We start from the raw sequence: 57,671 nt of genomic DNA on the forward strand, positions 1-57,671 counted from the left end.
TGTCAGTGGTCGGCTTTGCTTTTGCGCGGATGTTTACGGCAGCTGTTGCCTGTCTGGTTTTCACCACCGAAGATATCTTCACATGGGCGGTCTGGCAATTTGCCTGCCATGTCATCGTGATGGTGTTTTACTATCGCTACATCTGGCGATTGGGTAAGCCGGTTTATCGCATCATCCGCCACGAAATCCGCCTTGGTCTGCTTTTTGCCAGCCAGTTCGTGTTTAAAACCGCGCGCCAGAATGTCGACTTGCTGATGCTCAGTACACTGATGCCTGCCGGTTTTGTCGGCTCTTATGCGATTGTGCGTCGTATCATCGACAGTAGCACTATGGGCATTGAAGCGATGAACCGCCTAGCCTATCCCCGCCTTGCGGTAGCAAGCTCCAAGGGCATTAAAAATGCTTTTGCCATGACCAAAAAGCTGCAACTTGCAGCACTAGGCATCGGCTTTTTCACCTCTTTGAGCATTTTCATTTTTGCACCGGTGCTGCCCTATTTGTTTGGCTCGGATTACGACACATTGGTGCAATATTCGCGTATTCTATGCTGGACGAATGTGTTCTTCGCGCTTTGGGCGGTGCCGATTGAAACATTGGGCGCGGCAGGCAAGCATGGCTATCGCTCCGCCATTCTTAATGGTGCCAATATTTTTGGCGGCGCCTTGCTGGCTTTAGCAACATGGGCTTATCCGCCACAAGGCACATTTGCCGCCTTTTATGTGATTGATCTGGCCTTAGCCATTGCATCATGGATTTGTCTGCTTAAAACTGTCCGTCAGTCTTAAGATCATGGTTCTTTCAAAACAGTGCTTTCAATAAAGCTTTGTGGTGCAGTGCGCTTTTTGAAAAAGCCGAAAGGCAATGCTGCGGCATGAAAAACCCATGCCACCACCGAATAAAGCCCCATATCCAAGCTTTTTTGTTTGAGTGCCATCAGCAAGACAGGCGCAAATACCACAAGAGCTGCCACCCACAAAAAATGAACATTAATGCAGGCAGCCGCCAAAGCCACGATAATGGCAAGCCACCAGCCATAAACCAGCACCCATAGTTTCAGTTCCGGCAATGTTTTGAAAAGCTGGCCAACATAATTGCCGTATAAAGCCGCACGCAAAATTTCGCCGCTGCCTTGCAAATAACCTGACTTCCAGCGTCGTCTCAGCAAAGAATAAGCATTTGTGCTGTGGCCTGAATGGCCGACAAAGGGCATATCCAGCCGGTGCAATTGCCAACCATTTTGCGCAAGCCGCAAGCCTAAATCCAGCTCTTCATAAGCATGCAAATTACGATCAGCAAGCCAGCCGGCAGATTGCAGGCTTTCGCGCCGGTAAAGTCCGCCGCCATTCATGCGATCAATTGCACCTGCCGGATTTTCAATTCTTTGGCGTTTTGCGCGGCGCTGATATTCTAAACTGCTGACGTTTTTTTCCATGACATGGCCGGTCACACCCGCCAATTGCGGGTGACTTTTTAAAAGGTTTAGCCCCTCCTTTAAAAAATCAGGCGCCAGTTCCATGTCGCCATCTAGCAGACAGATAAAATCACCATTTGCATATTGATAGCCAAGCTGGGCACCTGCCCCGCAACCGGCTTTGGCAGGTGGCCTGATTTGCACAATCATCACCGGAAACTGCCTGGCGATTGCAATGGTCTGATCACTTGAGCCACTATCGGCCACGATAATTTCGCTGACCAGCCCAGCCCCATGTGCCAGCACCGCCTCAATGCAGCCTGCAATATTCTGCTCTTCATTTAAGGTTTTGATGATGACTGAAATAGTCACTTGAGCGCCTTTATTAAAATATGACTGTTGATCTGACCATATGTCATGAATTGTGCTACAGCCAAACGCAATTAACTGAAGCTTTGATTGGTATTCAGCCATGACTGGGATGAGCCCTTATAAAATAAAAATCATTTCTGACCCTGAGGCGCTCTCTCCTTTGTGGCCGCAAGGGCTTTTGAACGAAACCAATAAAGCGCAAAGTTACATTTTTCAAAGCAAGGCTTTTTTGCAAGCCTGGGCAAAAAGCTATGGTGCGCGCACTGATTGCCAAATGCTGCTGGTGGAAATTTATAAGGGCAATAATGAGCCGCTGCTATTCCTGCCACTTGCCCTTAGCCGCGAGCGCGGCATCAGCACGCTAACCTTCACCGACCATGATGTCTGCGATTATAATGCGCCGATTTTATTTGATGATTTTTCGACATGGCCAAAGGCGCAGGTACTTAGTTTAATCAAAGAGATTTGCAGCAAACTTCCGCCTGTCGATATAATTGATTTTAAAAAAATGCCGCAATGGGTGGGAAGTCAGCTTAATCCGTTATTTTTGATTGCCACACACCCGCATCCCGAATCCGGACATTTCTCCACCCTTAACCAACCTTGGCCACAACTCGAAAAAAGCCTGCACCGGATTAAAAACACCAAACAGCGTTATCGCAACTTACTGCGTATGGGCGGGTTTGAATTCAAAATTGCGGAGAATAACGAAGAACGCCGCGCATTCATCGCAGCCTTGATTGCGCAAAAGCAGCGCCGTTTTGTCGAAACCAATGTTCCGGGTTTTCAGGAACACCCTGAAAAGCAGCAGTTTTTTGAACAAGCCACGGATTATTTCGGTCAAGCACAGAGCCTGCATCTGGCTGCCTTGTTAATGGATGGCGAAATCATCGCAACCCTTTGGGGTTTGCTGGATGGCAAAACATATTTTGGCATGATGATTTCAAATGAAGCCGGACACTGGTCAAAATATTCACCTGGCATGGTGCTGCATTATCTGGTCATGCAGGATTTACACAAACACGGCTTTGACATTCTTGACCTTGGCGTTGGCAACGAAGCATGGAAGGTCAATATGTGCGACGGCGTGCGGTTTTTGCACAATTATAAAGCCGCCCTCACCCTCAAAGGTCGCCTCGCTTTAAGCGCACAATCATTGCTGACAGGCTTGCGCTCAACACGCGTCTGGCAAGCAATCCGCCCACTCAAATGGAAGCTTTTACGCCTCGTCAAACCATCCAAGTAAAACTAACCGGTCAGACTTTTAAACGCGCCCCTGCCCCCTCTAAAAAACCGTGTCGCATTTAATCGATGCAATCAGGATTTAGCGCAATAAAGCGGAATACGCACAATGAAGGTAGTGCCTTTACCTAGCTCCGAACGCACATTCATCTTGCCGCGATGACGGGTCAAAATGTGTTTGACGATGGCCAGTCCCAGACCTGTGCCTTTTTTAGCATCACCCGTTTCTGCATTGATACGATAAAAACGTTCGGTCAAACGCGGCAGATGTTCAGCCGCAATACCGGCACCAAAATCCTGCACCGAAATAATTGCTTCTTCCGGCGAAGGAACCCCATGTTTTTTAAGGCTGACGACAAGTTTCTTGCCGCTTTCACCATATTTACAGCCATTTTCAATCAGGTTTTGGAAGAGCTGGATCAGTTCATCACGCGAGCCTGCCACATAGACCGGCTCATCATGAAAATCATGCTCGATCACCACGCCCTGTGCTTCGGCCATCGGCACCAGACTGTCGGTGACATGATGCAACACAGCACCTAAATTAATTTTATCTTCGGTGCCGATATTCGGCCGCGTTTCAAGCCGTGACAGCGACAAGAGATCATCAATCAGACGAGACATGCGGTCTGCCTGTTTTTGCATGATCTCCAAAAACCGGTCACGCGCTTTGACATCTTCACGCGCAGGCCCTTGCAAGGTTTCAATAAACCCGCGCAATGAGGCAAGCGGCGTGCGCAATTCATGGCTGGCATTGGCAACAAAATCCGAGCGCATGCGGTCAATGCGGCGCGCTTCGGTCTGATCCCGAAAAATCAACATAAACAGATCATCGCGCCCCGCCTCAAGCGGCATAAGGACGGCTTTATACCAGCTTTCAATCGGCAATCGTTCGAAATAATCAATGCTGCGCGGCTGACCATCATCCACCACCGCATGCAGCATATGCAGCATTTCTGGTGCACGAAAACGCAAAAACACAATCGTTTCCATTTCCATCGAAGGAAACGCAGCCTTCGCTGCCGGATTGGTATAAATCACCGAACCGGAACGATCAAAAATCACCAGCGGATCACTGAGTAATCCTGCAATCTTTTCAGCTCCGATATCCGCCAAAGCGCCTTTGCTTTTCGATGTTTTTTTGCGCGTAACCTCAGGTGGCGCTGGTGGCGAGACCACTAATGTCAAAGCCAGAATAATACTGAGCAGCAGCAGATAAAGCACCAACGGCGGCCAGACCAGCCAAAATATAAAGGCCAGCACTAAAACTGCGAAGATCAGATAAAGGCGGCCTTGCTGCCAAAGCTCCATCAAAACGGCTCCAATCCCCTGCTCATCATGATTGTTCATTCATTTTCCTCGCGAAAAGCACAGAGCCTTTAAACACTTCAAACCACAGGAGATAATCAATTGCACTATATAAAACCATAAAGTCAAAACAAGGTCGTTCAGATGATTGCGCGACACCATCGACAACATTCATCTGCCTGACAAATCGCCACTTTAAACATAGTTAAAGACTATGACACTTTGATTACCTGAACACTTTTCAAACACAATAAAGCTTAATAAGATCAATCAACAAGCGCAATCGAGAGGATATCGCATTGGCCAGTGATCAAGCCGCCCAGCAAGCACTTCTTTCCAGACATCCAAAGCTTGAACCAATCAAGCTTAGAATTGATGGTGCAGAGCGCCAATTTGATATTGATGACCCGCAATTGCCAATATGGATTGAAGAAAACGCCCTTGCCTCCGGTAGCTATCCATATCCTGATCAAATGCCTTCCAAAGAATATAAGGAAACCTTGGAACGCTTGCAGATCGAACTCGTCAAAATGCAATACTGGCTGCAAGATACCGGCGGACGCGTCATCTGCTTATTTGAAGGCCGCGACGCGGCAGGCAAAGGCGGCACAATTTTTACGCTGCGTGAATTTATGAATCCGCGTACCGCGCGTAATGTGGCGCTGACCAAACCCACCGAAACTGAAAGAGGCCAATGGTATTTTCAGCGCTATGTGGCGCATTTTCCAACCGCTGCCGAATTCGTCACCTTTGATCGTTCATGGTATAACCGTGCAGGTGTTGAAGTGGTGATGAATTTCTGCACACCACAACAGCTTGAAACTTTTCTGATTGAAACACCTGATCTGGAAAAAATGATCGTCGCGGACGGTATTTATTTCTTCAAATTCTGGCTGGATATCGGGCAGGAAATGCAGTTGAAGCGCTTCCATGAGCGCCGCCACAGCCCGTTGAAAGATTGGAAATTTTCACCCATTGATGTGGCAGGTATCACCCGCTGGCAGGATTATTCCGATGCCTGCCATGTGATGATCGAACGCACCAGCACCAAACATGCACCATGGACAATTGTGCGCTCCAATGACAAACGGCGGGCGCGGCTGGCCGCAATCCGCCGCGTGTTACTGTCATTGCCTTATGAAGGGCGCGACCTCGAGGCAATTGGTGCAGAAGACACCAATATCATTGGTGCGGGTACTGCATTTTTAGCATCCTCCAAATAGGTATTGTCCTGATGGAGGCCATGGCGGCCAAGCGCTTGTGTTGCCGTAGCACTCCGGAAATGAGGGGTCTTTTCCCAGAGAAAAGGCTCCTTCATCAATTGCAGCAGCGCCCGCCATGTAGAAAAAGAAATCATTATCCAGTAAGGTACAATACCGAGCAGATAAGGATAACCATCCATCTCGCTCTTTTCCGCAGCCTTCGCAGCCAGTAAATAATAGCTGACATAAGCCATCACGATATTCATCATATCAATGGTGAGCAACATCATATGGCGCACTTCAAACGGTGTGAAAAAAGCAGAGACGACCAAAAAGATCATAGTCAGCAACATCAGCGGGTGGAACAGCGCCGAGATAATCAGCCCCAGCATATAAACCTGACTGATGATAAACCGCTTGAAGCCAAGTTGCCGGCTTGTTTCGACGGGGTTACGCAAATGCACAAGACTTGTCTGCATCCAGCCTTTCATCCAGCGGGTGCGCTGCTTGTACCAATCCGGAAAATTCTCCGGCGCATCTTCAATCGTACCATGCGAAATAGTTTTGATACTATAACCAAAGCGCGCCAGACGAACGCCAAGGTCGGCATCTTCCGTCACGTTATAAGCATCCCACCCGCCCACTTTTTCAAGAGCCGAGCGGCGCATATGGTTAGATGTACCACCAAGCGGCATCACCAGATCATGGCGTGCCATCCACGGTAAAAGCCCGCGAAACAAGCCGGTATATTCAAACGAGAACAACCGGGTCAGGAAACTATTGCGGAAATTACCGATAATAAGTGGCGCCTGCACACAGGCAAGCTGTTCACCGCCTTTTTGAAAAGCCACCCAGGCATCCAGCAATTGCAGCGGATGCGGACGATCTTCCGCATCAAAAACCGCCACAAACTCGCCACGCGCAAATTGCAACGCATAATTCAAAGCCTTCGGTTTAGTGCGCGGCCCGACATTTGGCACCCGCACCACCTCCATAAACGGCGGGAGCTTAAAATAGCCAAGTACCTGCAGAGTTTCACGGTCATCAGCCTCGCAAATGATTTTGATATCCAGCCGTCCGCGTGGCCAGTGCAAATTGCTCAATGCTTCAAGCAATTGCGGAATCACATCCGACTCTTTGTAAAGCGGCACTAAAACGGTGTAATTCGGCAGGTCAGATGGCAAAGGCAATGTTTGCTTCAATTTTGGCAAACGCTGCGCAGACATTGCAGCCAATAACCGGATGCCAACACATGTAAAAAAGAAGCAGCTCAAGAAGATGTGAAAGGCAAATAATGTCGGCCAAAGAAAGTTAAAAAAAAGAAAAGCAAGCAGACTAATAGAAAAAGCAATAACAAAGGCCTGCCGCGTGTCCAGCACGCGACGACTAGAAAATTTAGCCGGAGTCACCGTGACAGCTTTACGTGCCAGTTCATGTTTTTTGCTACGCCGGTCCAAAAGCTGGATAACTGATGGCGAACAAATAACAATCTCAAAATTCAAGGATAGATTGGTGCTTAAGAAAATTTTGAGTGCGATAATATGTTCCATCGAAGGAGACAGATAAAGCAGAACATTGTTTTGCGCGTCCAGCACCAAAGCGTGCTGCATACCACTCAATTCGGCCGGAACCCTGCTTTTATCATCAATCACACGGCATGATGTGACGCGATCACGAAAAGGCAAATTCAGATAATCTGCCACGACGCCATATAAAACAACTTCACTTGCCACTCCCGAGCAGAGAACTTCATTTAAAAAAAGAGCAGGATCACTGCCTGCCCTTATATAAGCTTTTTTAATATCATTACGCGCAATACCATATTGCTCAAGACGAGCGCTTAAATTGCAACATAGATTAAAGCTATCCTGACAAGTTTTACCTACTATCAATTAAGTGCCCCCCCAGACATAAATTTGAAAGCAAACTATCGTTATTTATTTATACTATAAAAGGCAAGATTGATACTAAACAACCCCCATTCACTCCATTTAATACTAAGGTACATATAAAAATATACAATTAACAACACCTCATCTAAAAAAAATGAAACGAATTTAAATAATTGTAAGTTTGAAATTAGTAATTATAATGAATGCACAGAATTATTGAGACTTGCATGTCACATCTTAAATATTATTTTGATACTATTTAAAGAAAAATTGAATAATAACTTTTATCAAAAACTGAATTAAGGTGTGTTCATGCGTAGTTTTGTGATTCTCTTTGCAATATTTTTCATTTATCAAACTGAAGCTTATTCAGCACCAGCACAACCGCAATTCATAAATAACCCGATCAAACAAAAACCAACTGATCTGACCGGCCTGACACGCCTGCGGTTTTTAACAACAACAGATTTTTCGCCTTTTAATTACATCAATACTCAAGGCCAGTTAACCGGCTATAACATTGAACTGGCGCGCGCACTATGCCGCGAATTGAAACTGGATAATATCTGCCAGATTGAAGCTCTGCCATGGGATGAATTACAAAAAGCCCTTGATAAAGGTGAAGGGGAAGCAATTATTGCCGGCCTCACTCCATCCAAAAACAATCGCCAGACTTATAGTTTCTCGCGTCCCTATTTGAAATTTCCGGCGCGTTTTATCGCTCTCAATGCGGTAAGAAGTGACACAAAAATCACAAAAAAAGCGTTCGAAAAACCAGTTGGCATTCTTACGAACAGCAAACATGCCAAAGTTTTCGCGCAATATTTCCCTGATATTAAAACTGAAGGTTTTGATGATCGCGAGGCAATGCTGAAAGCGCTGCAAGCACAAGATATCGCCGCCATTTTTGATGATGGCCTTGCCTTATCTTTCATGCTTGAGAATAACGACAGCAATCTGTGCTGCCACTTTATCGCTGAGCCTTATTATGCGCCGCAATTGGCTGAAAACCAGATGACAATTGCCGTCAGCACCCATAATCAGCGACTCACCCGCGCCTTTAATTATGCTTTAGCGGCATTAGAGAAAAATGGCACATTGAATGAAATCTATATGCGCCATTTTCCGGTCAGTTTTTACTAGCAAATATTAATCAATCTTGCGGAAACGTACCCTTGCACTGCGTTCAATCGCAGCAACGGTTAATTCATCTAAATCCCAGCGGTCGCGCAACATTTGCAGTAAAACCAGCTCTTCCTGTTCGACATGCAAATCTGCGGCCGCAACCTCAACAGCCAAAGCATATGCTGTATCATATAATCTTGGCGGCAAAGCCTCATGCGCAAGATCAAGAATTTTCTCCAGACCATCTTCATCAGCCAGGAGATTATAGCAATCTTCGGCCAAAGTGACGACGCGCTCTTTATCAAATCCGGTAAAGACCGGCAGGCGTGTCACGACATTACCGATGGACTCCAATTCAGCATCGGTCATATGCGTATCGGCTGCTGATGTCAGCACCATAATATAAACAAGGGCATCCTGAGGCGAAATTTGCGGCATTCACAGCTCCTGCAATATAAAATGAATCAGCATAAAGACCGATTGATATTCAAAGGTTAGGCAGTACCACAGGTCTGCGCAAGCGGCATTCCGTTGAAATTTAACAAAGCCCGCCAATATAACTATCATCTCATTGCTGCAAAGAAAGCACAACAATGCTGCTATTACCGCTTAAATTACGCTAATATGATTGACGTAAACCCGCCACAGCAATAGAGCATAAGAGAACGGCTCTGGTGGAGCCGTATTTTAATTTTTGGCTGTGGCATTTTTCGCTACCCTTTAACTTTAGGATAATCCTCATGACTACGCACCGCCTTCCCGAAATTATGCTGACCCCGGAATTGACCGCGGCGGCTGCGGAAGCCAAAGCGTGGCCATTTGAGGAGGCACGAAAAATACTCAAACGGTACGAGAAAACGGGACTGCCCGAAACGGTTCTGTTTGAAACCGGTTACGGTCCTTCCGGCCTGCCGCATATCGGCACATTTGGCGAAGTGGCGCGCACAACAATGGTGCGTAATGCCTTTCGCGTGCTGACCGAAGATAAGGTCAAAACCAAGCTTTTATGCTTCTCCGATGATATGGACGGTATGCGTAAGATTCCGGACAATGTGCCTGACCGCGCATTTTTGGAGCCGCATCTGCACAAGCCTTTGTCTGCCGTGCCAAACCCGTTTGGCAGCGAATACAAGACTTTTGCCGACCATAATAATGCGATGCTGTGCCGCTTCCTCGACACTTTCGGTTTCGATTACGAATTCGCAAGTGCCACCGAATATTATAAGAACGGCCGCTTCGACGAAGTTCTGTTGCGTGCGGCTGAGCGCTTTGATGACATCATGAATGTGATGCTGCCGACCCTTGGTGAAGAACGTCAGGCAACCTACAGCCCGTTCCTGCCAATCTCGCCAATCTCCGGCCGCGTCCTTTATGTGCCGATGAAGCATGTCGATGCGAAAAACGGCACCATCACCTTTGATGATGAAAATGGTGAAGAAACAACATTGCCGGTCACCGGCGGCCATGTGAAGCTTCAATGGAAGCCGGACTTCGGCATGCGCTGGGCTGCACTCGGCGTTGATTTTGAAATGTTTGGTAAAGACCACCAGACCAATGCTGTTGTTTACGACCGTATTTGTGAAATTCTTGGCGGCCGTGCGCCGGAACATTTCGTCTATGAACTGTTTCTGGATGAATTGGGACAGAAGATTTCCAAGTCGAAGGGTAATGGTATTTCCATTGACGAATGGTTGACCTATGCACCAACCGAAAGCCTTGGCCTTTACATGTTCCAGAAGCCAAAGACTGCAAAGCGTCTTTACTTTGATGTGATCCCGAAAGCGGTTGATGAATATTTCACCTATCTTTCCGCCTATGAGCGTCAATCCTGGAAGGAGCGTCTGAACAATCCGGTCTGGCATCAGCACAGCGGCAACCCGCCAAAAGTCAATATGCCGGTGCCGTTTGCATTGCTGCTTAATCTGGTCAGCGCTTCAAACGCTGAAAACAGTGATGTGCTCTGGGGCTTTATTTCGCGTTATGCCGAAGGTGTTACGCCTGAGAGCAATCCAGAACTGGATGCATTGGTCGGCTATGCACTGCGTTACTTCAACGACTTCGTCAAACCAACGAAGAAGTTCCGTGCGCCGGATGATGTTGAACGTGATGCTTTGGCAAAAGTTGAAGCCAAGCTTGGCCAGATTGATGCACAAGCCGACGGCGGTGCCATTCAGAATGCTATTCTGGATGTTGCCCGTGCAATTGAACGCTATCAGGACCATACTAAAAAGAGCCCTGAAGGGGGCCCGGGCGTTTCGGTGTCCTTCTTCCAGATGCTTTATGAAGTGCTGATCGGTCAAGAACGGGGCCCGCGCTTTGGTTCCTTCATCGCACTCTACGGCATTGAAGAAACCCGCGCGCTGATCAACAAAGCGCTGGCTGGCGAACTCGTTTAACAGCCTCGTTTATAAAATTAAAAAGCCGCTGACATGATCAGCGGCTTTTTTATAACTTAATTTTGTGGTGCAGGCGGAAAGTACCCTGCCGGTCGTTCATTATTCTTATCCGGGATAGCAGGTGGTATCTGCATGCCTGGCTGCGGCAAAGGCAAAAGCTCCGGCATCATCGAAACCGGCTTGTTACCCCAAATACCCCGTTTGGCATTTTCTGCTTCTTTGCCGGATTCCGCATAGGCACCCGTTTCAACAGCCTTAACCCAGCCGTTGCGCACCAGCCAAAGTGCAGCATTTTCCGATCCAAGCTCGCAATTCGTTGTCACCTGAATGCCCAGACTATCGTCCAGCGGCAAGCGGCAATTTAAGGTCTTGCTGCCAAGCCATGAACGAAAAGCCGTGCGGGCATGAATGCCACAATTCCACGACATCAGATTGTCGCCGCGGCATTGCTCGTTCACTTCCGTCACGACAATATCATCCAAGGTGATAACACGGCCACTGCCCTCCACGCGACCAGCCGCGACAACAATCGCCCCATGCAGCATTTGCATCGGCTGATCTTCAGGCACCAGATGAGCTGCCCCTTCTGCTTCAGCTAAAGCGCCTTCATCCTCAACGGGTGTGGTTTGCGGCAAGGCCGGCTCTTGTGTCTGCTCAGGCGCTTTATCCTGTTCCGGCGCTGTATCAGCCCCTTTATTCTCAGTAGCAGACTGATCTTGCCCGCTGTTCTGCTCAGGCTCGGTATAATCAAAATCTTCAATAATGATCGATTGACCACCTGCCGCATCAGTAATCACCGGCTCCAGTGCGCCATAAAAAGGCGCAATAAACACAGCTACCAGTGCCGTACCGGTTAGTGCTGCCAAACAGGCGGGAAGAGCTTGCTTATAAGCAGCCATTACTGGCTTGCCCATACAACGCGGGCGATCCACTCAATCTGATGGGATTCAAATGTGCGGTTCGGATGTTCAGGATTGACTGATAATAATTCAATATTGCGAGGGGTCTGACGCTGCAAAATCTTTGCCATCACCTCACCTTCTTTGGTTTTTACCACCACACGATCACCGCGGCGCACAGACGCATTGGGCGAAACAATCAATGTATCTCCGTCACGATAAAGCGGCAGCATGGAATCTCCTGAGACTTCCAATGCATATACTGCATCTTCAGGCGCTGCCGGAAACTCGACCACATCCCAGCCCTGCCCTGCCGGAAAACCAGCATCGTCAAAAAAACCACCAGCCCCTGCTTCCGCCATACCAAGCAGCGGGATAGAGCGCGGCTGCTCTAAAAAGTCACTGGGATGCAACGAGCTCTTGCCGCTCATTAATTTACTGAACTCTTCAAAGCTGGCGCCTGTCGCGTCCATAACTTTTGCCAGAGATTCCGTCGATGGCCAGCGTGCCCGACCGTCAGCTGCATGGCGTTTTGATTTATTAAATGCAGTCGGATCAAGTCCGGCACGGCGCGCCAGACCGGACGGGCTCAGTGAATAACGTTCAGCCAGCGCATCAATAGCGGCCCAAACACTGTCATGCGAAAACATGTCGGCAACCTTAAAAGGATTAATTACCCATAGATAAGTTCTATAAGGATAAACTACCTAATTCAACGCAACATTACAAGCTGCTCATATTGACAGGCCGCTAAAAACCATCAGTTTTAAGGATATTTTCCCATATGATTATATAAAAAGGCCATCCGAACCATACCAGATAGCCATGTCTGTTTTAATAAATGCCATTTGCGCGCTGTAACTCACGCACATAAGCAACAATATTCACCAGTTCTTTTTCAGAAACGTCCGGCTGGGCCGGCATATCGCCAAACTTCCAGTGATGCGCCCGCACGCCCTGGGTTGCGGCAATATAAAAAGCATAATCTGAGTGATGAGATGGTTCATAAACTTTATGCACCAGCGGCGGCCCGACCTCAGTACCAGCCGCATTGTTACCGTGACAGGCTGCACATGTGCCGTTAAATGCCTCTTCACCTAAGCGCGCCTGCATTGTCAATTTATCCGGCACGGTCACGGCCACGAGAGGGCGCCCCGTTGCGGCTCCCTGCTTGGCACTTTGGCTAAGCTGCCCATCATTGCCCATAAACTTCCAGCTTAAAACTGAGGCTGCTCCCAATACAACAACTGCCAAAAGTACCACATTAAACTTACGCATATTCCCCCTCATGATTTGATAAAATCAACCTGATGCACCCTTGCAAAGGTCAGTCAATGTACCTCTGTGGCATGTTAATTCTTCAACCTGATAGGCCACGTTTAACGGTCGATTCAAGTCATTAAAACAATAAATTACCAAAGATTTAACCAGTTATTTACTATAGTTGTAAGAAAATGCGACCGTCACATCCAGCATTACTGTGCTTCGGCATCTGTGGTTCGGCACTCTTGTTATTTGAAAAGCGGCATATGTCATGACCAATACACGTTCACCTTTGCAAGATCTGAATATGCGTCGTGCCCATCATGCACCGATGGATGAGCTGCATAAAACGCTGGAAACGCTCGAACAAAGACTGAAAGAAATGACAGAAGCGCAGCCTGTTCCTGCCGCATCGAAGTCTGATTTCTTTGAGCCTGAATTACCATCACGTGCCGGGACGCGCATGAACCTTGCCGAGATAACTGCATCGCTTGACAGCCGGCTGGCTGCCGGTGCTGAGAAAAAAACACCCGCCAAGCGGCCTGTTGCATTGTCAAAAGCCGATCTGACCTTTGATGAAGAACTGGCACGTATTGAAAGCAGCGTTGAAGTTTTGACCGCACAAAATGCAGAAAACAACGGCGACGACGCTTCCTTGCGCCATGCGCGTGAAACCGCGGAACATCTGCAGGATGAGCTGGAAGCCTTGAAGCGCATGATGCAAACCATGGCGCGCGAGGAATCTATTCGTAAACTGAGCCATCGCTGGGATCAGTTCGACGAAAAATTTGAAGCCTTTGAGCAAAGCCAAAATCAAAAAGCGGAAGCCGAATTTCCTGAACTGAACTCCATCAGCGACCGTTTGGATGATGTGCGCCGCGCCATTGATGCGATGCCGCAAATGCAGACTGTTTCCATTCAGCCTCTGGAAGATCGCATTAGCGGTCTGGCTCTATCCATCGAGCAAATGATCGGCCAGAAGAATGAATATGCCATTCCGTCCGCTCTGGATGAGCGTCTGGACGAAATCAGCCGCGCTATCCTTGCCGGCAATATGAAACGACCGGATATTGAAGAAATCCGTCGTGCAGAAGCGCTGTCGCAAGAACTGCTGACACGCATGGCAGACCTTTCACAGCGCATTGATTGTTTAAGCGAAAACAGCTCGCTGCCTTTGCAGCAGATCGAAACACTGGCCAAGCAAATCCGTCTGATCGCCACCTATATTGATCGCGCACTGGAAAGTGGTCCGGCGCTTGAACTGGAAAAAGTCAATACACGCCTTGATGATATTACCCAGCAACTAAACTCGGTTGAGGCCCGTTTCAGCATGCCGCAAGAAGCGGTTTTTGCCGCCCTCGACCAGCGTTTTGATGCACTGGTTTTGCGCCTTGACGAACAGTTTTCAAAACCTGCCGACAATCAGGATATGATGCAAAACCTGGAAGCGCAAATTGCATCAATCGCAAAACAACTGGCAGAACCGCAAGACCATCATCCGCTCATCAAGAGCCTGTCACCGCGCCTTGAACAGATCGAAACGGCGGTGCACCAGACGCGTGAAGATACGCTGGATATCGCCCGCAAGGCAGCAGAAGAGGCAATGGAAAAATTTGCCGCACAAGCCCACCAATATGACAACGGACTGGTCAAAGAACTTGCCGAAGATATGCGCGCGCTCGAACAGCTTGCACGCAGCAATGACGAACGCAATGAAAAAAGCTTCGACACGGTTCATGCAACATTGCAAAAAGTCGTCGAGCGCCTCAGCGCGTTAGAAGTACAGCATAAAGCTGCAGCGCCAGCTTTCACTGCCCCTAAAGCATCAACCGCTCCCGTCGTTCCCGCGATGGCACAGGCAGCGGAAAACGTCAAAGCTGCCTTTGATGCACCAAAGGCAACGGCTGAAACGACCAAGCCACTTTTTAGCGCGACAAAAGAAGCAAGCACGACAGTCTCCTCCGACCTTTCCGACGTCAGCGCCAGCCACGAGCAGCCGATCATTGAAAGATCTGGCGAGCTGCCGGATCTGAACGCCATTATGAAGCGGGTGCGCGGCGAACCGGGTCTGGCCACAAGCCTGCGTCAGGAAAAAGACCTTAAAACGGATGTTATTTCGGCTGCCCGTTCTGCCGCGCAAATGGCAGCACAACAGGCCGGACGTATCAGCACAGAAGAAAAAATCAGTAGCACGGAAAGCAAAACACCGAAAAAATCATCTTTCACGCAGCTCATCGCCCGCCAGCGCAAACCTATTTTTTTAGGCCTCGGCGCCATCATGATGGCATTGGCGGCACTGCAAGCCGGTGAAATTTACTTCAACAAGTCATTGGTTGCTGAACAGCCGCAAATTGCTAATTCCGCAACTACTGTTGAAGAATTAATTGAGCGCGATACAGTTGTAAGCCAAACAAAAACAGAAACAACACCTGTTATTGCAGCCACCACTCCGGCTTTAGAAGAAAAGGCGGAGGCTCCCCAAATCGCCTCTTTCACCCCTGTCAATGCTGAACCAGCGGTAGAGACTGTTACCGATATCGAGCCTGCTGCCGATCAGATTGCTATGTCAGCTTTGCCGGAAATAACCCCAGAAGCTGGCCCGGCCGCACTGCGTCAAGCTGCTGCGGATGGCGATGCAATGGCATTATTTGAAATCGGCAATCGCTATACCGATGGCATCGGTATGCAGGCAGATTTGAGCAAAGCCGCAACATTTTATGCAGCGTCTGCGACACGCGGCTTTGCACCGGCTCAATATCGTTATGGCAATCTCAACGAAAAAGGCCTTGGCCTGCCACGCAATATCGAACAAGCCCGGCACTGGTATTTAAAAGCTGCTGAAAAAGGCAATGCCAGCGCCATGCATAATCTGGCCGTGCTTTATGCCACCGGTGGCGATAATGCGCCGGACAATAAAGAAGCCATCAAATGGTTTGAAAAAGCTGCCGAACTGGACGTTAAGGACAGCCAGTACAATCTGGGCATTCTTTATGCACAGGGCATGGGCACCAAGCTTGATCTGGGAGAAAGCTACAAATGGTTTGCACTTGCTGCGCAATCGGGCGACAAAGATGCCGCAGACAAACGCGATCAGGTTGCTAAGGCTTTGAACGGCGAACACTTGAAACAGGCCGAAGGTAAAGTTGCACTCTGGAAGCCTAAACCACTTGATCAGGCAGCCAATTCCGTCACCATTCCTGACAGCTGGATGGATGAGAATCCGGTAAAAACTGCCTCAGTGGATATGAAAAAAGCCGTACGCAATATTCAACTGATTTTGCAGAATAACGGCTACGATATTGGCACTGCCGATGGCCTGATGGGCGATAAAACCCGCAATGCTATCAAGAAGTTCCAGCATGCCAATGGTGAAGAACCAACCGGCGAAGTCAATCCGCAGCTGGTTCAACTGTTACTGGCGCATAATAAATAACATAAAACTGTCATATTGAGGCAGATTATCTATAAAACCATGACATGATTACAACAGTTATCATGTCTGGTAACCTTATATTCAATAGGTGTTTGACATTACTCCTATGAGGGCGCAAGACATCTGATGAAAGATCAAAGTGTTGCGGCCAAGCGCGCGCCGTAAGCAAAAGCTGTCATTGCGCTAAAAACCGGAAGCGGAATTGGGTATTTATCTTCCCATTGCGGAACTGTCGGTCAACATGTTCGTATTGTTGGGCATGGGGGCTGCGGTCGGTTTTTTATCAGGTCTTTTTGGTGTCGGCGGTGGCTTTCTTATCACCCCTTTGCTGATCTTCTATAATATCCCGCCAGCCATAGCCGTTGCCACCGGTGCAAATCAGGTGATTGCTTCTTCTGTTTCCGGTGCTCTGGTGCATTTCAAACGGCGCACATTGGATATCAAGCTAGGCACATTACTGGTCATCGGCGGCCTGATCGGCGCGCTGATCGGTATTTATGTTTTCTCATGGCTGCGCGATCTTGGTCAGCTCGACCTGATCGTTTCCATTCTTTATGTATTTTTCCTTGGCACTGTCGGCGGGCTGATGCTGGTGGAAAGCTGGAAAACCCTGCGGCGCAACAAATCAGGCGCTGCACCGGTGCGCAAATCCGGCCATCACAACTGGATCCACCGCCTGCCGTTTAAAATGCGCTTCCGTGCATCGATGATCTATGTCAGCATCATTCCGGTGCTGGGCATCGGCTTTTTCATCGGCCTTTTATCATCGGTAATGGGCGTTGGCGGCGGCTTTATCATGGTGCCCGCCCTCATTTATATTTTGCGCGTCCCCACCAATGTGGTGGTCGGGACATCGCTGTTTCAGATCACTTTTGTCACCGCCTTCACCACCGTTTTACAGGCCACGACCAACCAGTCCGTTGACATTGTACTGGCATTTTTGCTGATGGTTGGCGGCGTGATTGGTGCGCAATACGGTGCCAGAGCGGGGCAAAAATTACGCGGTGAACAATTGCGCCTGCTGCTTGCCCTGATGGTGCTGGCGGTGGCATTGCGGCTTGGTTATGACCTTTTCATCAAGCCCGACAATATCTTCACCATTTCCATTGCGGATTTATAATCATGCAGTGGCGCTTGTCTCATCTCACCCCATATACAGCACTTTGTTTAAGCCTGCTGGCAGGAAACGCTCAAGCAATTGAGCCCGAAACCGCGCTGGGTCTGCCGCATTTGCAAACACCTGCTGCCGAAACAGTTGAAATCGGCCTCTCCACCGAAACAATCGCGCTGGCATCCAATTTCAGCGGCACGGATCTGACGATTTTCGGGGCGCTGGATAATGCCGACCCTCTAATTCAACGACAGGGTCGTTATGATATTATCGTGGTGCTACAGGGACCTTCACGCGATCTGGTCGTGCGCAAAAAAGAACGCCATTTAGGCGTTTGGGTTAATGCGGCATCAGAAACTTTTATGGGCGTCCCGCTTTCTTATTCGCTCGCCTCGACACGCAATTTGCAGGACATTACCGACCCGAAAACCTATCGGCAGCTATCAGTCGGTACTGCCAATTTTTATATGGCACCGGAAGATCCTAACAGTCTCTCCGGCAATATCCCTGTTTTCAGTGACGAATTACGCTCCATTAAAACCCGTCAGGGGCTTTATAGCCAGCGTGTCGGTGGCGTGGAATTTATCTCCCGCACCTTGTTTCGGGCAACGCTGGCACTGCCCGCCAATGTGCCGGTTGGCCGTCACAAAGCCCGCGCCCTGCTGTTTCGTAACGGCGTATTTTTACGTGAAGCCAATGCAGGTTTGGAAATTGTCAAAGCCGGTTTTGAGCAAAGCATTTATGAAGCCGCGCACAAGCACAGCCTCTGGTATGGTTTATTTGCTGTTTTCTTAGCAATGTTTACCGGTTGGTTCGGACGTATCCTGTTCAAGAAAGACTGACTTAAAAAGTAAGCCTATTCTTCAATAGCCTCATTGCGCCTCCAGCGCTGCATATGTGGCCAGAACCCGCGCATCAGTGCAAGACCGACACCTGCAACAAAGCCCAAGATCAAACCAGCAATAACGATCATTTTACGCTTTGGTGCTGATGCTGTTAATGGTGGCCGTGCCTCTGTAATCACCCGCACATTGGTGCTGTTGAGGCTTTCCTGCTCATTGGTCTCACGAGAACGCAACAAGAAGTTTTCGTAAATCGTGCGATGTGCTTCTGCCTCGCGTTCCAATTCACGCAGTTTCACACGCTCTGCATTACTGTCGGCATGCTCGAGTTTCATTTCTGCCAAACGTGTGGAGAGCTCTTTTTCCTGCTGCTCGGAGCGTTTTTGCTCCACCTGCAACGAAGCGCGCACACGGCCAATCTCGGCATTAATTTCACGGCGTGCGCCTGCGACCTGCGATTGCGCCTGAATCAATTGCGGATGCTTCGGCCCCAACGTCATCGCCAAACCATCAGCGGTTGAACGCGCTGTTGCATATTGTCCGCGTAGCAAGGTTAAAGTACCCGATTGCAAGTCTTCCGGCAGCGAGCCCGACAAAACACTATCAGGCGTTGCTTCATTGAGCACTTTCGCACGCGCATTCAAACGCACGGTTTCAGCGCGTTGCGTAGATAACTGCTCGCTCAAACGTGCCAAATCATCATCACTGATCGAACGGCCCTGCAAATCGATCAGATCATGCTCAGCACGAAATTGATCAACAGCGTTTTCAGCATTTTGCACTGCCAGCTTCAAATCGGCCAATCGCTTGGAAAGCTCTTCCGATGTACGACGCGCTGCATTTTGTTGCAACGAGGTCAACTCATCCTGAAATACTCGGCTGACTGTATTGGCAAGCGTTGCAGACTTAACCGGATTTTGCGTTTTCACACCAATGGTGAAGACAAATGTCTTTGCATCCCGCTGCAAAATCAGACTTTTGGCTAAATTCTGCAAAACCTGCGTTTCAAGAATTGCCGGATCAACCGGTTTTTCCGATACAAATTTCGCCTTCAGATCACTGATCATATTGGCCAAAGGCCCGACAGGTGCTGCATTGCCGTTAAATTCAGGATCAGCCATCAGGTCTGTATCCTTAATCACTTTGAGCAAAACACTGCTGGAACCAATCATCCGCATCTGGCTTTCAGCAATGGCAAGTGTAGCATCCGTTGGCAATTGGCCGGGGGTGAGCTCACGCTCCACCACTTTGATGTCGCGCGGATCAACCAGCAAGTCCGTGTAAGCGGTATAAATATTTGGCAATGACAACGCATAAAGAATAGCAGCAACCGCGCCGATCGCAGTACTACCAATCAATATTGTCTTGGAGTTTTCAAGAATATTAAAGACTTGACGCGGGTCAATCAGAGGTTTCCAGCCTTTGCCGCCATCCGCCCGCACATCCGCCTCAGCCTCTGCCATCATGGCAAGGCTGTCTTCAAGCTGGTATTGCTGAAAATTATCAAAGCCGCGATCAATATCCTGCTTGATTTCGGCAAGTTTACGCTGAATTTCAGCCATTTCCAGACTATCTAAAGACGGCGTAGCAGCATCCGGCTTCGCAGCCCCGTTTTTTTCTGGTACGTCTGTAAAACTTGCTTTTTCGCGTTTTTTTCCGGCAACAGGCGGCACCCATGGCGGCACCACAAACTCATGCGGTTCACGCACATTAAATGCGTCATCAGCTGGCGGATTTAGCGGATCAGGACTCGTACTCACGTCCACATGCAGTGAACGACGAGCATAAGACAAGAGCGGCTTTGCAGCTCTGTCATCCTGTCTTCCTTTCTCGTCCGTCATACTACCACCATGTGTTTTACCCATAGGTCGGCCAAACTCTGGCCAGATTATCGCAAAGCATAAATTTTTATGGAAAATAAATAGTTAACATCGTACTGATTTCAAAAGAATATTGCTCTAATTACAGCACACCAACCAGATTTTAAACTTTGAACCTTAGATTTTATCTTCATCACACAAACACAATGGCGGACTGACTTTGAAATTTGGCGTCTCCCTGCAAAAACTGAAACAGTCAATTTCTCCGGCAGTCATGCGGGATTATTTTGCCCTGATCAGCGGCTCACTCGGGCGCCTTGTCGTATCGCTGATTTATTTCATTGCGCTCGCCAATTCATTGTCGCTTGCCGATTTTGGGTTGTTTGCAACCGCCTCTGCTGCCGGTGTGGTTTTATCACGCCTTGTCGCGCTCGGCTTCAACTCGCCGCTTTACCGTATCGCCACCGTGAAGCCGCATCTGCTTGGCGCTTATACCGCCGGATATCTGCTTTCAATCCTTGCATCTATTCCGCTTTTTGCTCTGGCAACCATTGGCGCTTATCTGATCTTTTTCAAAGACAATGTCAGTTTCTGGCCATTCGCCATTATTGTCATTGCTGAAGCCCTTGTCTGGCGCTCGGCTGAAATCATCATCATCGTCAATAATGGATTGGGACGTTTCGGCAGGGGCTCATTTTTGACCATTGCCGGAACAGCTGCACGCTCGGCTGCAGCCTTTCTCTTTGCCTTTACCAGCGCAAAGGACATCTCCCACTGGGCATGGTGGTATTTAGGCGCCAATGTCTTTTCGCTTCTGTTAGCCCTGCAATTTTACCCGAAAGTCCGGTTACGTTTACGCCCGAAACTCTATGTTCGGCGCATTGCAGATTCACTCTCCGTCACTGCGGCCGAGTTTTTGTTTTACTTGCAAAATGAGTTCGACAAATTATTGGTTTTAAGCTTTGGCGGCCCGACCATTGCCGGTATTTATGCCATTATCATGCGGCTTGTCGATTTAACCGCTGTCCCCATCCGCTCGTTCAATATGATGCTCGTGCAAAAACTGATGCGCAAGCCCGACCTTTTGACGTCTGCCAAAATCAAACTGAGTATGGAGGGTGGAATTTTTGCCATCTCCACCATCGCCTTAGGTGGGTTAGCAGCGGTTTTATATATTTTCCCGAATGCACTGGGCAGCAATGTGGCACCGGTTGCGGGTTTGGTGCCACTGGTTTTGCTGGTGCCGGGTTTGCGCAATCTCATTGAATATCAGAATGAATTGCTTTATGCGCGCGGCCAATCGGGCTTGCGCGCCATTAATTTAAGCGTAACGGCACTGATCAAAGCACTGCTTATCTGGCTGTTACTGCGCAGCAACCATGACGGCAATGACTGGATTATCTGGCTGAATGCGTGCTTTGTCGTGCTTTATCTTTTCTCAGCCTGCTTTACCTATTGGCACCTCAGAAAACCTGCCAACCGCATTTAAAGTCCAACAATCCGCTTTACCGTGCTACTGTCCATATTCATGAAAGATTGCAGGCCAATTGCCACCTGATCGGGTCGCATATCGCGCATAAAGGCATCAAATTTTGCCTGATCCGGTGCAGGGCCAAACCAGTAAACGTGACAAATGCTCCAATCGACATGAAAATGTCCACGGCCTTTCTCTATTTCATCAACATACTGGCCGTATAAAATACATTCGGAATAATCCCGCGCCTGCCCCAGCACTTTAACCCATGAACGGCCATTTTGCTCTTCAATGTGCCGACACATGGCAAGCACGGCATCGCGCCGCCATGAAACAACATTGGCGATGTAATCATGTTGACCATGTTCTTTAATACCCATGATCCGTGCCGCATTATCAGACCAGTTGCGATGCGGTGGTGTTGGCGGATTAAGCATAGCCTGATCGTAGCGTAGCAAACGAATATCATCGCCTTGCCAAAGCTGATCCGCTGAGAATTCACGTAAGAATGCGACATCAGAATCGCAGAATAAAAAGCCGTCAACATCTACATGTTCGGCAATGGCGATGCGACGCAATTGCTGCACATGCCAACCATAAAGCGGCTTGGTAAAAGGGGAAACCCAAATCTGTCTTTTGCCCCATGTTTTAGGGTCTGGCATTGACCACAACCAGCGCGGCAACAAATCACGTTCATCAACAATGATACGATTAGGACTGGCTAACTGCTTGAATAAAGCCACATCCCGATGGGCAACCAGAATATAATGCGTTTCAAAACCAGTGACATAACGATCAAGCGTCTCACACAGCAAACGGCAGCGATCAAAATCCTTGTCGTAACTGGCCGTTACCAGCGCCATCCGTTTAGCCATTATTATTTCCTTTTAGCCTCAAGCGATATTTGAGCAAATGCCACAAAAACAACGGATTGCCAACAAGATAGCGGCGCCACAAACGCTGCGGCTCTTGTATCAAACGGTAAAGCCATTCCATCCTGAGCTGACGCATCCATGAGGGGGCACGTTTAGCTGTTCCGGCCTGAAAATCAAACAAAGCACCGACAGCAAAAGCAGCCACACAGTGGGCATCCGTTATAGCTTGAGCAATGAATAATTCCTGCCGTGGCACCCCCATTGCAACCAGCAAAATATGGGGTCGGAATTGCGCTAGTTTTTCCAAAATCGCCTGTTCGTTTGTTCCATCAAAGAAACCATCCGAAATCACTTGAATATCATGCTGCGGCGTTTGTTTTTTAAAGTTTTCACAAGCACGGGCAACTTCTTCAGACTTTGCACCCAAAAGCCCGACACGCAGCGGCTCTTCAATAAAGCGCAATAAAGCGGGAACAAAATCGGTGCCATTCAAATTATCCGGAAATGAGCGGCCATGCAAAACACGGCTGGCAATATCAACGCCAATACCATCCGGCAAAATCAAAAAATCATTCAATATCTGGCGATAGTCGCTATCCGCTTGCGAAACATTGGCACAATGGGCATTCAACCATGCAATTTTAGTGAAATGATTAGTGTGAATGCGGGCTGCAACAAGCTCCAAAGCGGCCTGCCACTGCAATGCCACTACAGGAATACCCAATATATCGCGTTGCGGCACGTCATTCATAACGCCCACGCCCTTCTCTCCGCTCACAATACTGCCAAGCCTTGTTTGATTGCCCGATCCATACCATCCAATTGCTGTTGATAAAATGCTTTACCATCAAGCCGGCCGCGCTCCCCCTGCCTTGCGCGCTCTACCTTTTCGGTTAAAGCAGCAGCAAATGCGACCGGTTCGTCTGCAAGAATGCAATTCTCAGGAATTTTAGAAATACCACGTACCGAATGATATGTTGCCACACAAGGCATACCAAGTTCAAATGTTTCAATAGTTTTAAGCTGCACACCCGTACCTGCCACACTGACAAGCGGCACAACCGCGGCACTTTCAACAAATGCAACGGCATCCGGCACACGTCCTAAAAACTCGACATCCGGCCAGGCATCAATTAAATCCGAGGGCGTGCTACCGGCAACTGCAATTTTCATATCCTCAGGGAGCAATGGTTTTACTTCGTTCAAAAACCACTCAAGCCCGATACGGTTTGGCTGCCATGTCCATGTGCCGATCAATGCCAGATCATACTGTAATTTACGCGAAACAGGTTCGGGTGGCAGGGCAGTTGTCACCAGCGGCAAAGTGGCAAACTTTGAAGGTGGAAGCCCCAGCATCCCCCCATCTTCATCTGCTAGAGTGAACACAAACTCAGCCTGATCACATAAACGCTTTTCCAGTTTTGCCAATAATCGGGCTTCGCGTTTGAACAAAATCTTCTGAACGATATCATTAACCGCATCCGCATTTTCTGCTGCCGAGCGGTGTTCAACATTATGCGCGACAAAAATCGACGGTTTGTCTTTAAAATGTGCTTCAAAAGCACCAGCCAACGCCACGCCATTAAGCACATAAGCATCAAACTCTCCGGCTGATTCAATCGCCTTTTGGAAAGCCTGATCTGAAACCACACGTAATTTGACCGATGAAACCGTCAAGCCGGTGCGAACGGCTTTCAAAATCCATTTTATCTTTTGTTTGAAACCGGCATCTTGGGTGCGAACATCCACTTCGCCCAACAGGATTGTCTCATCCGGCATTGAAGGCACTCGCCCCGGCCAGTTAAAGCCTAAAACTTTAACATCGGCACCGGAGCGCAAAAAGCCATTGATAATGGCGGCATTCGCCACTTCATAACCGGTCGTGCTACCATAGTTTGGCACCAGAGAGGTGATGAATAACAATCGCAATGGCTGCACTCTTTTCCCGCCTAAATCAAAATATGTCACGTTAATCATAGCGTCTTTTTCATAAAGACTTACTTAAAGACAGGCTTGATTTATATAATGATTTAAAAAGATTGCAGAAATAAACAAGATCGCAATAGTTTTCAGGCTATCAAACAGCTAAAGACATCATACCGGAGCCATTCCGGTCTTTTGCCACCGGCATGGAAGGGTTCGAGTCAAATGTTGCCAGCAATACCGGAACATATCAGCATCTATGCAACCACTCCCGGTTTTGACTACGCACTTGTGGATACGGTTATCACACTGCCGACATTTCGTCGTCCGGATCATGTTCTAAAAACTTTACACTCATTGAGCACGCAAATTACGAAACGTAATTTTGCTATCATATTGGTTGAAAATGAAGCCGAAGCGCAGGAAGGCGCGATTGCAGCTGCCCCGCTATTTTTAAACAATGAATGCAAAGGCATGATCATTGTGGAAAGTGCGCGCGGTAATTGTAATGCTTATAATGCGGCATGGCTGATGGCTTTGCATCATTTTCCCAATTTTCAGCAACTCATTGTTATTGATGATGATGAAGTGGCAAGCCCCGACTGGCTCGAAACCATGTGTCAGGCCAAAGAACACTATCAGACTGATTTTGTCGGCGGGCCGCAAGTTCCTGTTTTTGAACAAGAAAGCCTGAACTACTGGGCAAAACATCCGGTTTTTTCACCGCCCTATTATGCCAGCGGCAAAGTTCCGGTGCTTTATTCCTCCGGCAATTTGCTGGTTTCGCGCAAGGTGCTGGATAAAATGCCGTTTCCGTTTCTTGATTTAACGTTTAATTTTACCGGTGGCGGCGATTCCGACTTTATCAGCCGCAGCCTTGTCGCAGGTTTTACTACCGCATGGTCGGCAGAAGCACAGGTCTTTGAAACAATCCCTTCCCGCCGTCTGGAAGGTGACTGGATCAGAGATCGCGGTTTACGCAATGGCATGCTTTCCACGCGAATTGAAAAACGCAAACGCAGACAAGAGCCTCTGTCAAATGTCAAAATCTTCCTGAAAAGCATTGCTATTCTGGGCGTTTCACCATTTAAAGCCTTGATCAAAACCATGCAGTCTAAATCAGTCACAGTCGGGCTTTATTATATTCACGTCGGCCTTGGCCGGGTTGCTGCTCATTTCGGATATAATCATGAACAATATCGCAATCCGGAAAAAAACTGAGCTGCGGTTGCAATCCGCCTCCCGATATTCCCCTCGCAATATCGCTGCTGCGGTCAGCACAGTTATATTCTCAATACTGCTGATTTCCTTCCGCCCGTTTCAGGGCCGTTTTGAAGCGCAGGCAGGCGGCGACATTGTTAATCAGCTAGGCTTCAGCGCCTTAGGTGTGATAGCCGTTATCTGCTTGTTTACATTAGCGAAGCCACATTATTTACGCGCATTATTAAGTCCGGGATGGCTATTGATGTGCGGCTTTTTGCTGATGTCGGCATTTATTGCACCCGATCCAATGGCCACAATCCGCACAGTTATTTTCACACTGATCGGCATGGTCTGCATGTTTTCTATTGCCGGATTATTGCAAGATGCCGATGGCTTTTCCAAAACCATTACAATCGTTGCAGGATTAGTGCTTGCACTATCCTTTGTCGGGGTCGTTATTGTTCCTGACTTGGCAACGCACGGTTATGATACCGTTGAGCCTGCAAATTCTTATCTGTGGCGCGGCGTCTTTGTGCACAAGAATATCGCCGGGCCTGTTATGGCGGCCTTTGCTTTTGCCGGCATTTATCTGATGCGTCGCGGCATGGTTATGCGTGGTTTCATCCTCATGATTGCAGCCACCATTTTCGTTTCGCAAACCGGCTCCAAAACCACGGTAGCCCTTATTCCGCTTGCCGTAATCGTGATTATTTTTCCAGCCCTTCTTGGCTGGCGCTGGCTCACCTTCCTTACAACTCTCACTACTCATATTGTTTTAGGCCTGTTCACTATCGGCACAATTTTATTCAAGCCGCTGCGTGATTTCATGGAATCCACACCAATTGATGCGACATTTACAGGCCGCACATCTATCTGGGCTTTTGCGATAGAAAAACTGTCGCTGCGCCCTTGGACAGGCTTTGGCTTTGAAAGCTTCTGGAGTTCACCAATCAGTGTTGATGCAGCCAACCCCTATTACCTTGGATGGGATGTGCGCCCGATTGTTCATGGCCATAATGGTTATCTCGATATTGCCATGACGATGGGTATTCCGGCATTGATTTGTGCTGTCATGGTTTTAATCATTTTGCCACTGTTTGATTATTTGCATTGTAAACAAACACGCGAGAATATTCTGCTCGCGGATTTCTTTCTGATGGTCGTGTTTTTCTGTACGCTCAGCGCCCATCTGGAAAGCTTCTTTTTCAGACACATTGATCCGGCATGGCTTATCCTGATGCTGGCAACTTTTGGCTTGCGGCTGTGTGCACGGGTTAAGATCGCAAAGCGCGATCCTTAATCCTCTTTGATCACCGCCTGTCCGCGGGTCAGATCACGCACCATTTCCAGCAATCTACCGGTTTGGCTTTCCGGCAGCGCATAATGCATCTCCACGCCATCACTTAAAAAGCTTTCATCGCGCAATTGCGCGTGTTGAACACTGCCAAGCCGTGCTTTCAACAAGGCATGATCGGAAAAGCCGCAGCGAATAGTCACCAAACGTTGCGGGATCACTTCCTGCTTATCAGCAGCCCTTAAACATAAAGCAGCCGTGCCGCCATAAGCACGGATCAATCCGCCGCTGCCAAGCAAAATACCGCCAAACCAGCGGGTCACCACCACCACGACATTATCAAGCTCAAGCCCGTCTATAGCCTGTAAAATCGGTTTACCCGCAGTGCCGCTTGGCTCACCATCATCATTGAAACGATAATTCTGCCCCATCCGCCATGCCCAGCAATTATGGTTGGCGCCGGCATGGGAATGCTCTTGCAAGAAAGCTTTTGCCTCTTCTTCATTGGCAACGGGAGCAGCCACCGCCAGAAAGCGGCTCTTCTTAATATCCTGTTCAAATGTCTCTAAGCGCGTGATGGTGAACATATGCTTTGTATTTTTTGTAAAAAACCCGATAATCAATTGAATGAGCGGGCAAGTTTTAACAAAGTCTGATTGCCCGCAGTGAATTTACTCTGTAAATCGATTAAAACTTTCGTCAGCCCCTGCCTAGCATATTGTCCATAATCCGCCGGACCGCAATGCCACGCAGCAATTTATCACAAAAGAGGTATATCCATGTTTGATCTGATCGTCAGAAATGCCAATCTTCCCGATGGTCGTGAAAAGCAGGATATATTGGTTAAAGACGGCAAGATTGCCGATATATTACCATCCCATGAAGCCGCGGACGCCAAGGCAGCGCAAGAAATTGATGCTCAAGACCAGCTGGTGACCCCGCCATTTGTTGATCCGCATTTCCATATGGATGCCACTTTATCGCTCGGCCTGCCGCGCATGAATACCTCCGGCACCTTGCTGGAAGGCATTGCGCTATGGGGCGAATTGAAGCCGATGCTGACCCGCGAAGCCATGGTGGAACGTGCATTGCGCTATTGCGATCTGGCCGTCAGCCAAGGGCTTCTTGCCATCCGCAGCCATGTGGATGTGAGTGATCCGCGTTTATTAACCGCCGAAGCAATGATCGAAGTGCGCGAAAAAGTAGCGCCTTATATCGATCTGCAACTGGTCGCCTTCCCGCAGGATGGTTACTATCGCTCACCAGGTGCGGTTGATCTTGTTAATCGTTCGCTTGATATGGGTCTTGATGTTGTGGGCGGCATCCCGCATTTTGAACGCACCATGGCAGATGGCGCTGCATCGCTCGAAGCCCTTTGCCGCATTGCAGCGGAACGTGGCCTGCCGGTTGATATCCATTGTGATGAGAGTGATGATCCGATGTCGCGCCATGTGGAAACACTGGCTGCTGAAACCATGCGTTTTGGCTTGCAGGGACGCGTTTCCGGCTCGCATCTGACCTCAATGCATTCGATGGATAATTATTATGTATCGAAGCTCATTCCGCTGATGGCGGAAGCGCAGATGAATGCCATTCCGAACCCGCTGATCAACATCACACTGCAAGGCCGTGCCGACACCTATCCGAAGCGTCGCGGCATGACCCGTGTGCCTGAACTGATGGCCGCTGGCATCAATGTTTCTTTCGGCCATGATTGCGTGATGGATCCTTGGTATTCGATGGGTTCAGGCGATATGCTGGAAGTTGGCCATATGGCGCTGCATGTGGCGCAGATGACCTCCATCGAAGGCAAGAAACAAATCTTTGATGCTATCACTGTTAATTCGGCCAAGACTTTGGGCCTGAAAGATTACGGCCTTGCTAAAGGTTGCAATGCAGATTTCGTTGTCTTGCAAGCACGCGATACATTGGAAGCCCTGCGCCTTAAAGCCAACCGCCTGACCGTTGTTCGTCGCGGCAAAATTCTGGCAGAAACCGCTCCGCGTATTACCAATCTGAAGCTTGATGGCCGCCCTGCAACCGTCAATGCTGCTTCTTACGCACCGCGCAAGTCTTGACCAAACGATAAAAAGCTTGAAAGTCGCGCGATTTCAGGGATGATAGAGTGGTGGATTGCTGCAAAAGACGGCAACCATCACCTTGACACATTCTGGCTTCGTCCTGCACATCTGCACCAATTTTTATTCTGATCTCGAAGCGCGTTTTTGTGTCAAGCACAAACCAGAGGGGGTTTTTATGTCCAGTTTCCCGAAATTCAACCGTCGCAGTCTTTTGACATTAACAGCGGCTTTAGCTGCCAGCGTTTGTGTCTCACCTTTTGCAATGGCGCAAGAAAAGCTCAAAGTGGCCGGTCTCCACGCTTCACCCGTTGAAAATGCATGGAACTCACGCGTGCATGAAGCATTGCTTCAGGCCGATAAAGACGGCAAAATCGAATATATCTTTTCTGAGGGTATTTCGGCGAGTGATTACCCGCGCGCCATGCGCGAATATGCCGAACAAGGCATCAAGCTGATTGTCGGTGAATCCTATGCTGTTGAGCGTGAAGCACGCGAAGTGGCCGCTGATTACCCGCAGACAAACTTTGTCATGGGCTCTTCCGGCCAGCCGCAGGGCGAAAATTTCGGCGTTGTCGGCACATGGAATTTTGAAGGCGCTTATCTGGCCGGTATGCTGGCTGGTGAAATGAGCAAGTCGGGCATTTTCGGCTCCGTTGGCGCGGTGCCAATTCCTGAAATTAACATGCTCATCAATGCGTTTCAGGATGGCGTAAAAGAAACCCGCCCTGATGCAAAATTCCTCGTCACCTTCATGGGCACCTTCTTTGATCCGCCAAAGGCACGGGAAGCAGGTCTGGCACAGATTGATGGCGGCGCAGACATTCTGTTTGGCGAGCGCATCGGCACAGCAGATGCCGCCAAAGAGCGTGACATCAAAGCCATTGGTTCGCTCACAAGCTATACCGAGCGCTATCCTGACACTGTCTTTGCCAATTCCGTCTGGAATTATGGCCCGATCCTCGCAGCAGCCGTTGCTGACGTGCAGGCAGGCAAGCAGACCGGCAAGGACTACACGCCTTATTCGATGATGAAAGAAGGCGGCAATGATATTGAATATGTCAAAGGCGTAGCCCCTGTTTCGGCTGAAGAAAAGATGGAAGCGCGCCGCGCCGAAATCAAAGCCGGTACGTTTGAGCTCAAGCTCAATGCGGACGAGCCTAAGTAAGCAATAGCGCTTAGACTTCCATTAAAACTCTGCACGGCAACATCCGTGCAGAGCAGATTTTTCAGCACAATCCGGCCTTAACCCGCCGGTCTTGCAAAGCACGAGGCTGCACGCATGAACACACCTGTCCTGCAACTCGAAAACATCACCAAACGCTTCGGCACGCTGACCGCCAATGATAATGTGTCGCTGCACTTGGGCAAAGGTGAGGTTCTGGCATTTTTGGGTGAAAATGGTGCCGGTAAAACCACATTGATGAATATTCTCTTCGGCCATTATGTGCCGGATGAGGGACGTGTTTTCATCAAAGGTGAGGCGCTGCCGTTAGGGCGCACGCGTGCTGCCATCAATGCCGGTGTCGGCATGGTGCATCAGCATTTTACCCTCGCGCCCAATCTCACCGTTTTAGAAAACATCATGACCGGCACGCAAAGCCTGTTCCGGTTGCGCTCCGACACCACAACCGCGCGCGCCAAGATCAATTCGATCGCCACCCGTTTCGGCCTGATTGTTGATCCCGATGCACGCCTTGGCGATTTGTCAGTGGGTGAACAACAGCGCGTTGAGATTTTAAAAGCGCTTTATAATGATGCTGATATTCTCATTCTGGATGAGCCAACCGCGGTTTTAACCACTCAGGAAGCTGAAACGCTTTTTGCGACATTAAAAGAAATGGCGCGCCAAGGCCTGTCGCTGATTTTCATCTCGCATAAATTGCATGAGGTGATGTCAGCCGCTGATCGCATCGTTGTTCTGCGCGGCGGCAAGCTGGTGGCAGAGCGCAATGTGCAAGACACATCAAAGGCGGAACTGGCCGAACTGATGGTCGGGCGGCGTGTGGCACGCCCGGTGCGCGATGCTGCAACACCGAAGGAAGTGGTGCTTTCGGCCAAAGATTTGAGCGTTGTGGAAAATAAAATCACCCGCCTCGATCAGATCAATTTTGAGCTTCGTGCCGGTGAAACTCTAGGCATTATCGGCGTTTCTGGCAATGGACAAGCCACCCTTGGCCGCCTCGTCTCCGGCCTTGTCAAACCATCAGGCGGCGTCTTTTCAATGTTCGGCAATATCGTTGAAATCTACGATCCGCGCCGTTTTGTCTCCCTTGGCCTTGGCCGTATCCCTGAAGACCGCAATAGTGAAGGTGCGGTTGGCGATCTGACGATTTGGGAAAATGCCGTACTTGAGCGCCTGCATGAGCCGGAATTTTCCAAAGCCGGCCTCGTCAAAGCGCAAGAAGCACGCCGTTTCGCGCAAACCATTATTGATGGTTTTGATGTGCGCGGCGGCACACCCGACACCCGCATCCGCCTGCTTTCAGGCGGCAATATGCAAAAGCTGATTTTAGGCCGCAATCTGGAGCGCACACCGCGCATTCTGATCGCTGCACAGCCAACGCGCGGCCTTGATGAAGGCGCAGTTGCCGCCGTTCATGCCCGCATTCTGGATGCGCGCCGCGCTGGCGCCGGTGTGTTGCTGATTTCCGAAGATCTGGACGAAACCCTAAGCCTTGCCGACCGCGTACAGGCCATTGTCAAAGGCCGCCTCTCGCCTGCCCTTGATACCAATGAAGCAGACGCACAAAAACTGGGGCTGATGATGGCCGGAGAGTGGAGCGCGGCAGCTGAGGGCGGCACGAACTTAAAAACACATGAAGGGCTCAACTGATGCGCATCGAACGTCGTGAACAAAGGCCGATGCTGCTGGTTGCCACTGCACCGCTTCTGGCCGTTATTTCAGCTTTTATTCTGGCAGGCCTGCTGATTGCGGCCGCCGGTGCGCCGGTGCTGGAATCCTTCCGCCAGATCGCCATTGGCGCTTTCGGCAGTAAATTGTCGATCTCCGAAACACTGACCCGCACCACACCGCTGATTTTAACCGGCCTTGCGGCGGCTGTCGCTTTCCGCTCCAAATTGTGGAATATCGGCGCTGAAGGCCAGTTTTATATGGGTGCTCTGCTGGCGGTTGCTGTCGGCTCGCAATTGAGCCTGCCATCAGCAATTTTCATTCCGCTTTTGCTGATTGCCGGAGCCGTTGCCGGTATGGTCTGGCTGCTGGTGCCGTTAGGTTTGCGCCTGCGTTTCGGCGTTGATGAAGTGGTCACCACACTTCTTTTAAACTTCGTCGCCGTGCTGATTGTCTCGATGATGATTGAAGGACCGATGAAAGATCCGATGGCCTTTGGCTGGCCGCAATCAGAACCGGTGCCAAGCAATGCCATGCTGCCCCGCATCATGACTGGTATGCGCCTGCATGTCGGGCTTTTGATTGCCATCGCCTTGACTGTCATCATCGCTTATGTACAAAAGCGCACTGTCTTCGGACTTGAATCAAAAGCAGCTGGTCTTAATCCGGCAGCGGCCGTTTTTGCCGGTGTGCCTTTAGCTAAAACACTGATTAAAGTTGCCTGCATCTCCGGTGGTCTGGCAGGTCTTGCCGGTGCCATTCAGGTGATGGGCGTCAAAGGCTATGTTACCACCGATTTGTCACCCGGCTTTGGCTATTCCGGTATTATCGTCGCGATGCTTGCCAATCTTAATCCGATTGGCGCAATCTTTGCCGCCCTTTTTGCCGCCGCGATGTTTGTCGGTGCTGACGGCATGAGCCGCGCCATCGGCATTCCAAGCTTCATTGCCGATGTGACGGTTGCACTTTCACTGCTGACCATGCTGGTCGCCCTTTTCTTCACTCAGTACAGGATCACACGATGACGGAAATTTTCGACATCCTCGTTTCCGCCGGTCTATGGGCTTCTGTCCTGCGTATCGCCACACCCTTGATTTTCGGCACATTGGGCGCGCTTTTCTGCGAACGCTCCGGCGTGCTCAATCTCGGAATTGAAGGTATTATGACCTTTGGCGCGATGATTGGCTGGCTCGCCGTTTTCAATGGGGCCGACCTTTGGACAGGCGTGCTGGTAGCAGCCCTTTGCGGTGCCCTATTCGGCCTGCTTCACGCAGCACTCACTGTGCCTCTTGGTCTTTCCCAACATGTGGTTGGCCTTGGCATTACGCTTTTTGCCTCAAGCTTAAGCTATTTTCTGTTCCGCTTGCTGGTGCCGGTGTCTTCAAGCCCGCCATCGGTCACGCCGTTTCAGCCGCTGCAATTGCCTATCCTGAAAGACATTCCGTTTTTGGGTGAAGTTTTTGCCGTGCAAACAGCCCTCACCTATATTGCCATTCCACTGGCGCTGTTGCTGGCTTATGTGCTGTTCCATACGCCCTTAGGCCTTGCCATCCGCATGACCGGTGAAAACCCGCATGCAGCCGAGGCACAAGGTATCAACCCGATCCGTGTGCGTATTTTCTCGATCATGTTCGGCAGTGCGCTGATGGCTGTGGGCGGTGCATTTCTGACACTTTCCGCGTTCAACAGCTTTTTCCCGACCATGATGCAGGGACGAGGCTGGGTGTGCATCGCATTGGTGGTCTTTGCCTCATGGAAGCCCGTACGCGCGCTTGTCGGCGCTTTGCTGTTTGCGCTCTTTGATGCGTTTCAGCTGCGTTTGCAGACCGTCTATGGCAAGATGATCCCTTATCAGTTGTTTCTGATGATCCCTTACATCATGTCGATTGTAGCGCTTGTTGTGATGGCACGTCGTGCCCGTGTGCCGCAAGCCTTGATGCAGCCTTATCGCCGCGGCGAAAGATAAGTACAATCGATAAAAATTGAACAAACAAAAACGGCGCCCTTTTGAGGCGCCGTTTTTATAGTTATTCTTTTGATCAGTTACCGCCTGAGCGGCTCTTTTCAAAGCGCTTACGCTCGTTTGAATCGAGGTAGAGCTTACGCAGACGAATTGATTTTGGAGTAACTTCCACCAATTCATCATCCTGAATCCACGACAGAGCGCGTTCCAAAGTCATGCGGATCGGCGGTGTCAGCTTCACAGCTTCATCCTTACCGGATGCACGAACGTTGGTGAGCTTCTTGCCCTTCAATACGTTCACTTCCAGATCGTTGTCGCGGGAGTGAATACCGATCAGCATACCGGCATAAACTTTTGCACCTGCATCAATGATCATCGGGCCACGATCTTCAAGGTTGAAGAGTGCGTAAGCAACAGCTTCACCCTGATCGTTGGAGATCAGAACACCATTGCTGCGGCCTTCGATTTCGCCCTTATACGGCTGGTAATCATGGAACAGACGGTTCATGATTGCTGTACCGCGTGTATCGGTCAGAAGTTCTGACTGATAACCGATCAGGCCGCGGGTCGGCGCATGGAACACCAGACGAACGCGATCACCACCGGATGGACGCAGTTCAACCATTTCAGCTTTGCGTTCAGACATTTTCTGAACCACAACGCCTGAATGTTCTTCATCAACGTCGATCACAACTTCTTCAATAGGCTCAAGCTTTTCACCGTTTTCGCCTTCGCGCATCACAACGCGCGGACGGGAAACACCAAGCTCAAAACCTTCACGGCGCATGTTTTCGATGAGAACTGCGAGCTGCAATTCACCACGGCCGGACACAAAGAAGGAATCCTTTTCGCTGGATTCTTCGATGCTCAAAGCAACACTGCCTTCAGCTTCTTTCATCAAGCGGTCGCGGATCATACGGCTGGTAACTTTGTCACCTTCCGTACCAGCCAGCGGGCTGTCATTGACGATGAAGGACATGGTCACGGTTGGCGGATCAATCGGCTGAGCCTGCAAGGCTTCCGAAATGGACGGATCGCAGAATGTGTCTGCAACAGTACCTTTTGAAAGACCGGCAATCGCGACGATATCGCCTGCAAATGCTTCTTCAACCGGCTGACGTTCAATACCACGGAATGCCAGCACGCGGGAGGCGCGGCCGTTTTCCAGAACTGTACCGTCCTGCGCCAGAACTTTTACGCTCTGGTTTGGCTTGATCGAACCGGAAGCAATACGACCGGTGATGATACGACCCAAAAACGGATCAGCTTCCAGAATGGTACCGATCATGCGGAACGGACCTTCCTGAACCTTAGGCGCAGGAACGTGCTGCAGCACGAGGTCAAACAATGGTGCCAGACCCTGATCTTTAGGGCCTTCCGGATTTGCAGCCATCCAGCCGTTACGGCCTGAACCATAAAGGATCGGGAAGTCGAGCTGTTCGTCGGTTGCATCCAATGCTGCAAACAGATCGAAAACTTCGTCGACGACTTCTTCATGACGGCCATCAGGACGGTCAATTTTGTTGATCGCGACGATTGGCTTCAAACCAACTTTAAGCGCCTTACCAACGACGAATTTCGTCTGTGGCATCGGGCCTTCAGCGGAGTCGACAAGAACGATAACACCATCAACCATATTCAGGATACGCTCAACCTCACCACCGAAGTCGGCGTGGCCCGGTGTATCGACGATATTGATGCGTGTGTCTTTCCAAATAACCGAAGTTGCTTTGGCAAGAATGGTGATGCCGCGTTCGCGTTCGATATCGCCGGAGTCCATCATACGTTCAGCAACGCGTTGATTGTCGCGGAATGAGCCGCCTTGCTTCAGCAGCTCGTCCACCAACGTGGTTTTGCCATGATCGACGTGTGCGATAATAGCGATATTGCGCAATTCCATAGGAGATCACTTCTATTATGGGGTTTAGGGCGGCACTAAAGAGCACGGCCATGTAATGACGCGCTCTTTACATGTTTTTTTGCATTTTTAAAAGGGGCAGCGCAGATTAAAGCAATTTGCAGCAGCAGATACACAGGCAAGCTGCTTTAATCTTTTGTTTTTATGCATGTCTTTATACAATTTAAAGGTGACATGCATTTTACAATATTCTGCCCCAGTTGAGACTATAACAGGGTTCCTGACAGGATCGCGAGCGCGACACTGAAATAGATAACAAGCCCTGTTACGTCCACGAGAGTCGCCACAAAGGGCGCAGACGCACTGGCCGGATCAAAGCCCAGCCTTTGCATGATAAAGGGTAGCATCGAGCCGACAACAGAGCCGAATGTGACGATACAAACAAGCGCCAGTCCGACAGTCGCAGCAATCAGATACCAGTAAGTACCGTAATCATAGAAGCCGAGCATTTGCCAGCTGACGATACGGGTGACACCGATAAGACCTAAGAAACTGCCAAGAGCGATACCGGCAGGCAGTTCGCGCAAGGCCACACGCCACCAGTCACGAAGTTTCACATCCTGCAATGCAAGCGCACGAATGATCAGTGAGGTTGCCTGCGAACCTGAGTTACCGCCCGAGCTCATAATCAGCGGGATGAAGAGCGTCAGAACAATCGCTTTTTCCAGCTCAACTTCATAATGCTGCATCGCACTGGCGGTGAGCATTTCACTTAAGAACAGGACACCCAGCCAGCCAGCGCGCTTTTTCAGCATCTGGCCAAAGCCGATCTGCATGTAAGGCTTATCCAGCGCTTCCATACCACCGAACTTATAGGTGTCTTCACTCATTTCGTGGGTCATCGCGTCAAGCACGTCATCCACGGTCACAATGCCAATAACATGGCGCTGCTCGTCAACCACTGGCACAGCCAGCAAGTCGTGCTTACGGAAAAGCTGTGCCAGATCTTCACGGTCAGTCAGCGGCGAAATCGCCACCGGATCCTGATCGCGGCTGACAGTGATGATCAGTTCATCCGGCTGACACATAATCAGGCGGCGCAGTGTCACCACGCGCTGCAAGACTTTTGTGTTCGGATCAACCACATAGATAGCGTAAACTGTCTCGCGGGAGCGCTCAACCTGACGAATATAAGTCAGTGTCTGCGCAACCGTCCAATTGGCAGGCACTGCGATGAACTCAATCGTCATCAGACTACCGGCCGTGTTAGGCGCATAGCCCATCAATTTCTTCAGCGCGACCTTGGTTTCAAGAGCGAGCAGAGGAAATAAATGGTTACGTTCCGGTTCATCCAAGGCCTGAAAAACGTCTGTCGCGCGGTCAGCGGACATCGCATCAAGCAAGAGAGAAGCCACTGCCGGCGGCAGCATGGCAATAATTGGTGCCGCTTCGTTTAATTCCGGCTGATCAAGCAGGCGCACGGCATGATCCTGCGAGAGTTGCGATACAACTTGCACAGCATCATCTAATCCAAGTTCATTGACCACTTCCACTGCATCAGCAGTGCGCATGGTTTCGATTTTTTGAACAATTACAGCGGCCGGCAAATCAGCCAAGTTCAATACTTCCGGTGTAAAATCGGTCATAGGTTTGCCTTTCTGTCGATCCGCCGCCAATGGCAGATCGTGCAAACCGACCAAAAACGATCAGATCACGATGCCGTTGACGGCTGGCACAATCGACTGTGACTGTCGCTGGGCATAAGAGCATAGACTCCGGTTGGTTGATGCAGGCAATGCGAAATAAAATTACCTACGCCGCGCTGTGTGGGCTTTGTCGCATTTAATGTCAAGACATCAATGTTTCAAGCCGCAACATCTAAGCTTTAGTGAGGCTTTTTTGCACTTATGACAGTTTAGCGCAAAATAACGGGCGGTAAGGGCGGTAATCTGCGCCATAAAATATAGCTGCCCATTGCCAGCACACCGAATGACGGGATCAGCAATGCCATTGCAAAAAGCGGATCGCTTAAAGTGGCAGCAACTGAACCGCCAACCAGACCACCACTCATCTGAAAAAAGCCCATCAAGGCCGATGCAGAACCGGCCATTTGCGGAAAAGGCGCCATTCCGGCGGAGGTCATTTGCGGCATAACAAAGGCAATCCCGAAAGCATAGCAAGCCATCGGCAGCATCACCCGCAGATAGGTCGGCTCAAACAGGCTGAGCATGGTGATAATCATCGCACTTGCAGCCAGAATAATCACATAGCCGGCCGTCGCCAGTTCACGCGCACCAAAGCGCCCCATCAGCACCCGAAACAGTAACCCGCCGCTCAGATAAAAACTGGTCTGCAATAAAAGACCAAGGCCGAACTCTGTCGGGCTCAAGCCGATTTTCTGCATCAGCACAAAAGGCAAAATGGTTGCGGCTGTATAAAGCGCACCGGTGGCTCCAGCCACCGCCAAAGTCGGATACATGAAATGGCGGCTGCGCAACAAGCGTCCGTAAGCAGATAAAAGCGGCTTGATATGAAGACGTGTGCGATCCGGCGTTCCGGTTTCGCGAATGACAAAAACAGCTGTCAGCACCACGGCAAGTCCGAGCAGAACCATAATGACAAAAATAGCGTGCCAGCCGAAATAATGCATGGTCAGGCCACCAAGGGTTGGCGACACGGCAGGCCCCACTGCAATGACAATACCGATGAGATTCATCACCCGCGCCGATGCTTCATTGGTGAAAAGATCACGCACCATGGCACGCGAAACAGTAACCCCAACAGCTGCGCCAACGCCTTGGAAAAAGCGCGCGACCAGCAGTGTTTCAATATTACTGGATAATAAAGCGGCAACACTGGCAATCAGATAAACCAGCATATAGCCGATGGTGACGGGTCTGCGGCCCCAACCATCTGCCATTGGCCCGCACACCAATTGTGCCAGACAAAAACCGCCAAAGAAGGTGGATAATGTCAGTTTGACCATCGCTTCAGTGGTGCCGAAAGCCTGCACAATCTCCGGCATTGCGGGCGTATAAAGCCCCATTGAAACCGCACCGATAGCAGCGATAAAACCACCAACCACGCCGACCAGACGCTCACTCATGACAGGTGCAGCATTTTCGGTTTCATCCGGAATAATTTTATGTTCCGCAGCGTCTTGCTTTTCGACTGCCTGCCTAGTGTCCGCCAAAGCCTTATCCATCTTCATGCCCTGTCTGCTGCCTGCTGTTTCAGCCACGCAACCGTTGGGTTAGGTTTTCACGGATGATCTGCAATTGACCAATGAGTTTGTCCCACTCACGCTGACCAATCATCGATGTCACCAATTCACGGGCGCTGTGCGAAATATCATCGACCACATCAAGCACATGCCCTGCGGCATCGGTGAGCGCTACAAGTTTGGCGCGCCGGTCAACGGGATCAGCCTCACGGATCACCAATCCGGCCTTCTCCAAACGATCAAGATAGCTTGAAACTGTCATTGCTTCGATGCCCATATGCTCGGCCAAAACAGTTTGGCGCACAGGTGCATGGCGGGCAGTGTGCATCAGTGTGCGCGCTTCCGCTGCCGTCAAATCCAACCCAGCATCGGCAATACGTCTGTCGATTTCAGCGCGGTAAAGACGGGCAATATCATTGATCAAAAAGCCGAAGGCATTCGGATTATAGCGTTGGGTCGGCATTCATAGAGCCTCCATATAGTAAGGCTCACTTATTATTTTCTTACATTTCCGTCAAGCGTCACCTTGTGAGGCTGCCGATAAAGGCTTAAGTCAGATGAAAACAATCAGCATCGGAGCGAGCCGTTCATGTCAGACTCTAAAGCCACCACTTCTTCGTCAAACAATCCGGGCAATAAGACCGCACAAAACGCCCTCACCCATTGGGATGGCGCGTTGGGTCTGCCGGATTTCAATGCATTTACCGATGATGATTTCGGTCAGGCTTTTGAAGCTGCCTTTGCCCAGGATTTACATGAAGTTGAAGCCCTTGTTGCGAATGAGGCAGAGCCGACAATCGATAATGTCCTGAAAGCCTTGCAGCTTTCCGGCAAAGCATTGGAACGCGTTTCTTCTATCTTCTGGATGCGCGCCGGTGCGCATAGCAATGATACTATTCAGGCGCTGGAACGTGATGTCGCGCCAAAAATGTCGCGTCACTATTCCCGCATCATGATGGATCCGCTATTATTTGCCAAAGTGGATGCACTTTATGAAAAGCGTGACACACTCAATCTCGATGCTGAAACTTTACGCGTTTTGGAAAAAATCTGGAAAGGTTTTGTGCGTTCCGGTGCCAAACTCGACAAGTCCGGCAAAGCGGAACTGGCAGGCATCAATGAAGAACTGGCAAGCCTTGGTGCTTCCTTCAGCCAGCATGTTTTGAAAGATGAATCGCAATGGGCGCTTTATCTCGACAGCGAAAATGATCTCGCCGGTCTGCCGGATTTCTTGCGCAATGCCATGCGCAATGCCGCGGAAGAACGTGGCCGCGCAGACGCGTGGGCAGTGACACTGTCGCGTTCCATCATCGAGCCATTTCTGACCTTCTCGCAAAACCGTAATTTGCGTGAACAGGCTTTTACCGCCTGGGCGCATCGCGGCCAGAATAACGACGCCAATGACAATCAGGCAATCGTTGCTCAAATGCTGAAATTGCGTGAGCGCAAAGCCAAACTGCTCGGCTATGATAATTTTGCTGCCTTCAAGCTTGATGACACAATGGCAAAATCACCAGATGCGGTGATGAATTTGCTGGAGCCGGTCTGGGAAAAAGCTCGCGCCAAAGCAGCGGAAGAAGAAGCTGAACTGACCGATCTCATTATCAAACAAGGCGGTAATCATAAAGTTGCACCTTGGGATTGGCGTTTTTACGCAGAACAAGTGCGTGCTGAAAAATTCGCCTTCGATGAAGCAGAGCTTAAACCTTATCTGCAACTGGACAAGATCATCCAAGCTTCATTTGATGTAGCCACACGTCTTTTCGGCATTCGTTTCGAAGAGAAAAAGGGCATTAAAACATGGCATCCTGATGTGCGTGTCTTTGAAGTCTTCAATGCCGATGGCAGCCGCCGCGGCCTGTTTTTAGCTGATTATTTTGCCCGTACATCAAAGCGTTCCGGCGCATGGATGAGCGCTCTGCAATCTGCGCACAAGCTTGATGGCGGCCAGCAGCCAATCATCTATAATGTGATGAACTTTGCCAAACCGGCTGAAAGTGAACCGGCCTTGCTGTCACTTGATGATGCGCGCACGCTTTTCCACGAATTCGGCCATGCTCTGCACGGGCTTTTAACCGATGTGACTTGGCCAGCCGTTGCCGGAACCTCGGTGTCGCGCGATTTTGTCGAATTACCATCACAGCTTTACGAACATTGGCTGACTGTGCCGGAAATTTTAGAAAAATATGCCGTGCATTATCGCACCGGTGAAGCGCTGCCAAAGGCGCTTCTCGACAAGGTGCTGGCAGCGCAAACCTTCAATGCGGGTTTCCAAACGGTAGAATTTACCGCTTCTGCACTGGTTGATATGGCCTTCCATACCAGCCCGACGAAAATTGACGACCCGATTGAATTTGAGAAACAAACACTGGCAAAGCTTTCCATGCCGGATGCCATCATCATGCGTCACCGCACCCCGCATTTCACCCATGTGTTTTCAGGCGATGGTTATTCGGCAGGCTATTATTCCTATATGTGGTCGGAAGTGCTTGATGCCGACGCTTTTGCAGCTTTTGAAGAAAGCGGCGATCCGTTTAATCCGGAGCTGGCAGCCAATTTGAAGAAATATATTTACGCCGCTGGCGGCAGTGCTGATCCGGAAGAATTGTATAAAAAATTCCGCGGTAAAATGCCAAGCCCTGAGGCGATGATCGCCAATCGCGGTTTGAATAAATAACAATAAAAAGGCCGGTCAGTGACCGGCCTTTTTTTTAACAATCAATATTCGCCAAGTTTGATGTCTGGCGTATATTCAACGCCTTCCACTTCCTTGGTTACCGGCTGGCCGCAATGCAGAACGCCGGTTGCAGCATTGAATGTGTAGGCTGGCGAACCGGCAAGTTCCCAGCCCTTGTTCAAGGCTGCTGTCACGCGATGACAAAATGCTGAATCATCCGGACCCGTGATAAAACGATAAAGCTTCATAATATTTCTCCTTCACAAACCGCCATAAAGCGCAAATCTTATGCCGAGCTTAAGCAGTTACACCAGTTTTAAATAAAGATATCAAATCTTTGCCAAAACACGTTCCGCCATATGCAAATGCAAACGCTCGATCATCTGACCATTTAAAGACACCACGCCTTTACTCATATTTTCTGGCTGCGTGAAGAGCTCCACCACTGCTTTTGCGTGCGCAACCTCATCTTCACTTGGAGAAAAACCACGATTGGCACCGGCAATTTGATTTGGATGAATTAAGGTTTTACCGTCAAAGCCCATCGAGGCGCCCTGCACGCATTCTGCTTCAAAGCCTTGAACATTTTTAAAATCATTATAGACGCCGTCCATCACTTCCAAACCACCGGCTTTGGCTGCCAGAATAATCTGCATCAGCCAAGGCACCAGATAAGGACGGCCAGGCAATGTGCGGATACCGCTTTCACGGGCAATATCATTGGGGCCCACCACAAAAGCACTCAAACGTGCCGATGAACGGCTGCCCAATTGTGCAATTTCATCCGCATTGAGAATACCGCGCGGGGTTTCAATCATCGCCCAGATGCGGCAGTTTTCCGGCGCGTCCGCCCTGTCAAGTTTACGCGCCACATCAATCACATCTTGCGGGCGCTCAAGCTTTGGCACCAGCACGGCATCAATGCCTGCCTCTGCCGCCATTTTCACATCATCATCGCCAAAGGCACTGTCCAATGTATTGATGCGCACAATCCGCTCAAAAGGCACATGCTGGTGAGCGCTCAAATGCGCAGCCAGCGCTTCACGCGATGCAGCTTTCACTTCATCAGCGACAGAATCCTCCAGATCATAGATGATTGCATCGGCACCAAGCTCAAGCGACTTTTCCAGCGCGCGCGCATTGGCAGCCGGAACAAACAAAACCGAACGACGCGGCCGTGTCACGTTTTTCATGGACATCTTTGCGCCCCCCTCTTCAATCCCAGTAAAATGCGATTTTTAACTGCGTCAGATTGCACATCATCAGCACGCATAAGTTGACTCTGTGAATAGCTGGTGTAAACCCTCTTTCAACAATGAAATTACCAACCGACAGGTTATGGCCATGGATAAATTTACCAAGCTCACCGGCGTCGCAGCTCCACTGCCGATCATCAACATCGACACGGACATGATTATTCCGAAGGATTACCTGAAGACAATCAAGCGCACAGGTCTGAGCAAAGGTCTTTTTGCTGAAATGCGCTTCAATGAAGACGGCAGTGAAAATCCTGATTTCGTTCTCAATAAAGCCGGTTACCGCAATGCCCAGATTTTGGTTGCAGGCGATAATTTCGGCTGCGGCTCCTCGCGTGAACATGCGCCTTGGGCTCTGCTTGATTTCGGCATCAAATGCGTCATTTCCACCTCTTTTGCAGATATTTTCTACAATAACTGCTTCAAAAACGGTATTTTGCCAATCAAAGTGACACCAGAACAGCTCGAAATGCTGATGGATGACGCTGAGCGCGGCTCCAATGCTACGCTGACCATCGATCTGGAAGAGAAGACCATTTCAGGCCCTGACGGCGGCACAATTCACTTCGAACTGGATGATTTTAAACGTCATTGCCTGCTCAATGGTCTGGACGATATCGGCCTGACCATGGAAAAAGCAACAAGCATTGATACGTTTGAAGTCAAGAATGCAGAGCTGCGTCCGTGGGCCTAAAAAAATGCTGCGGGGCTGGCTGACGCTATGCCCCGATCTGATCAAACTGGAATATGGGCGTCGCGACTGGCGCCCAATTTAACCGAAATCGAATCACTGACACATCAGGCTTATGCACATCTGCCGCAGGAGTTCCGCGAGCTGTGCCCCGACATGACCCTTCATGTCGCTGATTTTCCCGACGATTCCATCATTGAAGATTTAGGTCTCGATACGCCTTTTGACCTGCTCGGCCTTTTTGAAGGTGCAGGTTTGGGCGAACGCTTTAGCTTGCAAACAGACAATCAGCGCCCCAATCGTATGACCCTGTTTCGCCGTGCCATTCTTGATTATTGGTGTGAGCACGAAGAAACATTGCATGAGATTATCACCCATGTGCTTATTCATGAAATTGGCCACCATTTTGGCCTTGATGATGATGCCATGCTGTCGCTGGAAGACGCACATTAATAAGCGTTTCATACAATTAAAAAATGCCGCCTGATAATCATCAGGCGGCATTTTAATAAGGGTAGCAATAAGCTTAAAATTTAAGCCTGCTGCGCCTTTGGCGTGATCAGATCACGGGCGATCAGCAGTTCTGCAATCTGCACAGTGTTGAGCGCTGCACCTTTACGTAAGTTATCCGCAACAACCCACAAGGACAGGCCGTTTTCAATCGTGATATCTTCACGGATACGGCTGACAAAAGTGGCATCTTCACCGGCTGCTTCATAAGGGGTGATGTAACCGCCCGCTTCACGCTTGTCGATCACCTGAACACCTGGCGCATTGCGCAGGATTTCAGTGGCCTGTTCAGCGGAAAGTTCGTTTTCAAATTCAATGTTTACGGCTTCCGAGTGACCGATGAAAACCGGAACGCGCACAGCAGTTGCAGTGAGCTTGATCTTCGGATCAATCATCTTCTTGGTTTCAGCCGTGACCTTCCACTCTTCCTTCGTGTAGCCGTCTTCCATAAATTCGTCGATATGCGGAATAACGTTGAAGGCAATACGCTTGGTGAAGGTTTTGTTGGTGACAGGATCGGCCACAAAAACAGCGCGGGACTGGGTGAACAGCTCATCCATGCCCTCTTTACCAGCACCCGATACGGACTGATAAGTGGCAACAACAACGCGCTTGATTTTAGCTGCGTCATGAAGCGGCTTCAAAACCAGTACGAGCTGAGCTGTCGAGCAGTTCGGATTGGCAATGATATTGCGCTTTCTGAAGTCGTCAACCGCATCAGGGTTCACTTCCGGCACGATAAGCGGCACATTGCTGTCATAACGGAATGCAGAGGAATTATCGATGACAACGCAGCCCTGCGCGCCGATCTTTGGTGACCATTCCTTGGAAACATTGCCGCCAGCTGACATCAGGCAGATATCGGTGTCGGAGAAATCATAATCATCCAGCGCTTTGGCCTTGAGGGTGCGATCGCCATAAGCAACTTCTGTACCCACACTGCGACGCGATGCAAGTGCAACCACTTCATCTGCCGGAAAGCCGCGTTCTTCAAGAATGTTGAGCATTTCGCGCCCGACATTGCCTGTAGCGCCAACAACTGCAACTTTAAATCCCATTATTATCTCCTGTCCCTCTCCGCTTCCAGAACCAGATTTTCCACACTTCACGCGGAAACCTCTGCCCCCGGACCAGACCCGGGAGAGGGCGAGCAGGCCAAGGGAAATCAGACCGTTTTAATGGTCGTTTTCAACACGGTAGCCATAGGTTTTATAGAGGTAGAAGACATGCAAACATCTCCGGTGAAATCACCGGCAGCTTTCATCGAAACTGATAATGTTGCATCAACCCGTATCACGCGAGTTCTCCTTGTCCACATGCGCTTTTAAGCTGTTTCACGCAAGAGTCAATTGGCAGGCTTTCAGCAGATCAAAAAATTCTGAAACAACGGTATAAAAAAACGCCGCCAAGTAAACCGGCGGCGTTTTCGATAAGCAAAAAAGCTCATTATTACGTGCATCTTATCTGAAAACCGCTTCACACTTTTCAGGATGCACGTTCAAATTAAGCTGACAGCGCTTTGAACTTAGCCAAAATTGCATCGCCCATTTCAGCAGTGCCAACTTTTTTGTTGCCTTCTGACCAGATGTCACCGGTGCGGATGCCATCATCCAGAACGCCGGAAATAGCAGCTTCCAGACGATCAGCTTCAGCAATCAGGCCGAAAGAGTAACGCAGGCACATAGCCAGCGACGCAATCATCGCAATCGGGTTAGCAATGCCCTGGCCTGCAATATCCGGTGCCGAACCATGTACCGGCTCATAAAGCGCCTTACGGCTGCCGGTCTTCGGATCGGTTGCACCAAGCGACGCAGACGGCAGCATGCCGAGCGAGCCGGTCAGCATGGCAGCTACGTCTGACAGCATATCACCAAACAGGTTGTCGGTGAGGATGACGTCAAACTGCTTCGGCCAGCGAACGAGCTGCATACCACCAGCATCAGCCAGCATATGCTCAAGCTGAATGTCTGCGTGTTTTTCTTTGTGACGTGCAGTCACAACCTGATTCCAAAGAACGCCGGACTTCATCACATTGCGTTTTTCCATCGAAGTGACTTTACCGCGACGGGTGCGCGCCAGTTCGAAAGCAATATCAGCAATACGTTCGATTTCGTAGGTATCATAAACCTGCGTATCGATACCGCGCTTCTGACCATTGCCGAGATCGATGATTTCTTTCGGCTCACCGAAATAAACACCACCGGTCAGCTCACGCATGATCAGAATATCGAGACCTTCGATCACTTCAGGCTTCAGGGATGAGGAATGGGCAAGTGCCGGATAGCAAATGGCAGGTCGCAGATTTGCGTAGAGCTCCATTTCCTTACGCAAGCGCAGAAGACCAGCTTCCGGACGCACTTCATAAGGAACCGCATCCCATTTCGGGCCGCCAACGGCACCAAAAAGCACAGCATCAGCTGCCAGCGCTTTTTCCATATCTGCATCAGAAAGAGCCTGACCATGGGCATCATAAGCGCTACCGCCAACGAGACCTTCTTCGGTTTCAAAGCCAAGTTTCAAATCAGAATTCAGAAAATCAATAATCTTACGGACTTCCGCCATTGCCTCAGGGCCAATGCCGTCACCGGGCAGGAGAAGAAGTTTTCTAGATGCCATAATGCCAAGCCTTCATTTGCAGCAGATATTAACTCTCAAGCGTTATAAAGAGCGTTGAGCAAACAGGCAACACAATCTATAGCCTGAAAGCAGCACTATTTGCCACTCATTCAATAATGCGAGCCTCAGAAGGCAGCATAATCGGCACGCCATCGCGCACCGGATAAGCTAATTTGGCTTTTTGTGAGATCAACTCATTGTTCTCACGGTCAAAACGCAAAGCAGTTTTGGTTAAAGGACACACCAACAGCTCCAGCAAGCTGATGTCTACTTCTCCCTGACTTTGCGTCTTGTCCATCAATACACCCTATTATTTAGGAATAGCTAATTTAATCTTGTCTATTGCAGGCGCTTATCAAAATCATCCTGCTCACGCGCCAAGATCATTTCCGTAATTGCAATCAATGTTGCAGCACGCGTTTTCAAATCAGGCGCTTCCAGCAAAGCTTGTTTTTCCGCCGCCCCAAAGGGAGACATGATCGACAAGGCATTGACCAGCATAGCATTATCAGCCCGCGCAATACCCTCCCAATCTGCTTCCAGATTGTTCGCTTCGAGATAGGCGCGGAATGCCGCCAGCAATGCTTCACGATCCACATCATCAACATCAGCCGGATCGCTCAGATCGTTGAGGAAAGGCACGATCTTGCATGTGCGATAAGGCTTTTTGACGTTCAGCTCTTCCACCATCCGAAAGCGGCAAATGCCGTGCAATGTAATCAGCACACGGCCATCGCCTGTTTCAGAATAGCTGGTGATGCGCCCCAAACAGCCGACAGAACTTAAATTCGGCCGGTAGTTTTCGTCGAGCTCCTGCCCCGGTTCGGCAGGCTTTTCCGCCAGATCCGGCTGAATGAGGCCAATGATGCGGTTTGACGCCATCGCTTCATCGACCATCGCCAGATAACGCGGCTCAAATATATTGAGCGGCACCTGTCCGCCCGGCAATAATAATGCACCCTGAAGCGGAAACACCGGCACAGATTCCGGCAAGTCATCACCACTGCGGTAATGGATATTTCCCGCCTGCATCGTACAAAACTCCTGCTTACTTAAACAATAAAGATGACAATTTGCGGCGAGCGGCCAAAGTGGCTTTATCCATCACGCCCCAAAGCTCAAAGAACTGCACCAATTGTTTGCGTGCGCCGTCATCTTCCCATTCACGGTCGGCTTTCATGATTGCCAGCAATTCATCAGCTGCCGCATCACGCAAACCTTGCGCATCATAAATTTTTGCCAGATCAAAACGCGCCTGATGATCATTCGGATCAACCGCTAAGCGCGCTTTTAACTGTTCCGGGTCGCCCAGTGTTGCCACCTGCTCGGCCAGCTCAATGCGCTTCAATACCATTTCAACCGCCGGATCATTCTGCTGATCTTCCGGAATAGCGGCTAAAATCTCACGTGCTTTATCAAGCTCGCCCGCCTCCACCATGCAAGTGGCAAGACCGGCAAGCGCTGCAAGATTATCCGGCATTTGTTGTAAAATCGCCGAGTAAACCTGCGCACTCTGGGCAAAATCACCTTCACCGCGCAAAGTTTCAGCCATCGCCAAAGCCTCAGCCAAAGCGGTTTCCTGCGGGCTTGGGCCACTGATTTTCGCGATAAACTCATCGATTTTTGATTCGGGCTGCGCACCCATAAAACCATCAACCGGCTGACCATCGACAAATGCAATCACCGCCGGAATAGACTGAATGCCTAACTGACCGGCAATGTTCGGATGATCATCAATATTCATTTTAACCAGTTTGACCGCACCAGCCGCTTTTTTAACGGCACCCTCGATCACTGGCGTCAATTGTTTACAAGGCCCGCACCATGGCGCCCAGAAATCCACCAGCACCGGCTGCTTGCGCGATTCGGCAATCACATCAGCCTGAAAAGTCGCAGTCGTTGTGTCTTTAATCAGCCCACCGGCAGCCGGAGCATGATCAGTACCAAAACTCACACTCGCGTTCATTTGATTGCCGCTGACGGCGTATGGATTGTCCTGATTGCTCATCCCGCATCCCTTTTGGCATTATCCTCGGCAGTTAATTAAAAAGCCGGTCTTTATATATTAATATCAGATGGGGTTTTTATACGCATTTTCAAGAGAATGCGCCTCCTCCACCCCGTTCAAATCATTAATCCACGCAAATTACGCGGTTCAGGTTTTGCGCCCCTCACCCACATCATAAACGGTCAGATCGCGGCCATGAATACCAAGTCGCGGCCACGATTCCCGCCATGTTGCAATATGCGTCGTCTCAAAATGGCGATCCAGTGCCGCCTGATCTCGCCAAAGCTCTTTCACATGAATAAGCCCCGGCTCCAACACATCTTCGGCATAAGAATAGCCAAGACATCCGTCCTCCGCACGACTGGCCTCAATCATGGAAGCCATGACTTCCCGTGCGGCTGTTAAATTTTCCGCAGGCAGGCGGACAGTGCCAACGATCAGTAACATTGCACCCCCTTATGCTTCTTGTGCAGTAGTTGAGCTCATATCGGCCTCATCAGCCGACAGCTTCACAATCAGTGGCTCATGGCCGGTTGCACGCAAAAACACCATTAAATCTTCGCGGCTAATAGATGTGGTTGCTTCATTGGTCAGCGGATGTGCATTGATAATGTCATTATGCATCAGTGCCTCATCCAGCACCACCTGCACCTGAATGCCACGGTCATTGACCGCACCAAGCACAGTAACAGAGCCCGGAATAACGCCTAAAAGTTCCATCAAGAGTTCGGCCTTGCAAAAAGACACCCGACCGCTCGCTCCAATCAGATGATGCACCTGCTTCAAATCTACAACCGCATTATCACCAACAGTCAGCAGAAAGATTTTACCCTTCTTGTCTTTAACAAAGAGGTTTTTGGTATGCGCGCCGTTTGATTCCAACCGATAGGCTTGCGATTCTGCCACCGTAAATAAAGGCGGATGAGTAATGGTTGTGTGTTTGACACCCAATTCATCCAGATATTCAAAAAGTCCGGCAGGATCCAACGGCTTTTGCATTGTCTTCAACTCATATTCGCTTCAACGATTCCATTTTCAATTCAATCTTATAGCAGTCACTCACATGAACAAGCCAAGGGAGACAGATAGAATCATATTTCTGCCTGCCATTTTTGCCCTTCTCAAAGCACTGAACGCCAAAAAACACTGTTTCAACCTGCACTTATCAACAGGATGCCCCTGCCAAAGCCCGAAAAAGAGCGGCGTAACGCAAAAAACTGCAATAAAATGCAAAGCCACTCATTTTTGCTGTTGCATTCGGTCAAAGGTTACGGCATACACCGCCCATGCCTGATGTTTAAGAACTGGCGCGAGCGGGTGTAGCTCAGGGGTAGAGCACAACCTTGCCAAGGTTGGGGTCGAGGGTTCGAATCCCTTCGCCCGCTCCAGTTCTTAAAGGCATCCCTTCCCTTAAAATTAAAAACATACATCTCCTGATAATCAGGAGTGAGAGATCACGCGCCTTTACGGCGTTTTTGGCATTTTCTTTTAAGGCTTTGTTTTCCCTAAACAATTCAATGTCAAAAAAATGAAAAAAATCGCATTTTTTCTATTTTACCCTCTTGCAATTGGCAAAGCTTTGCGGCATATAGCGGTTGTTCGATGTTAAGAACTGGCGCGAGCGGGTGTAGCTCAGGGGTAGAGCACAACCTTGCCAAGGTTGGGGTCGAGGGTTCGAATCCCTTCGCCCGCTCCAGTTCTTAAACGTCCTTTTCCTTTAAAAATTTGTCAGTCAAATGCAGCAAAGCCCTGCATGATGATTGTTGCCCTATCGCAACCTCACAAGCTATCGGCTGAGACGATCAATGACTGCACCAGCCTAAATTGATTTTTATTATTTTTTCTGCGCCAGAATAAAAATGCGCGGAAATGCCAGCAGCACCTTGCCGTCAGATGCCACGCTATAATGACGCTTAAGTTCTTCTGCATATTGCGCCAGATAATCTTCACGCTCTTCATCACTGAGCGGATCAATAAAAGGACGCAAGCCCGTGCCTTTTACCCATTCCACCACAGCCTCAATGCCATCGAGCGGATGATTATAGATGGTGTGCCAAATATCCACATGCACCGCATCACCACAAAGCGCTTCATAATATGACGCGACCGGCGGCAATACTGAACGCGCTTTATGGCCAATGCGCGCTTGCCAGCGCGGATCTTGTGCAACCTTGATCATTGACTGATGGGTTGGCTCACGCAAATTATCCGGCATTTGTATTGCCAGCAATGCGCCGCTTTTTAATGAGCGAAACAACCGCTGCATTTGCGCAATATGATCCGGCAACCATTGAAACACCGCATTGGAAAACAATAAATCAGTTTCCTTCGGCGGCTGATAGGTTGCAACATCACCCAATTCAAACTGTAATTCCGGCAGACGCCGGCGTGCTTTTTCAATCATATCCGGCGAAGTATCAAAGCCCATAATTGAAGCCTCTGGCCAGCGTTTGAACAGCGCTTCCGTTGAGTTGCCAGGCCCGCAACCAATATCGACAATATGGTTCAGATCATTCGTCTTAATTTGATTAATAAGGTCAAGTGCCGGCCGACTGCGCTCATTTTCAAACTTCAGATATTGTCCGGCTGACCAGTCTTTCATCACACTCACCTTTTGCATCATCATAGTGTGTCACAAAGAAAAAGGCCGGTGATCAACACCGGCCTTTTTAAGTATTAACGTGTCAGCGGCTTGTAGGTCACCCGCTTAGGGTTGACGCTATCAGGCCCCAGACGACGGACTTTATCCGCTTCGTAGTCTTCAAAGTTACCTTCAAACCATTCTACATGGCTGTCGCCTTCAAAGGCCAGAATGTGCGTTGCCAAACGGTCGAGGAACATACGATCGTGGGAGATGATAACAGCACAGCCGGCGTATTTTTCCAGCGCATCTTCCAGAGCCGCCAAGGTTTCTGTATCCAGATCGTTGGTCGGTTCGTCGAGCAGCAGCACGTTGCCGCCTGCCTGCAACATCTTGGCCAGATGCACACGGTTACGCTGACCACCGGAAAGGTTGCCAACTTTAGCCTGCTGATCGCTGCCCTTGAAGTTGAACGCACCGCAATAAGCGCGTGAGTTCATTTCATGCTTACCGAGCTTGATAATGTCACTGCCGCCGGAAATTTCTTCCCAGACGTTTTTGTCCGCATTCAGATGATCGCGGCTCTGATCCACATAACCAAGCTGCACGGTATCACCGATACGGATCGAACCGGAATCAGGCTTTTCCTGACCAGTGATCATTTTAAACAATGTCGATTTACCGGCACCGTTCGGACCAATCACACCAACAATGCCACCCGGAGGCAGTTTGAAGGTCAGGTTTTCGATCAGAACACGATCACCAAAGGACTTGGTGAGATTTTCTGCTTCAATAACCACCTGCCCCAGACGCTCACCAGCCGGAATAAGGATCTGCGCATCACCCGGACGCTGATTTTCAGCCGCTTCAACCAAAAGATCATAAGCCTTAATACGGGCTTTCGACTTCGACTGACGGGCTTTAGGACTGGCGGAAATCCACTCACGTTCGCGGGCAAGTGCTTTCTGGCGGGCGTCGTCTTCACGGCCTTCCTGAAGCATACGCTTGGCTTTGGCTTCCAGATAGGCCGTATAGTTGCCTTCATAAGGAATACCGCGACCACGGTCGAGCTCAAGAATCCAGCCGGTCACATTGTCGAGGAAGTAGCGATCGTGCGTAATCAACAGGACAGCGCCCTGATATTCGCGCAGATGCTTTTCCAGCCAAGAGGTTGTTTCAGCGTCAAGGTGGTTGGTCGGTTCGTCAAGCAGCAGCAGGTCAGGCTTGGAAAGCAAAAGCTTACAAAGCGCAACACGGCGACGCTCACCACCTGAAAGCTTGGTCACATCGGCATCGGCTGGCGGGCAGCGCAGAGCTTCCATCGCCATTTCAACCTGACTTTCCAGATCCCACAGGTTCTGGCTGTCGATGATGTCCTGAAGCTTCGCGCCTTCATCAGCGGTTTCATCAGAATAATTCATCATCAGTTCGTTATAACGATCCAGAATGGCCTGCTTGTCAGCAACGCCTTCCATCACATTTTCGAACACGGTTTTGTCCGGGTTAAGTTCAGGTTCCTGTGCGAGGTAACCACAAGTGGCACCTTCAGCCAGCCATGCTTCACCGGTATAGTCCTTATCAAGGCCAGCCATGATTTTAAGAACTGTCGATTTACCAGCGCCGTTTGGCCCCAGAATACCGATTTTCGCATCGGGATAAAAAGACAAATGAAGATTTTCAATAATCTTCTTATTGCCATAGGCCTTGTTGAGGCCTGACATATGATAAATGAATTGGCGTGCCATAAAGCGCGTCATCTCCGGTTAAGAGCACCGCATCCCACAAAGTAAGATTAAAAAGTGCTATGAAACAATGATCTGTTTCCTGCATTATTGACGAATAATTTCAGGAAATCTTGGGTGCTTATGTAAGCTATCTGGTCGTCTGGAGCAATGGACAGACACGTAAAACCAGAATTTAAAAAATATAAAACCGGATGCGGATATTTCCGTCATCCGGTTTCCCCTCTGCAAGTTTATAAAACTTATATATTCTTAAACGGAAGCTGCTATTGCTGCGCCTCAATGCCTGCACCGGTTTACTTTATAAGCCGGGCTGTCCGGAGCTTGCGTTTCACATTTATGTGTTAGAGTGACGCAGCTTTAAAAGTTTTGCAAGATTTTTTTCGCGGAAAAATTACCCGATGTCATTTGAAGAGATCCATGTTTTATTAAGGCCTGAGGGTAGCCGGTTGGTGCTGCGCCACCAACAAGCGCAAAGTATCGCGCGTGGTGTTATACATATCAATCACGGATTGGCAGAGCACTCGGAGCGCTACACTGAATTTGCCAAAATTTTGAGCAATGCCGGTTATCATGTCTATGCGCAAGACCATCGCGGCCACGGGCACAATATCGGGGCGGAACACCCCAAAAGCATGTTTGCTATGCGTGATGGCGCAGCCAAAGTTTTAAACGATGTTGATTGCATCAATCAATTGATTAAAGAACGCCATCCCGGTCTGCCGGTTATCCTGTTCGGCCATTCAATGGGCGGGTTGATTGCCTTTAACTATGCACTGCAAAAGCCCGAAAATATCAATGGCCTGAGCATCTGGAATTCCAATTTCGGCAATAAATCCGAACGCATATTTGCGCGCTTCATGCTAAAAGTGGAGCGTATGTTAAAAGGCTCAGATGTGCCGAGCCAGTTTTTGCCGAAAGTGACATTTCGTAGTTGGGCTAAACAGGTCCAGCCATCGCCCTGTACATCGCCCACTATGTTTGACTGGCTCTCAAGCGATCAAACCGTCGTCGATGCCTATCTCAAAGACCCGCTTTGCGGCTTTGATCCAAGCGTTTCGATGTGGCTTGATATTTTCCAATGGATGGAACAGGGCGACAGACAGAAAAACTGGGAGCGCCTGCCTAAAAACCTCCCAATTCGTTTTCATGCCGGAGCGCTCGATCCTGCCACCAATTTTGGTCAGGCAGTCACCGCTTTTGCCACACGACTGCAACAATTAAGCTTTTCGGATATTAGCCATAAAATCTATACCCATAGCCGCCATGAAACTTTGCTTGATCAAGAGCGCGAGATAGCGACACAAGATTTTATTCAATGGTCTGATAGGATTACGCTAACCTCTTTTCAGACCGGCCCTTTGCGCCACCATTAATGCCGCATTATATATTTAAGACTCTCAGAGCGGGTTTTCTGCCAAGGATCAGATTTCATGGCATAAAACTGGCAAAACAATATAGTAAAAAGGATGAAACATGATCGCACATGCATTGATTGTCGTTGATATGCAAAATGATTTCTGCCCGGGCGGTGCGCTCGGTGTTAAAGGCGGCGATGAAATTCTGCCGCTTCTCAACGCGACTATCAATCAAAGCGAACATGTGATTTTAACGCAGGACTGGCACCCCAAAGGCCATTCGAGTTTTGCCTCATCCCATCAAGGCAAAGAGCCTTACCAGAGCATCATGATGCCTTATGGTGAACAGACACTCTGGCCGGATCATTGTGTCCAAGGCACCAAAGGCGCGGATTTTCACCCGCAATTAAACCGTGACCGCACAGAACTAATCATCAGAAAAGGCTTCCGCCACAGCATCGACAGTTATTCCACTTTCTTTGAAAATGACCATAAAACACCAACAGGCCTTGCCGGATATTTGCGTGAGCGCAATATAGGTGCCATCACACTGGCAGGTCTTGCAACTGATTTTTGTGTCGCGTTTTCTGCCCTTGATGCAGTTGAACTGGGCTTTAACACCCGCGTGCGGCTGGATTTGTGCCGCGGCATTGACGTCAACGGCTCACTCGAGCTGATGCTTGATAAAATGCGCCAAGCCGGTGTTGAGCTGATTGCTTAAAAACGACTGGTTCAGCCATTTTAAATCACAGGCGGCTCTATGTTTAAGGAGCCGCTTTTTTTGTTTTTAACTTTTCCGTCAAAGGGTTTATTCGCCTAATTTTTAGTAAAAAATCAGCTATTTTTCCCACTAAAAACAAAAAACACGATAATTATTTTTCAATTGACCACAATCAATGTGACTATGCGCCGAATCTGAAAAGCATGAGTAACCTCTCAAGTATGCCTTTTCGGAGGGCGCATGAAAACCCTAGTTAAATTAGCCATCGCCGGTGCAATCGCACTGGCGGCTGCGTGGCTCTTTGCCTTATCAACGCCTTACTGGCTCACTCCCAAGCAAGAAGCAAAAGTTGATATTACCGATGCTGCCTTGATCACCAAGGGCGAATATATCGCCCGTGCAGGTGACTGCGGCGCATGTCACACAGCACCAGGCGGCAAGGAATTTGCCGGTGGTCTTGGCATGCAAACACCGCTTGGCACCATCTATTCCACCAATATTACACCGGATAAAGAAACCGGCATCGGCACATATTCTTACGCCGATTTTGAACGTGCCGTGCGCCAGGGCGTGCGTAAGGATAATGTTCATCTTTATCCGGCGATGCCGTTTGTGTCTTACACTGTGGTCAAAGACGACGACATTAAAGCGCTTTATGCTTACTTTATGTCGAAGGTCGAAGCTGTCTCCCAAGACAACCAGCCGAGCACTTTGCCATGGCCTGCCAATATGCGTTGGCCGCTGGCTTGGTGGCAATTGCTTTTCTCCAATGCACGCGATTTTGAAGTCGCCGCCAATAGTGATCCGGTGCTGGAACGCGGTGCCTATCTGGTGGAAGGGCTTGGCCATTGCGGTGCCTGCCACACACCTCGCGGTCTGGCTTATGAAGAAAAAGCTGTCAAAAATGACAAGGACGGCAAGTTCCTTTCCGGCTCGGTGCTGGAAGGCTGGTATGCGAAAAACCTGCGAGATCAGGACACTGGTCTTTCCACATGGACAGAAGACGAGATCGTTATGTTCCTGCAAAGCGGGCGTAATGACCGCACCGCAGCTTTCGGCTCGATGGCCGATGTGGTGCAGCATTCCACCCAATATCTGGAAGAAAGCGATCTGCGCGCCATTGCCCGTTATCTGAAGTCGCTGCCGCCAAGCAAAGGCCGCGAACAGAAATGGCAGCCGAAGGAAGATATCACCACGGCAGCGCTTAAAGCCGGTGACTTCTCCGCTAAGGGCGCCCTGTCTTATGTCGAGCATTGCACTGTCTGCCACCGTATGGACGGTAAGGGTGCGCCACGGATTTATCCGGCACTGGCTGGTAATTCGATTGTCTTTGCCGATGATCCAAGCTCGCTTATTCAGGTGACACTGGCAGGGGGCCGGACACCTGATACTGACCACGACCTGATGGCCTTTACCATGCCGGGCTTTGCTCATCTGCCAAACTGGCAGGTTGCGGAAATCCTCAACTTTATCCGCAATGGCTGGGGCAACCACGGTTCTGAAATCACCGAAGCCGATATTGCCCGCATGAGACGCGAAATCGCGCACAAGCCTGTGCATTATGTTCCGGAGAATAAGCAATGAGAACCAAATCGGTTATTTTCCTCGGTGCTGCATTTGCTGTTGCCATTACCGGCTCGGCATGGGGTTTCATCAGCCTGCGCTCCAGCATGGATGCGCAGCCACTGGATGCCATCGCTGTTCTGAACAAAGAAAAAGAACAGGTAGGCACATATCAGATCCCTATCGACCACGATATTTTGAAGGAGCCGAATGCGGCAGATATTTTGCAAGGCAAACGCCTGCTCAATGAAACTGCCCGTTTGCTGCCTGATAATGTCGGCAATGGCCTCAATTGTAACTCCTGCCATCTGGCACAAGGCAAGGTTGATAAGGCTGCGCCTTATATCAATACCTCCAATTTCTACCCTGCCGTCATGCCGCGTTCGGGCAAGGAGGTGGACTTGGAAATGCGCATCAACGGCTGCTTCCAGCGTTCGATGAACGGCAAGCCGCTGCCGCGTGAAGGCGCTGATATGAAAGCCATGATCGCTTATATGGACTGGATCGGCAAAGGCGTTGAAAAAGGCACCAGCGTCAATGTCAAAGGGGCAGGCCCCATTGACGACAGCCTTGTGCCTGATCCGGTGAATGGGCAGAAAATTTATGCCGCACAATGTGCTGCCTGCCACGGCGGCAATGGTGAAGGCATGAAAGATCAGGCCGGCGACTATATCTTCCCGCCGCTTTGGGGTGATGAAAGCTTCAATATCGGTGCGGGTATGGCACGTACTTATAAGGCTGCGCAATTCGTCAAATATGCGATGCCACCGGCACAGAACTATAATCTGCCGATGGGGCAAGGCGATGTACTGACCGATCAGGAAGCGATTGACGTGTCGGAATATTTCACCCACATGCCGCGCCCGGATTTTGCCGGTAAGGTCAAT

At 49.7% G+C, this 57,671-nt stretch carries 50 protein-coding genes and 2 tRNA genes (2 of these 52 running past the window's edge); 25 read left to right on the forward strand and 27 right to left on the reverse strand.

Translation table 11 applies throughout. The annotated features are described in order from the left end of the window. Positions 1-785: the 3' portion of an oligosaccharide flippase family protein gene (locus FHS77_RS05195; RefSeq protein ID WP_246431233.1), read on the forward strand. The gene continues 490 nt to the left of window position 1, outside the view; the window shows 785 of its 1,275 coding nt (coding positions 491-1,275); the start codon falls outside the window, past its left edge; its stop codon occupies positions 783-785. Positions 786-787: 2 nt separating this feature from the next. On the opposite strand, the gene FHS77_RS05200 is transcribed toward FHS77_RS05195, so the two are convergent. Beyond that, positions 788-1,783, reverse strand: coding sequence for a glycosyltransferase (locus tag FHS77_RS05200; protein WP_184221014.1), 996 nt, complete (start codon positions 1,781-1,783; stop codon positions 788-790). A gap of 109 nt (positions 1,784-1,892) precedes the next feature. Here FHS77_RS05200 and FHS77_RS05205 point away from each other — a divergent pair, with 109 nt between their 5' ends. Further along, positions 1,893-3,029, forward strand: a complete 1,137-nt coding sequence (locus tag FHS77_RS05205; RefSeq protein WP_184221016.1) for a GNAT family N-acetyltransferase — start codon at positions 1,893-1,895, stop codon at positions 3,027-3,029. 71 nt (positions 3,030-3,100) lie between these two features. On the opposite strand, the gene FHS77_RS05210 is transcribed toward FHS77_RS05205, so the two are convergent. Next, positions 3,101-4,375, reverse strand: a complete 1,275-nt coding sequence (locus tag FHS77_RS05210; protein ID WP_184221018.1) for an ATP-binding protein — start codon at positions 4,373-4,375, stop codon at positions 3,101-3,103. A gap of 251 nt (positions 4,376-4,626) precedes the next feature. On the opposite strand from FHS77_RS05210, the gene ppk2 reads away from it, so the two are divergent. Continuing rightward, complete coding sequence (gene ppk2 / locus FHS77_RS05215) at positions 4,627-5,556, forward strand: polyphosphate kinase 2 (protein ID WP_184221256.1); 930 nt, start codon at positions 4,627-4,629, stop codon at positions 5,554-5,556. Here ppk2 and FHS77_RS05220 read toward each other — a convergent pair. Continuing rightward, complete coding sequence (locus tag FHS77_RS05220; RefSeq protein ID WP_210307036.1) at positions 5,469-7,427, reverse strand: glycosyltransferase; 1,959 nt, start codon at positions 7,425-7,427, stop codon at positions 5,469-5,471. The two genes, ppk2 and FHS77_RS05220, sit on opposite strands and share 88 nt — an antisense overlap. A gap of 312 nt (positions 7,428-7,739) precedes the next feature. Here FHS77_RS05220 and FHS77_RS05225 point away from each other — a divergent pair, with 312 nt between their 5' ends. Continuing rightward, the gene (locus FHS77_RS05225) at positions 7,740-8,570 is read left to right on the forward strand and encodes a transporter substrate-binding domain-containing protein (protein WP_184221020.1); all 831 of its coding nucleotides are present in this window, start codon (positions 7,740-7,742) and stop codon (positions 8,568-8,570) included. Positions 8,571-8,576: 6 nt separating this feature from the next. Here the strand turns inward: FHS77_RS05225 and FHS77_RS05230 are convergent, their stop codons facing one another. Further along, a complete protein-coding gene (locus FHS77_RS05230) occupies positions 8,577-8,990 on the reverse strand; it encodes a tellurite resistance TerB family protein (RefSeq protein WP_184221022.1) in 414 nt (137 codons plus the stop codon). Positions 8,991-9,292: 302 nt separating this feature from the next. Between FHS77_RS05230 and FHS77_RS05235 the strand changes: the two genes are divergently transcribed. Then, a complete protein-coding gene (locus tag FHS77_RS05235; protein ID WP_184221024.1) occupies positions 9,293-10,948 on the forward strand; it encodes a lysine--tRNA ligase in 1,656 nt (551 codons plus the stop codon). Positions 10,949-11,004: 56 nt separating this feature from the next. On the opposite strand, the gene FHS77_RS05240 is transcribed toward FHS77_RS05235, so the two are convergent. The 3 genes from FHS77_RS05240 to FHS77_RS05250 all read right to left on the reverse strand — a co-directional run bounded on the left by FHS77_RS05240 (position 11,005) and on the right by FHS77_RS05250 (position 13,125). Further along, complete coding sequence (locus tag FHS77_RS05240; RefSeq protein WP_184221025.1) at positions 11,005-11,847, reverse strand: thermonuclease family protein; 843 nt, start codon at positions 11,845-11,847, stop codon at positions 11,005-11,007. Then, positions 11,847-12,497: a S24 family peptidase gene (locus FHS77_RS05245; RefSeq protein WP_184221027.1), complete on the reverse strand. Its 651-nt coding sequence runs from the start codon at positions 12,495-12,497 to the stop codon at positions 11,847-11,849. The genes FHS77_RS05240 and FHS77_RS05245 overlap by 1 nt, the downstream gene beginning before the upstream one ends. A 184-nt stretch (positions 12,498-12,681) precedes the next feature. Then, positions 12,682-13,125: a c-type cytochrome gene (locus tag FHS77_RS05250; protein WP_184221029.1), complete on the reverse strand. Its 444-nt coding sequence runs from the start codon at positions 13,123-13,125 to the stop codon at positions 12,682-12,684. 256 nt (positions 13,126-13,381) lie between these two features. On the opposite strand from FHS77_RS05250, the gene FHS77_RS05255 reads away from it, so the two are divergent. The 3 genes from FHS77_RS05255 (at position 13,382) to FHS77_RS05265 (ending at position 18,496) form a co-directional block, all read left to right on the forward strand. Then, a complete protein-coding gene (locus FHS77_RS05255; RefSeq protein WP_184221031.1) occupies positions 13,382-16,543 on the forward strand; it encodes a peptidoglycan-binding protein in 3,162 nt (1,053 codons plus the stop codon). Positions 16,544-16,784: 241 nt separating this feature from the next. Further along, positions 16,785-17,663 (forward strand): sulfite exporter TauE/SafE family protein, encoded by an 879-nt coding sequence (locus FHS77_RS05260; protein WP_184221258.1) that lies wholly within the window; start codon positions 16,785-16,787, stop codon positions 17,661-17,663. A 14-nt stretch (positions 17,664-17,677) separates the two neighbouring features. Next, the gene (locus tag FHS77_RS05265) at positions 17,678-18,496 is read left to right on the forward strand and encodes a TIGR02186 family protein (protein WP_184221260.1); all 819 of its coding nucleotides are present in this window, start codon (positions 17,678-17,680) and stop codon (positions 18,494-18,496) included. Between the two features lie 14 nt (positions 18,497-18,510). Here the strand turns inward: FHS77_RS05265 and FHS77_RS05270 are convergent, their stop codons facing one another. After that, positions 18,511-20,337 carry a GumC family protein gene (locus FHS77_RS05270; RefSeq protein WP_184221033.1) on the reverse strand — a complete coding sequence of 609 codons (1,827 nt, stop codon included), beginning with the start codon at positions 20,335-20,337 and terminating at the stop codon, positions 18,511-18,513. A gap of 253 nt (positions 20,338-20,590) precedes the next feature. On the opposite strand from FHS77_RS05270, the gene FHS77_RS05275 reads away from it, so the two are divergent. After that, positions 20,591-21,805 carry a lipopolysaccharide biosynthesis protein gene (locus tag FHS77_RS05275; protein WP_184221261.1) on the forward strand — a complete coding sequence of 405 codons (1,215 nt, stop codon included), beginning with the start codon at positions 20,591-20,593 and terminating at the stop codon, positions 21,803-21,805. Here FHS77_RS05275 and FHS77_RS05280 read toward each other — a convergent pair. The 3 genes from FHS77_RS05280 to FHS77_RS05290 are packed head-to-tail and all read right to left on the reverse strand — an operon-like array spanning position 21,802 to position 24,603. Next, positions 21,802-22,665: a DUF6492 family protein gene (locus FHS77_RS05280; RefSeq protein WP_184221035.1), complete on the reverse strand. Its 864-nt coding sequence runs from the start codon at positions 22,663-22,665 to the stop codon at positions 21,802-21,804. The genes FHS77_RS05275 and FHS77_RS05280 overlap by 4 nt on opposite strands. Continuing rightward, complete coding sequence (locus FHS77_RS05285) at positions 22,658-23,416, reverse strand: WecB/TagA/CpsF family glycosyltransferase (protein WP_210307048.1); 759 nt, start codon at positions 23,414-23,416, stop codon at positions 22,658-22,660. The genes FHS77_RS05280 and FHS77_RS05285 overlap by 8 nt, the downstream gene beginning before the upstream one ends. Before the next feature lie 23 nt (positions 23,417-23,439). Beyond that, a complete protein-coding gene (locus tag FHS77_RS05290; protein ID WP_184221263.1) occupies positions 23,440-24,603 on the reverse strand; it encodes a glycosyltransferase in 1,164 nt (387 codons plus the stop codon). Positions 24,604-24,816: 213 nt separating this feature from the next. Here FHS77_RS05290 and FHS77_RS05295 point away from each other — a divergent pair, with 213 nt between their 5' ends. Further along, positions 24,817-25,809, forward strand: a complete 993-nt coding sequence (locus tag FHS77_RS05295) for a glycosyltransferase family 2 protein (protein ID WP_184221265.1) — start codon at positions 24,817-24,819, stop codon at positions 25,807-25,809. After that, positions 25,778-27,091 carry an O-antigen ligase family protein gene (locus FHS77_RS05300; protein WP_184221037.1) on the forward strand — a complete coding sequence of 438 codons (1,314 nt, stop codon included), beginning with the start codon at positions 25,778-25,780 and terminating at the stop codon, positions 27,089-27,091. Before FHS77_RS05295 ends, FHS77_RS05300 begins: the two co-directional genes overlap by 32 nt. Here the strand turns inward: FHS77_RS05300 and FHS77_RS05305 are convergent. Further along, positions 27,088-27,672 (reverse strand): IMPACT family protein, encoded by a 585-nt coding sequence (locus tag FHS77_RS05305; RefSeq protein WP_184221039.1) that lies wholly within the window; start codon positions 27,670-27,672, stop codon positions 27,088-27,090. The two genes, FHS77_RS05300 and FHS77_RS05305, sit on opposite strands and share 4 nt — an antisense overlap. Before the next feature lie 192 nt (positions 27,673-27,864). Between FHS77_RS05305 and FHS77_RS05310 the strand changes: the two genes are divergently transcribed. The 5 genes from FHS77_RS05310 to FHS77_RS05330 all read left to right on the forward strand — a co-directional run bounded on the left by FHS77_RS05310 (position 27,865) and on the right by FHS77_RS05330 (position 33,983). Continuing rightward, the gene (locus tag FHS77_RS05310; protein WP_184221041.1) at positions 27,865-29,163 is read left to right on the forward strand and encodes an amidohydrolase family protein; all 1,299 of its coding nucleotides are present in this window, start codon (positions 27,865-27,867) and stop codon (positions 29,161-29,163) included. Positions 29,164-29,341: 178 nt separating this feature from the next. Then, positions 29,342-30,331 (forward strand): BMP family protein, encoded by a 990-nt coding sequence (locus FHS77_RS05315; protein WP_184221043.1) that lies wholly within the window; start codon positions 29,342-29,344, stop codon positions 30,329-30,331. Positions 30,332-30,445: 114 nt separating this feature from the next. Next, positions 30,446-31,999 carry an ABC transporter ATP-binding protein gene (locus tag FHS77_RS05320; protein WP_184221045.1) on the forward strand — a complete coding sequence of 518 codons (1,554 nt, stop codon included), beginning with the start codon at positions 30,446-30,448 and terminating at the stop codon, positions 31,997-31,999. Then, positions 31,999-33,042 carry an ABC transporter permease gene (locus FHS77_RS05325; protein ID WP_184221047.1) on the forward strand — a complete coding sequence of 348 codons (1,044 nt, stop codon included), beginning with the start codon at positions 31,999-32,001 and terminating at the stop codon, positions 33,040-33,042. The genes FHS77_RS05320 and FHS77_RS05325 overlap by 1 nt, the downstream gene beginning before the upstream one ends. After that, a complete protein-coding gene (locus FHS77_RS05330) occupies positions 33,039-33,983 on the forward strand; it encodes an ABC transporter permease (RefSeq protein ID WP_184221049.1) in 945 nt (314 codons plus the stop codon). The genes FHS77_RS05325 and FHS77_RS05330 overlap by 4 nt, the downstream gene beginning before the upstream one ends. Before the next feature lie 73 nt (positions 33,984-34,056). Here the strand turns inward: FHS77_RS05330 and typA are convergent, their stop codons facing one another. The 4 genes from typA to FHS77_RS05350 form a co-directional block, all read right to left on the reverse strand. Then, positions 34,057-35,880 (reverse strand): translational GTPase TypA, encoded by a 1,824-nt coding sequence (gene typA / locus FHS77_RS05335; RefSeq protein WP_184221051.1) that lies wholly within the window; start codon positions 35,878-35,880, stop codon positions 34,057-34,059. A 224-nt stretch (positions 35,881-36,104) separates the two neighbouring features. After that, on the reverse strand, positions 36,105-37,484 hold the full coding sequence (gene mgtE, locus FHS77_RS05340) for a magnesium transporter (RefSeq protein WP_184221053.1): 1,380 nt from the start codon (positions 37,482-37,484) through the stop codon (positions 36,105-36,107). Positions 37,485-37,753: 269 nt separating this feature from the next. Next, entirely contained in the window at positions 37,754-38,944 is a 1,191-nt protein-coding gene (locus FHS77_RS05345; protein WP_184221267.1) for a multidrug effflux MFS transporter, read from the reverse strand. 127 nt (positions 38,945-39,071) lie between these two features. Continuing rightward, the gene (locus FHS77_RS05350) at positions 39,072-39,524 is read right to left on the reverse strand and encodes a MarR family winged helix-turn-helix transcriptional regulator (protein WP_184221055.1); all 453 of its coding nucleotides are present in this window, start codon (positions 39,522-39,524) and stop codon (positions 39,072-39,074) included. Between the two features lie 126 nt (positions 39,525-39,650). On the opposite strand from FHS77_RS05350, the gene FHS77_RS05355 reads away from it, so the two are divergent. Further along, positions 39,651-41,738 (forward strand): M3 family metallopeptidase, encoded by a 2,088-nt coding sequence (locus FHS77_RS05355; protein ID WP_184221063.1) that lies wholly within the window; start codon positions 39,651-39,653, stop codon positions 41,736-41,738. Positions 41,739-41,779: 41 nt separating this feature from the next. Here FHS77_RS05355 and FHS77_RS05360 read toward each other — a convergent pair whose 3' ends face one another. Together FHS77_RS05360 and FHS77_RS05365 are read right to left on the reverse strand one after the other, a co-directional pair. Beyond that, positions 41,780-41,986, reverse strand: a complete 207-nt coding sequence (locus tag FHS77_RS05360) for a DUF1737 domain-containing protein (protein WP_184221065.1) — start codon at positions 41,984-41,986, stop codon at positions 41,780-41,782. Positions 41,987-42,067: 81 nt separating this feature from the next. Next, positions 42,068-42,937, reverse strand: coding sequence for an HpcH/HpaI aldolase/citrate lyase family protein (locus tag FHS77_RS05365; RefSeq protein ID WP_374786206.1), 870 nt, complete (start codon positions 42,935-42,937; stop codon positions 42,068-42,070). Positions 42,938-43,082: 145 nt separating this feature from the next. Between FHS77_RS05365 and leuD the strand changes: the two genes are divergently transcribed. Both leuD and FHS77_RS05375 read left to right on the forward strand, forming a co-directional pair. After that, the gene (leuD, locus tag FHS77_RS05370; RefSeq protein ID WP_184221067.1) at positions 43,083-43,688 is read left to right on the forward strand and encodes a 3-isopropylmalate dehydratase small subunit; all 606 of its coding nucleotides are present in this window, start codon (positions 43,083-43,085) and stop codon (positions 43,686-43,688) included. Between the two features lie 27 nt (positions 43,689-43,715). Then, the gene (locus FHS77_RS05375) at positions 43,716-44,138 is read left to right on the forward strand and encodes a metallopeptidase family protein (protein WP_184221069.1); all 423 of its coding nucleotides are present in this window, start codon (positions 43,716-43,718) and stop codon (positions 44,136-44,138) included. An 80-nt stretch (positions 44,139-44,218) separates the two neighbouring features. Here the strand turns inward: FHS77_RS05375 and FHS77_RS05380 are convergent, their stop codons facing one another. The 7 genes from FHS77_RS05380 to FHS77_RS05410 all read right to left on the reverse strand — a co-directional run bounded on the left by FHS77_RS05380 (position 44,219) and on the right by FHS77_RS05410 (position 49,818). After that, positions 44,219-45,253, reverse strand: a complete 1,035-nt coding sequence (locus FHS77_RS05380; RefSeq protein ID WP_184221071.1) for an aspartate-semialdehyde dehydrogenase — start codon at positions 45,251-45,253, stop codon at positions 44,219-44,221. Between the two features lie 445 nt (positions 45,254-45,698). Then, positions 45,699-46,811, reverse strand: a complete 1,113-nt coding sequence (gene leuB / locus FHS77_RS05385) for a 3-isopropylmalate dehydrogenase (RefSeq protein ID WP_184221073.1) — start codon at positions 46,809-46,811, stop codon at positions 45,699-45,701. A gap of 106 nt (positions 46,812-46,917) precedes the next feature. After that, positions 46,918-47,109 (reverse strand): Trm112 family protein, encoded by a 192-nt coding sequence (locus tag FHS77_RS05390; protein ID WP_184221075.1) that lies wholly within the window; start codon positions 47,107-47,109, stop codon positions 46,918-46,920. A gap of 41 nt (positions 47,110-47,150) precedes the next feature. Beyond that, positions 47,151-47,843 carry an LON peptidase substrate-binding domain-containing protein gene (locus FHS77_RS05395; protein WP_184221077.1) on the reverse strand — a complete coding sequence of 231 codons (693 nt, stop codon included), beginning with the start codon at positions 47,841-47,843 and terminating at the stop codon, positions 47,151-47,153. A gap of 16 nt (positions 47,844-47,859) precedes the next feature. Further along, entirely contained in the window at positions 47,860-48,819 is a 960-nt protein-coding gene (gene trxA / locus FHS77_RS05400) for a thioredoxin (protein WP_184221079.1), read from the reverse strand. Between the two features lie 147 nt (positions 48,820-48,966). Next, entirely contained in the window at positions 48,967-49,266 is a 300-nt protein-coding gene (locus FHS77_RS05405) for a putative quinol monooxygenase (RefSeq protein ID WP_184221081.1), read from the reverse strand. A 9-nt stretch (positions 49,267-49,275) separates the two neighbouring features. Continuing rightward, positions 49,276-49,818, reverse strand: a complete 543-nt coding sequence (locus tag FHS77_RS05410; protein WP_184221083.1) for a prolyl-tRNA synthetase associated domain-containing protein — start codon at positions 49,816-49,818, stop codon at positions 49,276-49,278. A 314-nt stretch (positions 49,819-50,132) separates the two neighbouring features. Between FHS77_RS05410 and FHS77_RS05415 the strand changes: the two genes are divergently transcribed. Together FHS77_RS05415 and FHS77_RS05420 are read left to right on the forward strand one after the other, a co-directional pair. Further along, positions 50,133-50,207 (forward strand) — tRNA-Gly (locus FHS77_RS05415). Positions 50,208-50,440: 233 nt separating this feature from the next. Beyond that, positions 50,441-50,515 (forward strand) — tRNA-Gly (locus FHS77_RS05420). Positions 50,516-50,653: 138 nt separating this feature from the next. Here the strand turns inward: FHS77_RS05420 and tam are convergent. Both tam and ettA read right to left on the reverse strand, forming a co-directional pair. Further along, entirely contained in the window at positions 50,654-51,421 is a 768-nt protein-coding gene (gene tam, locus FHS77_RS05425; protein ID WP_184221084.1) for a trans-aconitate 2-methyltransferase, read from the reverse strand. Between the two features lie 74 nt (positions 51,422-51,495). After that, complete coding sequence (gene ettA, locus FHS77_RS05430) at positions 51,496-53,145, reverse strand: energy-dependent translational throttle protein EttA (RefSeq protein WP_184221087.1); 1,650 nt, start codon at positions 53,143-53,145, stop codon at positions 51,496-51,498. 398 nt (positions 53,146-53,543) lie between these two features. On the opposite strand from ettA, the gene FHS77_RS05435 reads away from it, so the two are divergent. The 4 genes from FHS77_RS05435 to FHS77_RS05450 all read left to right on the forward strand — a co-directional run. Next, positions 53,544-54,518 (forward strand): alpha/beta fold hydrolase, encoded by a 975-nt coding sequence (locus tag FHS77_RS05435; RefSeq protein ID WP_184221089.1) that lies wholly within the window; start codon positions 53,544-53,546, stop codon positions 54,516-54,518. 100 nt (positions 54,519-54,618) lie between these two features. Continuing rightward, complete coding sequence (gene pncA / locus FHS77_RS05440; RefSeq protein ID WP_184221091.1) at positions 54,619-55,221, forward strand: bifunctional nicotinamidase/pyrazinamidase; 603 nt, start codon at positions 54,619-54,621, stop codon at positions 55,219-55,221. Between the two features lie 240 nt (positions 55,222-55,461). Next, on the forward strand, positions 55,462-56,805 hold the full coding sequence (locus FHS77_RS05445; RefSeq protein ID WP_184221093.1) for a c-type cytochrome: 1,344 nt from the start codon (positions 55,462-55,464) through the stop codon (positions 56,803-56,805). Continuing rightward, positions 56,802-57,671, forward strand: partial view of a c-type cytochrome gene (locus FHS77_RS05450; protein ID WP_184221095.1) — the 5' portion only. 42 nt of this gene lie beyond the right edge of the window; 870 of the gene's 912 nt are visible here — the first part of the coding sequence; the start codon lies at positions 56,802-56,804; its stop codon lies off the right edge, out of view. The genes FHS77_RS05445 and FHS77_RS05450 overlap by 4 nt, the downstream gene beginning before the upstream one ends.

It is taken from the genome of Paenochrobactrum gallinarii (assembly GCF_014205685.1).
GTDB classification, from domain to species: domain Bacteria; phylum Pseudomonadota; class Alphaproteobacteria; order Rhizobiales; family Rhizobiaceae; genus Paenochrobactrum; species Paenochrobactrum gallinarii.

What these genes read in the sequence shown, in the direction of transcription:
- FHS77_RS05205 (WP_184221016.1), top strand. Translation starts at nt 1,893, where the DNA reads ATGAGCCCTTATAAAATAAAAATCATTTCTGACCCTGAGGCGCTCTCT.
- FHS77_RS05210 (WP_184221018.1), bottom strand. Translation starts at nt 4,375, where the DNA reads ATGAACAATCATGATGAGCAGGGGATTGGAGCCGTTTTGATGGAGCTT.
- FHS77_RS05225 (WP_184221020.1), top strand. Translation starts at nt 7,740, where the DNA reads ATGCGTAGTTTTGTGATTCTCTTTGCAATATTTTTCATTTATCAAACT.
- FHS77_RS05230 (WP_184221022.1), bottom strand. Translation starts at nt 8,990, where the DNA reads ATGCCGCAAATTTCGCCTCAGGATGCCCTTGTTTATATTATGGTGCTG.
- FHS77_RS05235 (WP_184221024.1), top strand. Translation starts at nt 9,293, where the DNA reads ATGACTACGCACCGCCTTCCCGAAATTATGCTGACCCCGGAATTGACC.
- FHS77_RS05240 (WP_184221025.1), bottom strand. Translation starts at nt 11,847, where the DNA reads ATGGCTGCTTATAAGCAAGCTCTTCCCGCCTGTTTGGCAGCACTAACC.
- FHS77_RS05245 (WP_184221027.1), bottom strand. Translation starts at nt 12,497, where the DNA reads ATGTTTTCGCATGACAGTGTTTGGGCCGCTATTGATGCGCTGGCTGAA.
- FHS77_RS05250 (WP_184221029.1), bottom strand. Translation starts at nt 13,125, where the DNA reads ATGCGTAAGTTTAATGTGGTACTTTTGGCAGTTGTTGTATTGGGAGCA.
- FHS77_RS05255 (WP_184221031.1), top strand. Translation starts at nt 13,382, where the DNA reads ATGACCAATACACGTTCACCTTTGCAAGATCTGAATATGCGTCGTGCC.
- FHS77_RS05260 (WP_184221258.1), top strand. Translation starts at nt 16,785, where the DNA reads ATGTTCGTATTGTTGGGCATGGGGGCTGCGGTCGGTTTTTTATCAGGT.
- FHS77_RS05270 (WP_184221033.1), bottom strand. Translation starts at nt 20,337, where the DNA reads ATGACGGACGAGAAAGGAAGACAGGATGACAGAGCTGCAAAGCCGCTC.
- FHS77_RS05275 (WP_184221261.1), top strand. Translation starts at nt 20,591, where the DNA reads ATGCGGGATTATTTTGCCCTGATCAGCGGCTCACTCGGGCGCCTTGTC.
- FHS77_RS05280 (WP_184221035.1), bottom strand. Translation starts at nt 22,665, where the DNA reads ATGGCTAAACGGATGGCGCTGGTAACGGCCAGTTACGACAAGGATTTT.
- FHS77_RS05285 (WP_210307048.1), bottom strand. Translation starts at nt 23,416, where the DNA reads ATGAATGACGTGCCGCAACGCGATATATTGGGTATTCCTGTAGTGGCA.
- FHS77_RS05300 (WP_184221037.1), top strand. Translation starts at nt 25,778, where the DNA reads ATGAACAATATCGCAATCCGGAAAAAAACTGAGCTGCGGTTGCAATCC.
- FHS77_RS05305 (WP_184221039.1), bottom strand. Translation starts at nt 27,672, where the DNA reads ATGTTCACCATCACGCGCTTAGAGACATTTGAACAGGATATTAAGAAG.
- FHS77_RS05310 (WP_184221041.1), top strand. Translation starts at nt 27,865, where the DNA reads ATGTTTGATCTGATCGTCAGAAATGCCAATCTTCCCGATGGTCGTGAA.
- FHS77_RS05315 (WP_184221043.1), top strand. Translation starts at nt 29,342, where the DNA reads ATGTCCAGTTTCCCGAAATTCAACCGTCGCAGTCTTTTGACATTAACA.
- FHS77_RS05320 (WP_184221045.1), top strand. Translation starts at nt 30,446, where the DNA reads ATGAACACACCTGTCCTGCAACTCGAAAACATCACCAAACGCTTCGGC.
- FHS77_RS05325 (WP_184221047.1), top strand. Translation starts at nt 31,999, where the DNA reads ATGCGCATCGAACGTCGTGAACAAAGGCCGATGCTGCTGGTTGCCACT.
- FHS77_RS05330 (WP_184221049.1), top strand. Translation starts at nt 33,039, where the DNA reads ATGACGGAAATTTTCGACATCCTCGTTTCCGCCGGTCTATGGGCTTCT.
- typA (WP_184221051.1), bottom strand. Translation starts at nt 35,880, where the DNA reads ATGGAATTGCGCAATATCGCTATTATCGCACACGTCGATCATGGCAAA.
- mgtE (WP_184221053.1), bottom strand. Translation starts at nt 37,484, where the DNA reads ATGACCGATTTTACACCGGAAGTATTGAACTTGGCTGATTTGCCGGCC.
- FHS77_RS05345 (WP_184221267.1), bottom strand. Translation starts at nt 38,944, where the DNA reads ATGAGTGAGCGTCTGGTCGGCGTGGTTGGTGGTTTTATCGCTGCTATC.
- FHS77_RS05350 (WP_184221055.1), bottom strand. Translation starts at nt 39,524, where the DNA reads ATGCCGACCCAACGCTATAATCCGAATGCCTTCGGCTTTTTGATCAAT.
- FHS77_RS05355 (WP_184221063.1), top strand. Translation starts at nt 39,651, where the DNA reads ATGTCAGACTCTAAAGCCACCACTTCTTCGTCAAACAATCCGGGCAAT.
- FHS77_RS05360 (WP_184221065.1), bottom strand. Translation starts at nt 41,986, where the DNA reads ATGAAGCTTTATCGTTTTATCACGGGTCCGGATGATTCAGCATTTTGT.
- FHS77_RS05365 (WP_374786206.1), bottom strand. Translation starts at nt 42,937, where the DNA reads ATGTCCATGAAAAACGTGACACGGCCGCGTCGTTCGGTTTTGTTTGTT.
- leuD (WP_184221067.1), top strand. Translation starts at nt 43,083, where the DNA reads ATGGATAAATTTACCAAGCTCACCGGCGTCGCAGCTCCACTGCCGATC.
- FHS77_RS05375 (WP_184221069.1), top strand. Translation starts at nt 43,716, where the DNA reads ATGCCCCGATCTGATCAAACTGGAATATGGGCGTCGCGACTGGCGCCC.
- FHS77_RS05380 (WP_184221071.1), bottom strand. Translation starts at nt 45,253, where the DNA reads ATGGGATTTAAAGTTGCAGTTGTTGGCGCTACAGGCAATGTCGGGCGC.
- leuB (WP_184221073.1), bottom strand. Translation starts at nt 46,811, where the DNA reads ATGGCATCTAGAAAACTTCTTCTCCTGCCCGGTGACGGCATTGGCCCT.
- FHS77_RS05390 (WP_184221075.1), bottom strand. Translation starts at nt 47,109, where the DNA reads ATGGACAAGACGCAAAGTCAGGGAGAAGTAGACATCAGCTTGCTGGAG.
- FHS77_RS05395 (WP_184221077.1), bottom strand. Translation starts at nt 47,843, where the DNA reads ATGCAGGCGGGAAATATCCATTACCGCAGTGGTGATGACTTGCCGGAA.
- trxA (WP_184221079.1), bottom strand. Translation starts at nt 48,819, where the DNA reads ATGAGCAATCAGGACAATCCATACGCCGTCAGCGGCAATCAAATGAAC.
- FHS77_RS05405 (WP_184221081.1), bottom strand. Translation starts at nt 49,266, where the DNA reads ATGTTACTGATCGTTGGCACTGTCCGCCTGCCTGCGGAAAATTTAACA.
- FHS77_RS05410 (WP_184221083.1), bottom strand. Translation starts at nt 49,818, where the DNA reads ATGCAAAAGCCGTTGGATCCTGCCGGACTTTTTGAATATCTGGATGAA.
- tam (WP_184221084.1), bottom strand. Translation starts at nt 51,421, where the DNA reads ATGAAAGACTGGTCAGCCGGACAATATCTGAAGTTTGAAAATGAGCGC.
- ettA (WP_184221087.1), bottom strand. Translation starts at nt 53,145, where the DNA reads ATGGCACGCCAATTCATTTATCATATGTCAGGCCTCAACAAGGCCTAT.
- FHS77_RS05435 (WP_184221089.1), top strand. Translation starts at nt 53,544, where the DNA reads ATGTCATTTGAAGAGATCCATGTTTTATTAAGGCCTGAGGGTAGCCGG.
- pncA (WP_184221091.1), top strand. Translation starts at nt 54,619, where the DNA reads ATGATCGCACATGCATTGATTGTCGTTGATATGCAAAATGATTTCTGC.
- FHS77_RS05445 (WP_184221093.1), top strand. Translation starts at nt 55,462, where the DNA reads ATGAAAACCCTAGTTAAATTAGCCATCGCCGGTGCAATCGCACTGGCG.